Origin of the sequence: Streptomyces sp. NPDC001373, from assembly GCF_042895815.1 — a bacterium.
GTDB lineage: Bacteria > Actinomycetota > Actinomycetes > Streptomycetales > Streptomycetaceae > Streptomyces.
Genome location: NZ_JBIAWQ010000002.1, coordinates 544145 through 601109, shown reverse-complemented (window position 1 = coordinate 601109; position 56965 = coordinate 544145). Strand labels below are relative to the sequence as shown.

Annotated in this window: 52 protein-coding genes (2 of these 52 cut by a window edge); 21 read left to right on the top strand and 31 right to left on the bottom strand. The window is 73.4% G+C overall.

Annotated elements, in window-relative coordinates; all coding sequences use genetic code 11:
- A protein-coding gene (locus ACFY15_RS08200; protein ID WP_390688008.1) for a hypothetical protein crosses the window boundary here: on the top strand, nt 1-432 show its 3' portion. It extends 369 nt beyond the left edge of the window; only the last 432 of its 801 coding nucleotides appear in the window; the start codon falls outside the window, past its left edge; the stop codon is at nt 430-432.
- A gap of 30 nt (nt 433-462) precedes the next feature.
- Here ACFY15_RS08200 and ACFY15_RS08195 read toward each other — a convergent pair whose 3' ends face one another.
- On the bottom strand, nt 463-2439 hold the full coding sequence (locus ACFY15_RS08195) for an RNA polymerase sigma factor (protein ID WP_390688009.1): 1977 nt from the start codon (nt 2437-2439) through the stop codon (nt 463-465).
- 148 nt (nt 2440-2587) lie between these two features.
- On the opposite strand from ACFY15_RS08195, the gene radA reads away from it, so the two are divergent.
- Complete coding sequence (radA, locus tag ACFY15_RS08190) at nt 2588-4012, top strand: DNA repair protein RadA (protein ID WP_390688010.1); 1425 nt, start codon at nt 2588-2590, stop codon at nt 4010-4012.
- A gap of 164 nt (nt 4013-4176) precedes the next feature.
- A complete protein-coding gene (disA, locus tag ACFY15_RS08185) occupies nt 4177-5301 on the top strand; it encodes a DNA integrity scanning diadenylate cyclase DisA (protein ID WP_390688011.1) in 1125 nt (374 codons plus the stop codon).
- A gap of 36 nt (nt 5302-5337) precedes the next feature.
- On the opposite strand, the gene ACFY15_RS08180 is transcribed toward disA, so the two are convergent.
- Nucleotides 5338-6126, bottom strand: coding sequence for a hypothetical protein (locus tag ACFY15_RS08180; RefSeq protein ID WP_390688012.1), 789 nt, complete (start codon nt 6124-6126; stop codon nt 5338-5340).
- Between the two features lie 159 nt (nt 6127-6285).
- On the opposite strand from ACFY15_RS08180, the gene ACFY15_RS08175 reads away from it, so the two are divergent.
- The 7 genes from ACFY15_RS08175 to ACFY15_RS08145 all read left to right on the top strand — a co-directional run bounded on the left by ACFY15_RS08175 (nt 6286) and on the right by ACFY15_RS08145 (nt 12588).
- The gene (locus ACFY15_RS08175) at nt 6286-6900 is read left to right on the top strand and encodes a phosphatase PAP2 family protein (protein WP_390688013.1); all 615 of its coding nucleotides are present in this window, start codon (nt 6286-6288) and stop codon (nt 6898-6900) included.
- Between the two features lie 22 nt (nt 6901-6922).
- A complete protein-coding gene (locus ACFY15_RS08170) occupies nt 6923-7825 on the top strand; it encodes an A/G-specific adenine glycosylase (protein WP_390688014.1) in 903 nt (300 codons plus the stop codon).
- Nucleotides 7826-8074: 249 nt separating this feature from the next.
- On the top strand, nt 8075-8635 hold the full coding sequence (locus tag ACFY15_RS08165) for a SigE family RNA polymerase sigma factor (protein ID WP_390688015.1): 561 nt from the start codon (nt 8075-8077) through the stop codon (nt 8633-8635).
- 32 nt (nt 8636-8667) lie between these two features.
- Nucleotides 8668-9324 carry a hypothetical protein gene (locus ACFY15_RS08160; RefSeq protein ID WP_390688016.1) on the top strand — a complete coding sequence of 219 codons (657 nt, stop codon included), beginning with the start codon at nt 8668-8670 and terminating at the stop codon, nt 9322-9324.
- 37 nt (nt 9325-9361) lie between these two features.
- Entirely contained in the window at nt 9362-10075 is a 714-nt protein-coding gene (cseB, locus tag ACFY15_RS08155; RefSeq protein ID WP_390688017.1) for a two-component system response regulator CseB, read from the top strand.
- Nucleotides 10076-10085: 10 nt separating this feature from the next.
- A complete protein-coding gene (gene cseC, locus ACFY15_RS08150) occupies nt 10086-11399 on the top strand; it encodes a two-component system sensor histidine kinase CseC (RefSeq protein WP_366449661.1) in 1314 nt (437 codons plus the stop codon).
- A gap of 97 nt (nt 11400-11496) precedes the next feature.
- Entirely contained in the window at nt 11497-12588 is a 1092-nt protein-coding gene (locus ACFY15_RS08145; RefSeq protein WP_390688018.1) for a LamG-like jellyroll fold domain-containing protein, read from the top strand.
- A 10-nt stretch (nt 12589-12598) separates the two neighbouring features.
- On the opposite strand, the gene ACFY15_RS08140 is transcribed toward ACFY15_RS08145, so the two are convergent.
- Nucleotides 12599-13177 (bottom strand): M23 family metallopeptidase, encoded by a 579-nt coding sequence (locus ACFY15_RS08140; RefSeq protein ID WP_390688019.1) that lies wholly within the window; start codon nt 13175-13177, stop codon nt 12599-12601.
- A 337-nt stretch (nt 13178-13514) separates the two neighbouring features.
- Entirely contained in the window at nt 13515-16040 is a 2526-nt protein-coding gene (locus ACFY15_RS08135) for an ATP-dependent Clp protease ATP-binding subunit (RefSeq protein WP_045949250.1), read from the bottom strand.
- Nucleotides 16041-16491: 451 nt separating this feature from the next.
- Here ACFY15_RS08135 and ACFY15_RS08130 point away from each other — a divergent pair, with 451 nt between their 5' ends.
- Entirely contained in the window at nt 16492-17076 is a 585-nt protein-coding gene (locus ACFY15_RS08130) for an SCO3374 family protein (protein ID WP_390688020.1), read from the top strand.
- On the opposite strand, the gene ACFY15_RS08125 is transcribed toward ACFY15_RS08130, so the two are convergent.
- The 12 genes from ACFY15_RS08125 to ACFY15_RS08070 form a co-directional block, all read right to left on the bottom strand.
- On the bottom strand, nt 17055-17393 hold the full coding sequence (locus ACFY15_RS08125; RefSeq protein WP_042811087.1) for an Lsr2 family protein: 339 nt from the start codon (nt 17391-17393) through the stop codon (nt 17055-17057). The genes ACFY15_RS08130 and ACFY15_RS08125 overlap by 22 nt on opposite strands.
- Before the next feature lie 164 nt (nt 17394-17557).
- Nucleotides 17558-18088, bottom strand: coding sequence for an amino-acid N-acetyltransferase (locus ACFY15_RS08120; protein ID WP_390688021.1), 531 nt, complete (start codon nt 18086-18088; stop codon nt 17558-17560).
- 10 nt (nt 18089-18098) lie between these two features.
- On the bottom strand, nt 18099-18587 hold the full coding sequence (locus tag ACFY15_RS08115; RefSeq protein WP_390688022.1) for a BlaI/MecI/CopY family transcriptional regulator: 489 nt from the start codon (nt 18585-18587) through the stop codon (nt 18099-18101).
- A 79-nt stretch (nt 18588-18666) separates the two neighbouring features.
- Nucleotides 18667-18831 (bottom strand): hypothetical protein, encoded by a 165-nt coding sequence (locus ACFY15_RS08110; RefSeq protein ID WP_390688023.1) that lies wholly within the window; start codon nt 18829-18831, stop codon nt 18667-18669.
- A gap of 14 nt (nt 18832-18845) precedes the next feature.
- A complete protein-coding gene (locus ACFY15_RS08105; protein ID WP_390688024.1) occupies nt 18846-19475 on the bottom strand; it encodes a hypothetical protein in 630 nt (209 codons plus the stop codon).
- 88 nt (nt 19476-19563) lie between these two features.
- Complete coding sequence (locus ACFY15_RS08100) at nt 19564-19755, bottom strand: DUF397 domain-containing protein (RefSeq protein WP_390688025.1); 192 nt, start codon at nt 19753-19755, stop codon at nt 19564-19566.
- Between the two features lie 129 nt (nt 19756-19884).
- Entirely contained in the window at nt 19885-20637 is a 753-nt protein-coding gene (locus ACFY15_RS08095; RefSeq protein WP_390688026.1) for a GntR family transcriptional regulator, read from the bottom strand.
- Nucleotides 20638-20838: 201 nt separating this feature from the next.
- Nucleotides 20839-21648 (bottom strand): type III pantothenate kinase, encoded by an 810-nt coding sequence (locus tag ACFY15_RS08090; protein ID WP_390688027.1) that lies wholly within the window; start codon nt 21646-21648, stop codon nt 20839-20841.
- Between the two features lie 3 nt (nt 21649-21651).
- Nucleotides 21652-22620: a carboxylating nicotinate-nucleotide diphosphorylase gene (nadC, locus tag ACFY15_RS08085; protein WP_390688028.1), complete on the bottom strand. Its 969-nt coding sequence runs from the start codon at nt 22618-22620 to the stop codon at nt 21652-21654.
- 41 nt (nt 22621-22661) lie between these two features.
- A complete protein-coding gene (locus ACFY15_RS08080) occupies nt 22662-24416 on the bottom strand; it encodes an L-aspartate oxidase (RefSeq protein ID WP_390688029.1) in 1755 nt (584 codons plus the stop codon).
- Nucleotides 24413-25420, bottom strand: coding sequence for a pantoate--beta-alanine ligase (panC, locus tag ACFY15_RS08075; protein ID WP_390688030.1), 1008 nt, complete (start codon nt 25418-25420; stop codon nt 24413-24415). The genes ACFY15_RS08080 and panC overlap by 4 nt, the downstream gene beginning before the upstream one ends.
- Nucleotides 25417-26361 (bottom strand): Rossmann-like and DUF2520 domain-containing protein, encoded by a 945-nt coding sequence (locus ACFY15_RS08070; protein ID WP_390688031.1) that lies wholly within the window; start codon nt 26359-26361, stop codon nt 25417-25419. The genes panC and ACFY15_RS08070 overlap by 4 nt, the downstream gene beginning before the upstream one ends.
- Nucleotides 26362-26737: 376 nt before the next feature.
- Here ACFY15_RS08070 and ACFY15_RS08065 point away from each other — a divergent pair, with 376 nt between their 5' ends.
- Nucleotides 26738-27925 carry a threonine aldolase family protein gene (locus tag ACFY15_RS08065; RefSeq protein WP_390688032.1) on the top strand — a complete coding sequence of 396 codons (1188 nt, stop codon included), beginning with the start codon at nt 26738-26740 and terminating at the stop codon, nt 27923-27925.
- A gap of 36 nt (nt 27926-27961) precedes the next feature.
- Here ACFY15_RS08065 and ACFY15_RS08060 read toward each other — a convergent pair whose 3' ends face one another.
- Nucleotides 27962-28171: a hypothetical protein gene (locus ACFY15_RS08060; RefSeq protein ID WP_390688033.1), complete on the bottom strand. Its 210-nt coding sequence runs from the start codon at nt 28169-28171 to the stop codon at nt 27962-27964.
- Between the two features lie 177 nt (nt 28172-28348).
- Here ACFY15_RS08060 and ACFY15_RS08055 point away from each other — a divergent pair, with 177 nt between their 5' ends.
- Both ACFY15_RS08055 and ACFY15_RS08050 read left to right on the top strand, forming a co-directional pair.
- Nucleotides 28349-29473 (top strand): DUF5937 family protein, encoded by a 1125-nt coding sequence (locus ACFY15_RS08055; protein WP_390688034.1) that lies wholly within the window; start codon nt 28349-28351, stop codon nt 29471-29473.
- Between the two features lie 184 nt (nt 29474-29657).
- A complete protein-coding gene (locus tag ACFY15_RS08050; RefSeq protein ID WP_390688035.1) occupies nt 29658-31208 on the top strand; it encodes a M28 family metallopeptidase in 1551 nt (516 codons plus the stop codon).
- Nucleotides 31209-31295: 87 nt separating this feature from the next.
- Here the strand turns inward: ACFY15_RS08050 and ACFY15_RS08045 are convergent, their stop codons facing one another.
- Nucleotides 31296-32240, bottom strand: coding sequence for a hypothetical protein (locus ACFY15_RS08045; protein WP_390825184.1), 945 nt, complete (start codon nt 32238-32240; stop codon nt 31296-31298).
- Between the two features lie 152 nt (nt 32241-32392).
- Here ACFY15_RS08045 and ACFY15_RS08040 point away from each other — a divergent pair, with 152 nt between their 5' ends.
- The 5 genes from ACFY15_RS08040 to ACFY15_RS08020 all read left to right on the top strand — a co-directional run bounded on the left by ACFY15_RS08040 (nt 32393) and on the right by ACFY15_RS08020 (nt 39516).
- On the top strand, nt 32393-33661 hold the full coding sequence (locus ACFY15_RS08040) for a CapA family protein (protein ID WP_390688037.1): 1269 nt from the start codon (nt 32393-32395) through the stop codon (nt 33659-33661).
- Nucleotides 33662-33876: 215 nt separating this feature from the next.
- Nucleotides 33877-36165: a HAMP domain-containing protein gene (locus ACFY15_RS08035; protein WP_390688175.1), complete on the top strand. Its 2289-nt coding sequence runs from the start codon at nt 33877-33879 to the stop codon at nt 36163-36165.
- 6 nt (nt 36166-36171) lie between these two features.
- On the top strand, nt 36172-37920 hold the full coding sequence (gene pgsB, locus ACFY15_RS08030; protein ID WP_390688038.1) for a poly-gamma-glutamate synthase PgsB: 1749 nt from the start codon (nt 36172-36174) through the stop codon (nt 37918-37920).
- Nucleotides 37917-38399: a poly-gamma-glutamate biosynthesis protein PgsC/CapC gene (locus tag ACFY15_RS08025; RefSeq protein WP_042813656.1), complete on the top strand. Its 483-nt coding sequence runs from the start codon at nt 37917-37919 to the stop codon at nt 38397-38399. Before pgsB ends, ACFY15_RS08025 begins: the two co-directional genes overlap by 4 nt.
- 31 nt (nt 38400-38430) lie before the next feature.
- Nucleotides 38431-39516, top strand: coding sequence for an NlpC/P60 family protein (locus ACFY15_RS08020; protein ID WP_390688039.1), 1086 nt, complete (start codon nt 38431-38433; stop codon nt 39514-39516).
- Here ACFY15_RS08020 and ACFY15_RS08015 read toward each other — a convergent pair.
- Nucleotides 39513-40526 carry an SAM-dependent methyltransferase gene (locus ACFY15_RS08015; RefSeq protein ID WP_390688040.1) on the bottom strand — a complete coding sequence of 338 codons (1014 nt, stop codon included), beginning with the start codon at nt 40524-40526 and terminating at the stop codon, nt 39513-39515. The two genes, ACFY15_RS08020 and ACFY15_RS08015, sit on opposite strands and share 4 nt — an antisense overlap.
- Nucleotides 40527-40633: 107 nt before the next feature.
- Between ACFY15_RS08015 and ACFY15_RS08010 the strand changes: the two genes are divergently transcribed.
- Nucleotides 40634-41842 (top strand): sensor histidine kinase, encoded by a 1209-nt coding sequence (locus tag ACFY15_RS08010; RefSeq protein WP_390688041.1) that lies wholly within the window; start codon nt 40634-40636, stop codon nt 41840-41842.
- Nucleotides 41842-42519, top strand: coding sequence for a response regulator transcription factor (locus ACFY15_RS08005; RefSeq protein WP_042813661.1), 678 nt, complete (start codon nt 41842-41844; stop codon nt 42517-42519). The genes ACFY15_RS08010 and ACFY15_RS08005 overlap by 1 nt, the downstream gene beginning before the upstream one ends.
- A gap of 9 nt (nt 42520-42528) precedes the next feature.
- Here the strand turns inward: ACFY15_RS08005 and ACFY15_RS08000 are convergent, their stop codons facing one another.
- From ACFY15_RS08000 to ACFY15_RS07945, 12 genes are all read right to left on the bottom strand, one after another.
- Nucleotides 42529-43143 (bottom strand): hypothetical protein, encoded by a 615-nt coding sequence (locus ACFY15_RS08000; protein ID WP_390688042.1) that lies wholly within the window; start codon nt 43141-43143, stop codon nt 42529-42531.
- Between the two features lie 113 nt (nt 43144-43256).
- The gene (locus tag ACFY15_RS07995) at nt 43257-44672 is read right to left on the bottom strand and encodes a DUF6177 family protein (RefSeq protein WP_390688043.1); all 1416 of its coding nucleotides are present in this window, start codon (nt 44670-44672) and stop codon (nt 43257-43259) included.
- Nucleotides 44673-44676: 4 nt separating this feature from the next.
- Nucleotides 44677-48726: a type VII secretion protein EccCa gene (gene eccCa / locus ACFY15_RS07990; RefSeq protein ID WP_390688044.1), complete on the bottom strand. Its 4050-nt coding sequence runs from the start codon at nt 48724-48726 to the stop codon at nt 44677-44679.
- Entirely contained in the window at nt 48723-50420 is a 1698-nt protein-coding gene (locus ACFY15_RS07985; protein ID WP_390688045.1) for a hypothetical protein, read from the bottom strand. Before ACFY15_RS07985 ends, eccCa begins: the two co-directional genes overlap by 4 nt.
- A 16-nt stretch (nt 50421-50436) precedes the next feature.
- The gene (eccD, locus tag ACFY15_RS07980; RefSeq protein ID WP_390688046.1) at nt 50437-51786 is read right to left on the bottom strand and encodes a type VII secretion integral membrane protein EccD; all 1350 of its coding nucleotides are present in this window, start codon (nt 51784-51786) and stop codon (nt 50437-50439) included.
- A gap of 13 nt (nt 51787-51799) precedes the next feature.
- Nucleotides 51800-52042, bottom strand: coding sequence for a hypothetical protein (locus ACFY15_RS07975; protein WP_390688047.1), 243 nt, complete (start codon nt 52040-52042; stop codon nt 51800-51802).
- Nucleotides 52042-52902 carry an immunity 49 family protein gene (locus tag ACFY15_RS07970; RefSeq protein ID WP_390688048.1) on the bottom strand — a complete coding sequence of 287 codons (861 nt, stop codon included), beginning with the start codon at nt 52900-52902 and terminating at the stop codon, nt 52042-52044. The genes ACFY15_RS07975 and ACFY15_RS07970 overlap by 1 nt, the downstream gene beginning before the upstream one ends.
- A gap of 354 nt (nt 52903-53256) precedes the next feature.
- Nucleotides 53257-53856, bottom strand: a complete 600-nt coding sequence (locus tag ACFY15_RS07965; RefSeq protein ID WP_390688049.1) for a pentapeptide repeat-containing protein — start codon at nt 53854-53856, stop codon at nt 53257-53259.
- Between the two features lie 13 nt (nt 53857-53869).
- Nucleotides 53870-56092 (bottom strand): hypothetical protein, encoded by a 2223-nt coding sequence (locus tag ACFY15_RS07960; RefSeq protein ID WP_390825183.1) that lies wholly within the window; start codon nt 56090-56092, stop codon nt 53870-53872.
- Nucleotides 56089-56469 carry a DUF6507 family protein gene (locus ACFY15_RS07955; protein ID WP_390688051.1) on the bottom strand — a complete coding sequence of 127 codons (381 nt, stop codon included), beginning with the start codon at nt 56467-56469 and terminating at the stop codon, nt 56089-56091. Before ACFY15_RS07955 ends, ACFY15_RS07960 begins: the two co-directional genes overlap by 4 nt.
- Before the next feature lie 49 nt (nt 56470-56518).
- Nucleotides 56519-56830, bottom strand: coding sequence for a pore-forming ESAT-6 family protein (locus tag ACFY15_RS07950; RefSeq protein ID WP_390688052.1), 312 nt, complete (start codon nt 56828-56830; stop codon nt 56519-56521).
- 22 nt (nt 56831-56852) lie between these two features.
- A protein-coding gene (locus ACFY15_RS07945) for a hypothetical protein (RefSeq protein WP_390688053.1) crosses the window boundary here: on the bottom strand, nt 56853-56965 show its end. Its footprint extends 220 nt past the window's final position; only the last 113 of its 333 coding nucleotides appear in the window; its start codon lies beyond the right edge, outside the window — the gene reads right to left on this strand; it ends in the stop codon at nt 56853-56855.

The following is a 56965-nucleotide window of genomic DNA, read 5'->3' as shown; positions in this document are numbered from 1 at the left end:
CAGACCCGCCGCTGGGACGGGGCCTGCATCTTCCTGAACCGGCCCGGCTTCCCCGCCGGGGCCGGCTGCTCGCTGCACATCCTGGCGCTGCAGAGCGGGCAGGAGCCGTTGGAGACGAAGCCGGACGTGTGCTGGCAGCTGCCGATCCGGCGTACGTACGACTGGATCGACCGGCCCGACGACACCCGGGTGCTCCAGGTGTCGATCGGGGAGTACGACCGGCGCGGCTGGGGGCCGGGCGGGCACGACCTGCACTGGTGGTGCACGTCGGCGACCTCGGCGCACGGGGCCGGGGAGCCGGTGTACGTGTCGTACCGGGCGGAGCTGACGGAGCTGATGGGCGAGGCGGGGTACGCGGAGCTCGTGAAGCTGTGCGAGGCGCGGCTGGCGTCGCTCCTGCCGATGGCTCCGCACCCGGCCGATCCGGTGTAGCCGCCGTGCGGTCCCCCGGCACCCCCCGCGCTACGGCGCGGGGGGTGCCGGGGCAGGAGAAACCGTTCCTCCTGGGCCGGAGGACGGCGCCGGGTCCGTGGGCTCCGCCGGGGTCGGCGTGGGTGTGGGCGTGGGCGCCGGGGTCGGCGTGGGGGTCGGTGTCGGCGTGGGGTCCGGGGCGGGCGGGGTCGGGTCGGTGGCGGGTGCGGGGCGGCCGCGGCCCGAGACCGACACGACGGCTCCGCCCGGGTCGACGCCGACGCGGGCGGTCCAGGCGCCGACGGGCTGGGCCTCGGTGTCGACGGTGATCCGCAGGGTGACCGTTTCCCCGGGGGCCAGGGTGCCCGCCGTCTGGCTCGCGCGCAGCCAGGGCGCGTCCGACCAGAGCCGCCAGTGGACGGGGCTGCCGCCGGACGCGCTGAGGGTGAGCAGGGTGGTGCCGCCCGTGCCGGCCGCGGCGACGGTGAGCCGGCCGGGGGCTCCGGGGCCGTCGGCCTCGGGGGTGGCGGGGGCGCCGCTGCTGATGACCTCGACGGAGACGTCGGGACCGGCCGGGCCGGAGGCGAAGCCGGGTTCGCCGGTGGTGCGGGCGGTGTTGCCGGTGTTCTCGTACGCGGTGAGCGGGGGGCCCTCGGCGAGCGGGGGCGGGAGCTGCGCCTCGCCGACGGAGATGCGGGTGCCGTCGCCGACGGGTTCGGCGATCGTCGGGGCGCCCCGGTAGGCGGCCCAGAGGGCGATGACGGGGGCGGCGACGACGGTGGCGACGACGGTGGTGGTCACGGCCCGTGACCGGAGCCGGTCGCGGCGGGCGGCGCGGTCCTTGGGATCCATGGGGAAGCCGGTGCGGTCGAAGCGCGGGCCGGGGCGGCCGCCGCGGCGCCGGCCGGAGTGCAGCATCGCCGCGCGGACGGCGCCGCGGGGGGCGGGGACGAGCGGGAGCGTCGCGTGCAGCCCGCCGGAGCCGGGCCAGGGCGCGGCGGCGCCGACGCGTTCGGCGACGCGGCGGCAGCGCGGGCAGTCGTCGACGTGGCGGACGAGCTCGGCGCGCAGGGTGCTGGACAGCAGGACGTCGCGGTCGCCGTCCTCGCCGGTGAGGCGGGAGACGGCCGGGCAGTTGGCGGTCTCGACGACGGCGAGGGCGGCCCGGGTGCGCTCGACCTCGCAGGCGGCGGCGGACAGCAGCTCGCGGACTGCGGCGGGGGCGGTGCCGAGGACCGCGGCGAGTTCGGCGACGCCGAGGCGGTGACGGACGGCGAGTTCGAGGGCCTCGCGCTGCTCGGGGGTGGTGCCCGCGGCCTCGGGCCAGGCGAGGCGGGCGAGCTCGGTGCGGCGCTGGGCGGTCGCGTGGGCGGTCGCGACGGCGGAGGCGGGGGCGGACGCCGGAGCGGTCCCGTGGGATGGGGATGCCGCCGGGGCGGCCCCCTGGGCGGACACAGGAGCGGTCGTGCGGGATGCCGCCGGGGCGGACACGACAACGATCCCATGGGCGGACGCGTCGGCGGTCCCCTGGGCGGTCGCGTCGAGCGGCCGGTGCGCTTGAGGCGCATGCCCGGGGTCGGTGTGCCCCGGCGCGCGCCGGGCGGAGTGCGCCCCCAGGCGGGCGCGCCGCTCTTCGGCCAGCCGGCGCAGGCAGGCCCAGCGGGCGAGGGCGTACAGCCAGGCGCGGCGGTCGCCCTCGTGGGGACATCGGCCGGGGTGCCGGTCGGCGACGGCGAGGACGTCGCCGAGCGCGTCGGTGGCGGCGTCGTGGTCGCACAGGACGGAGAGGCAGTAGGTGAACAGGCCGTCGAGGTAGGGCTCGTGAGGGGAGGGCGGCGGGTCGGGGTCCGCTGTGTGCGCGCCCGCCGGATCCGCGGGGGCCGCCGGCCCGGCCGGGCCGGCGGTCCGGTGAAGCGCGGCCGTCGCCGCCGTCTCCTCCGGCCGGGGCACACCCGCTCGGGGTGTGCGCCGGTGCGCCCGGTGTGCGCCGGTGCGTGATGCGGGGTCTCCCTGGTCGCTGCTGTTCACCTGGCGAAGGTAGGCTGCACGCCGGCGGGGCTCCGGAAGCCTTCCCCACTTTTAGCCCTTACGGGTGAACAGATCGGTACCGCGCTGACCGCTCCCCTGACGCCCGGCCGGCACCGCGTTGTCGGCGGCGCCGGTTACCGTGGGCGGCATGGCTGCCCGTACCTCCCGCTCATCCGCCAAGGACCGTCCGTCCTTCCGCTGCACCGAGTGCGGCTGGACGACCGTGAAGTGGCTCGGCCGCTGCCCGGAGTGCCAGGCGTGGGGAACCGTCGAGGAGATGGGCGCGCCCGCGGTGCGCACCACCGCGGCCGGCCGCGTCACGTCCGCCGCGCTGCCGATCGCGCAGGTCGACGGCAGGACGGCGACCGCCCGCAGCACGGGCGTGGACGAGCTGGACCGCGTCCTCGGCGGCGGCCTCGTCCCCGGCGCGGTCGTGCTCCTCGCGGGCGAGCCGGGCGTCGGCAAGTCGACGCTGCTGCTCGACGTCGCGGCCAAGGCGGCCACCGGCGACCACCGCACCCTGTACGTCACCGGCGAGGAGTCGGCGAGCCAGGTGCGGCTGCGGGCCGACCGGATCAACGCCCTGAACGACCACCTCTACCTCGCCGCCGAGACCGACCTGTCCGCCGTCCTCGGCCACCTCGACGCGGTGCGGCCGTCGCTGCTGGTGCTGGACTCCGTGCAGACCATCGCCTCCCCCGAGATCGACGGCGCGCCCGGCGGCATGGCCCAGGTCCGGGAGGTGGCGGGGGCGCTGATCCGCGCCTCGAAGGAGCGGGGCATGGCCACCCTCCTCGTCGGCCACGTCACCAAGGACGGGGCCATCGCCGGCCCCCGCCTGCTGGAGCACCTCGTGGACGTGGTGCTGAGCTTCGAGGGCGACCGGCACGCCCGGCTGCGCCTGGTGCGCGGGGTGAAGAACCGCTACGGGGCGACCGACGAGGTCGGCTGCTTCGAGCTGCACGACGAGGGCATCACCGGGCTCGCCGACCCCAGCGGGCTGTTCCTGACCCGGCGGGCGGAGGCGGTGCCCGGGACCTGCCTGACCGTGACGCTGGAGGGCAAGCGCCCGCTGGTCGCGGAGGTGCAGGCGCTGACCGTGGACTCGCAGATCCCCTCCCCGCGCCGCACCACCTCCGGCCTGGAGACCTCGCGCGTCTCGATGATGCTGGCGGTGCTGGAGCAGCGCGGCCGGATCACGGCGCTGGGCAAGCGGGACATCTACAGCGCGACGGTGGGCGGGGTGAAGCTGACGGAGCCGGCCGCCGACCTGGCGATCGCGCTGGCGCTGGCCTCCGCGGCGAGTGACGTGCCGCTGCCGAAGAACCTGGTCGCGATCGGGGAGGTCGGGCTGGCCGGCGAGGTGCGGCGGGTGACGGGGGTGCAGCGGCGCCTCGCGGAGGCGCACCGGCTCGGGTTCACGCACGCGCTGGTGCCTGCGGATCCGGGGAAGGTCCCGCCCGGCATGAAGGTGACCGAGGTCGCGGACGTGGGGGACGCGCTGCGGGTCCTGCCGCGCGGGCGGTCGCGTACGCCGGCGAAGGAGCGTGCCGCGGCCACCCCGGCGGAATGAGGGGCTCCGCCGGGTGGCCCGGGGCACAGGTCAGCGGGGCCGTACGGGCTGCCGCCGCGGCGGTGCGGGCCAAGGCCCGGCGGGCGCGCAGGTGGCGCCGGTAGACTTTGTGCTGGTCCGCCCGGCCCTACGCAGGCGGCGCAACCCGCGACCGGAGGAGTGCAGTGGCAGCCAAGGACGGGGCAGCAGCATCCGGCAAGTCGGGCGCGAGCTCCAAGCACGAGGCGTTGATGCGCGCCTCCCTGACCGCGGTCGCCCCTGGTCAGCCGCTGCGTGACGGCCTCGAACGGATCGTCCGCGGCAACACGGGCGGCCTCATCGTCCTCGGCATGGACAAGGCGGTCGAGGCGATGTGCACCGGCGGCTTCGTCCTGGACGTGGAGTTCACCGCGACCCGGCTGCGGGAACTGTGCAAGCTCGACGGCGCCCTGATCCTGGACAAGGACCTGACGAAGATCCTGCGGGCCGGCGTGCAGCTGGTGCCGGACGCGTCGATCCCGACGGAGGAGACGGGCACCCGTCACCGGACCGCGGACCGTGTCTCGAAGCAGTGCGGGTTCCCCGTGGTGTCGGTGTCGCAGTCGATGCGGCTCATCGCGCTGTACGTGGACGGGGAGCGGCGCGTCCTGGAGGAGTCCGGGGCGATCCTGTCCCGCGCGAACCAGGCGCTGGCCACGCTGGAGCGGTACAAGCTGCGGCTCGACGAGGTCGCGGGGACGCTGTCGGCGCTGGAGATCGAGGACCTGGTCACGGTGCGCGACGTGACGGCGGTGGCCCAGCGGCTGGAAATGGTCCGCCGGATCGCGACCGAGATCGCCGAGTACGTGGTCGAACTGGGCACGGACGGGCGACTGCTGTCGCTCCAGCTGGACGAGCTGACGGTGGGGATCGAGCAGGAGCGGGAGCTGGTGGTCCGGGACTACGTTCCGGAACCGACGGCGAAGCGCTCCCGCACGGTGGAGGAGGCGCTGCCGGCGCTGGACGCGCTGACGCATGCGGAACTGCTGGAGCTGGGGATCGTGGCGAAGGCGCTCGGGTACACCGGGTCGCCGGAAACCCTGGACTCGGCGGTGTCGCCCCGCGGGTACCGGCTGCTGGCTAAGGTCCCGCGGCTGCCCGGGGCCATCATCGAGCGGCTCGTGGAGCATTTCGGGGGGCTGCAGAAGCTGCTGGCGGCCAGCGTGGACGACCTGCAGACCGTGGACGGGGTCGGCGAGGCCCGGGCCCGGAGCGTGCGGGAGGGGCTCTCGCGGCTCGCGGAGTCGTCCATCCTGGAGCGCTACGTCTAGGCTCCGCCGCTGGATTCCTCTGCCTGCACGGCGTTGTCAGTCCTGCTTCAGGACGAAGGACGTGCGGGCCACCGGCAGGCCCGGGGAGCGGACCTCGACCACGTAGGTGTCGGGGGCCGGGGTGCCCGCCGGGGGCGACTGGCACTGGTCCGCCGCGCTGAGCCTGCGGTCCCACTCCAGCGACTGCTTGGCCTCGCCCTGCGCCGGGACCCGGAAGTACGCGTTGGCCGGGCCCGACGGGCAGTCGGCCGAGGACCAGACCTGCTTGGCGCCGGTCGTCTGGAAGATCGTCACGACGGCCTGCTTCGGGCCCAGTCCGACCTTGCAGGTGCTGCCGGTGATGTTGCGGACGATCAGTTCGAGGCGCGGCTTCTCGTTCGTCTCGTACTCGTTCTTCACGCTCTTGACCTCCCACTGCACCGCGCTCGCCGCGCAGGTGGGGAGGGGGGAGTCGGCCGGGAGGGCCGCGGAGGCGCCCGTGCCGCCGGAGGAGGAGCCCGAGCCCGCTCCGCCGCCCTGGTCGGGGTTCTTCGACGTGCCGCCGCCCGAGCCGGGGCCTGCGCCCGCGCCGGAGCCCGACTCCGCGCGTCCGCCCGGGGCCTGACTGATCGCCGGGCCGGATCCGGAGGGGCCCGGGGTGATCGTCCGTACCGGGCCGGAGCCGTTGCCGCCGCCCTTGCCGTTCGTACTCGTCCCGGCCCCGCCGGAACTGACGAACCATACGGCGAGCAGCGCGACGAGCGCGGCGACGGACGCCAGAACAGCCCTCCGCCGCCAGTAAATGGAGGAGGGAAGCGGCCCGACCGGATTGCGCAGAGATCCCACGTACCGAACCTTACGAGAACTCGCGCCGCGATCAGTGCCCCACATGCCGTGCATACGACGGGTTTTGGCGATGATCATCCCGGCGGGTGACTGCGGAGCGACAAGATCAGGCCAGGGTCTGACGTGACCCCGACCAGCAGTTGAGTACGGTCAGTCACCATGGACACCTCCGACCTCTACCGCGACATCACCGACTTCGCCCACGCCACGCCCCACTGGGTGCAGTCGGCCTTCGAGGTCTGGACCGAATACGGGCTACTGCTCTTCGGTCTGCTCTACATAGCCGTCTGGTGGCGTGCGCGCGGGCGCCGCGACCCCCGGGCCGTGGCGCGCGCGGTGCTCGCGCCGCTGGTGACCGCGCTCGCGTACGTCGCCTCCGAGGTGGTGAAGTCGACCATCAACGAGGAGCGGCCCTGCCGGGCGGTTGCCCGGGCGGCCGCCTCGCTGGTCCCGTGTCCGCCGCACGGGGACTGGTCCTTCCCCAGCAACCATTCCGCCATCGCGGGCGCCGCCGCCGTCGCGCTGGCCCTGGCCGTGCCGCGCCTGGCGGCGCTGACCCTGCCGATGGCGTTGCTCATGGCCTTCTCGCGGGTGTTCGTGGGCGCGCACTACCCGCACGACGTGGGGATGGGCCTGCTGCTCGGCGCCTCGCTGGGCGCGCTGGCCGTGGCCCTGCTCACCGGCCCGACGACCCGGGTGATCGCCGCCGTACAGGGGAGCGGGATCCGCGCGGCCGTCTGGTTCACCGGTCCGGGCCCCGCGCGCCACCCGTAGAACGTGCCAGGATGCCTCTGACATGACTGCATCCGCCGAATCCACCGCGTCCGCGTCCCCCCTGCACGAGCCCGTCATCGCATGGTTCGACGAACACGCCCGCGACCTGCCCTGGCGCCGCCCCGAGGCCGGCCCCTGGGGGGTCATGGTCAGCGAGTTCATGCTCCAGCAGACCCCCGTCAGCCGGGTGCTGCCGGTGTACGAGCAGTGGCTCGCCCGCTGGCCCCGGCCCGCCGACCTGGCCGCCGAGGCACCGGGGGAGGCCGTACGGGCCTGGGGGCGGCTCGGCTACCCCCGGCGGGCCCTGCGCCTGCACGGCGCGGCCTCGGCGATAACGGAACGCCACGGCGGCGACGTGCCGCGCGACCACGCGCAGCTGCTCGCGCTGCCCGGGATCGGCGAGTACACGGCCGCCGCGGTGGCCTCCTTCGCGTACGGGCAGCGGCACGCGGTCCTCGACACCAACGTGCGCCGGGTCTTCGCCCGTACCTCGACCGGCATCGAGTACCCGCCGAACGCGACCACCGCCGCCGAGCGGCGCCTGGCCCGGGCCCTGCTGCCCGAGGACGAGCCCACGGCGGCCCGCTGGGCGGCGGCCTCGATGGAGCTGGGCGCGCTGGTCTGCACGGCCAAGAGCCCCGACTGCGTCCGCTGCCCGGTGGCCGGGCTGTGCGCCTGGCGGCTGGCCGGGAAGCCCGCGCACGACGGGCCGCCGCGGCGCGGGCAGACGTACGCCGGAACCGACCGGCAGGTGCGCGGCCGGCTGCTGGCCGTCCTGCGCGAGGCGCCGGGGCCGGTGGCCCAGGCGCAGCTCGACGCCGTGTGGAACGAGCCGGTGCAGCGGGCCAGGGCCCTGGACGGCCTGGTCTCCGACGGCCTGGTCGAGCCGCTCGCCCGCGGGATGTACCGCCTGCCGCAGAGCTAGCTAGACCACGGATTCCGGGGGTCCGGCCCCCGGAATCCGCAGGTGGGCCGGGCGGGCCCGGGGACGGCCCGAAGTTGACGGGAGCATTCCGTTTCGGCTCGGGAAACCCCATCTCACGGGCACTGTTACACAACCTACGGGTGTCCGTGCGCCCACCGCAGGCTGACCCGCACAGTGCCGTGACAACCCCTCCGTACCTTCGGATCCGTAAGACAGCGGGTCACGGGGACGGCAGCGGAGGCGATCTAGATGGCGCACGGAGATGTACTCGAGTTCGAGGAGTACGTACGCACGCGGCAGGACGCCCTCCTGCGCAGCGCCCGGCGCCTGGTCCCGGACCCCACGGACGCCCAGGACCTCCTCCAGACCGCCCTCGTCCGCACCTACGGGCGCTGGGAGGGCATCGCCGACAAGTCCCTGGCCGACGCCTACCTGCGCCGCGTCATGATCAACACGCGGACCGAGTGGTGGCGGGCCCGCAAGCTCGACGAGGTCCCCACCGAACAGCTCCCGGACGCCTCCGTCGAGGACGGCTCCGACCAGCGCGCCGACCGCGCCCTGCTCATGGACATCCTCAAGGTGCTCGCGCCCAAGCAGCGCAGTGTCGTGGTGCTGCGACACTGGGAGCAGATGAGCACCGAGGAGACGGCCGCGGCGCTCGGAATGTCGGCGGGAACCGTGAAGAGCACACTGCACCGCGCACTGGCCCGGCTCCGCCAGGAGCTGGAGAGCCGGGACCTGGACATGCGTGCGCTCGAACGCGGTGACCACACCATGCGTCACGAGGGGCGGGAGCGGTGCGCGGCCTGAAGGGCCAAAGCCTGAGCGGTAGAAGCTCGCTGGTGCTGACGTCGGCGGGGACGGTCGTCCTCGTCGGCACAGTGCTGTTCGCGGCCGGCTGTTCCACCGGCGGAACCGGCCTGCGCGACGGCGGCCCCGCCCGCACGGAGTCGGTGACGCGCAACAACCAGCCGACCACCGCACCCAGCGGGCCGGTGGCCCCGGGCCACTCCCCCGCCGCGGGGACGGCCAACCCCCTCAAGAAGGTCGACCCGGTGGCCCTGCTGAAGGCGGACCCCAAGGTCAGCGCCGAGATCAAGCGGGACCTCAAGCCCTGCACGGGCAAGGAGTACCCGGTCGACGTGAGCTACGGGAAGATCACCGGGAGCTCCGTCGTCGACATCGTCGTCAACGTCCTGTCCTGCGCCGACGCCCTGGGCAGGGGCTCGTACGTGTACCGGTCGGACGGCGGGACGTACGAGAATGTCTTCGCCGACGAGCAGCCGCCCGTCTACGCCGAGATCGACCGGGGCGACCTGGTGGTCAGCAAGCCCGTCTACGGCAAGAGCGACGCGGCCGCCTACCCCTCCGGCGAGGACGTGATCACGTACCGCTGGAACGGGGAGAAGTTCGCCGAGCAGGACCGGGTGCACTCGGAGTACAGCAACGTCGGCGACGGCGCGGGCCAGCCGGCTCCGGCCGTCAGCCAGAAGAACTGACCGCACAAGCAGACGGAACGACGGAGTGAGGCTGGGCATGGCCGAGACCCACGTGCTGTTCGTGGAGGACGACGACGTCATCCGCGAGGCCACGACCCTGGCGCTGGAACGCGACGGGTTCATGGTCACCGCCATGCCCGACGGCCTGTCCGGGCTGGAGTCCTTCCGGGCGAACCGGCCGGACATCGCACTGCTGGACGTGATGGTGCCCGGCATGGACGGGGTGAGCCTGTGCCGGCGCATCCGCGACGAGTCCACCGTCCCCGTCATCATGCTGTCGGCGCGCGCCGACTCCATCGACGTGGTCCTGGGCCTGGAGGCGGGCGCCGACGACTACGTCACCAAGCCCTTCGACGGCTCGGTCCTCGTCGCCCGCATCCGCGCCGTGCTGCGCCGCTTCGGGCACGCGGGCGGCACGCAGAACGGCGGCAACGGGTCGTCCGACGGGGACGGCTCCGACGAGCGCGGGGTGCTGTCCTTCGGCGACCTGGAGGTCGACACCGAGGGCATGGAGGTCCGCCGGGCCGGCTCCCCCGTGGCCCTGACCCCGACCGAGATGCGGCTGCTGCTGGAGTTCTCCTCCGCACCCGGCACCGTCCTGTCCCGCGACCGGCTCCTGGAGCGGGTGTGGGACTACGACTGGGGCGGCGACACCCGCGTCGTGGACGTCCACGTCCAGCGGCTGCGCACCAAGATCGGTCAGGACCGGATCGAGACGGTCCGCGGCTTCGGATACAAACTCAAGGCATGAGAACCACAGCATGAGGCGTTTCACCCTGCGCACGGGGATCCGCTGGAAGATCACGCTCGCCATCGCCGCCGTCGGCGCCCTCACCGCGCTCGCCCTGAGCCTGGTGGTGCACAGCGCCGCCCGCGTGTCGATGCTGGAGAGCGCCCGCGACTCGGAGCTGGAGCGGGTCCAGTACATCGCCCGCACCCCCGACGCCGGCCGCAAGCCCATCTGGGGCGCCAAGGTCAACGACCCCGAGCTCCCCGCGGAGCTGCGCGAGAAGGCCCGCTCGGGGCGGCGCGGCACCTACATCCAGGAGACCCCCAAGCGGGCCCCCGAGGTGTGGGCGGCCGTACCGCTCGGCAACGGACAGGTGCTCTCCATGCACCACCAGTTCCGCGAGAGCGCCAACATGGTGCGCGACCTGGACCGGGCCCTCGTCGTCGGCTCCCTCGCCGTCGTGATCGGCGGCTCGGCGCTCGGCGTCCTCATCGGCGGGCAGATCTCGCGTCGGCTGCGCAAGGCGGCGGCCGCCGCCCAGCGGGTGGCGCACGGGGATCCGGAGGTCCGCGTACGGGACGCCGTGGGCGGTGTCGTGCGCGACGAGACCGACGACCTCGCACGGGCGGTGGACGCGATGGCCGACGCCCTCCAGCAGCGGCTGGAGGCCGAGCGGCGGGTCACCGCCGACATCGCGCACGAGCTGCGGACCCCGGTGACGGGCCTGCTCACCGCCGCGGAACTGCTGCCCCCGGGCCGGCCGACGGAGCTGGTGCGCGACCGCGCGCAGGCGATGCGGGCCCTGGTCGAGGACGTCCTGGAGGTGGCCCGGCTGGACGGCGCGTCCGAGCGGGCCGAGCTCCAGGACGTGGCGCTGGGCGAGTTCGTGACCCGGCGGGTCACCGCGCTGATGCCGGAGGCCACGGTACGGGTCGTCGCGGACGAGATCGTCAGCACCGACCCGCGCCGGCTGGAGCGGATCCTCGGCAACCTCCTCGCCAACGCCGCGCGGTACGGGCAGCCGCCGATCCAGGTCGACATCGAGGGCCGGGTCGTGCGGGTACGGGACCACGGGCCGGGCTTCCCCGAGGCACTGCTGCGTGAGGGCCCGAGCCGCTTCCGGACCGGGTCCACGGACCGGGCGGGCGTCGGGCACGGGCTGGGGCTGACCATCGCGGAGGGCCAGGCCCGCGTCCTGGGCGCCCGGCTGACGTTCCGCAACGTGGCGGCTCCGGGCGGTGCGGAGAACGAGGGCGCGGCGGCGGGCGCGGTGGCGGTCCTGTGGCTCCCGGAACACGCCCCGACGGCGACGGGCAGCTTCCCGATCATCCAGCTCCCGGGCTGACCCCTGTTCCTCACGGGGCCGGGCGTGCGCGGGGGCGGAGGCAGCCGGTAGCGGGGTCCGGCCTCCCGGTTCGCGGTGATGTTCTAGCATCCGTGCCATGACCGACGGTACGGATCGCCCGAACAGCCCGCAGCCCGGCCCCGCCTCCGGCGGATACGGCTATCCACAGCCGGGGCAGTCCAACCCCTACCATCCGCAGCCCTCGCCGGGGCAGCCCGGGCAGGGCTTCGGGCCCCCGCCCGTGGCGGACGAAGCGTTCCCGCCTCCGATACCCGAGACCTTCAGCGCCCCCTCGACGCCGGACTGGCAGGCGATGGCCGACGCCTCGGAGGCTCAGCGCAAGAAGCGCCGGCTGCTGGCCATCGGCGGCGGGGCGCTCGCGGTGGTCCTGCTGGCGGGCGGGGCGACGTTCTTCCTCACGCGCGGCGGTGACGCGCCGGACGACAAGCCGACCGCCTCCTCCTCGGGCTCACCCAGCCCCTCGGGTGCGGCGAAGTCCCCGACCAGGAACCCCGACGACGACTACCCGACCCTCCCCGGCGAGCCGAACGTCCTGCGCGACTACAACGGCAAGACGGGCATCGCCCTGGGCCCGGGCGCCTCTCTGGGCGAGCTGTCCATGCGCACCGAGGTCCGCTTCAAGGGGGCACCGGACTCGTACGCGCAGGGCGCCGAGGCGGCCGTGGACGTCGGGAAGAACTTCAGCGTCTCCACCCGCGCCTACAACACGACCGAGGGCGGCTCGCACATGGCCATCAGCCAGGGCGACGGGGACTCGTACTCCTTCGAGCTGGGCTTCGAGGTCGTGAACGGCAAGAAGGCCTGGGTGTTCCGGGTCCAGACCGGCGACAAGGGCCAGGCGGCGACGGCCCAGCAGATCGTCGCGGACAACGTGGACACCACCAAGAAGTGGGCGCTGCTGACGGGCACCTACGACGCGGAGAAGAAGACCATCGCGCTGTGGGTGGACGACAAGCAGGCCGGTCAGGCGCAGGTCTCGGGGATCTGGGCGGGCCCCGGGCCGCTCCAGCTGGGCCGGGCCCGCCACCACGGGATCTGGAGCGCCCCCTGGGAGGGGGCGCTGGACCACATCCGGGTCTTCGACCAGGTGCTGGGCCAGGAGCAGCTCTCACTCCTGAAGAACAACAAACTCGTCAAGATCAAGCCGACGCACGCCTGGCTGGTCTGAGCCGGGAGGGTCAGACGGTGATGCCGACGTTGCGCAGGAAGACGACCGGGTTGATCGCGGAGCCGTAGTTCGGCGTGGTCCGGATCTCGAAGTGCAGGTGCGGACCGCTGGAGTTGCCGGTGTTGCCGGACAGGGCGATCTGCTGGTCGACGGAGACCTTCTGGCCGATCCGGACCTGGATCTTCGACAGGTGCGCGTACTGGGAGTACGTGTTGTTCGCGTGCTTGATCACGATGGCGTTGCCGTAGGCCGGGCCGTCGCCGCCGCCGTTGGGGCCGGCCTTGACGACGGTACCGGCGGAGGCGGCGTGCACGGCGGTGCCGACGGGGACGGCGAAGTCCTGGCCGGAGTGCTTGTGGGACCACATGGTGCCGCCCTTGCCGAAGGTCGCGGAGAGCGTGTAGCCCTTGACGGGCTTGTCCCACAGGCCGGTCTTCACGGCGGTCTGCGCGGCGGGGGCGGCCAGGGTGCCGGGGGCCTCGGCGGCGAAGGCGGCGGTCGTCCCGGCCCCGAGGGCCAGCGCCGCACCGAGGGCGGTGGCGACGACGGCGGTGCGGGTACGACGGGTGCTGACGCGCTTCGCGGACATGCGGGACCTCCGGGGCCGGGGACAGGAGTCGGGCAAGAAAGATCCCGGCGCTGCGGCGGGTGCCGCGACTGCCGGGCTTGCCCCACCTTGGTAACCCGTGCCCCCGGACTTCCCCAAACACCCGATTTACTACCCGGGCTCGTAGGCGAATATCTCACCCCGCCCGGGTTGACGCCCCCCGTGCAGCCTCAATGCCAGGACAATCCGGACACCACACCCTACGGAGCCGCCTAGTAGGTCCGTTTTGTGCTGTGCGGCTTGTCACCGCCCCACACGCCGAAAGGGGCGGCCCCGGGACCAGAAGTCCCGGGGCCGCCCCTCGTGTACCGCCTGCCGCTTACGCGCCCTTCGACAGGTCCGGGCCGGAGCCCGTGGCCTCGATCGGGGGGAGGTCCGGCAGGGCCGACTTCTCCTCGCCGCGGAAGGTGAACTTGGCTTCGTCGCCCTCACCCTCCACGCCGACGACCACGATGTGACCGGGGCGCAGCTCGCCGAAGAGGATCTTCTCCGACAGCAGGTCCTCGATCTCGCGCTGGATGGTCCGGCGCAGCGGGCGGGCACCCATGATCGGGTCGTAGCCGCGCTTGGCCAGGAGCAGCTTCGCGTCACCGCTGAGCTCGATGCCCATGTCGCGGTCCTTGAGGCGCTCGTCCACCTTGGCGATCATCAGGTCGACGATCTGGATGATGTCTTCCTGGCTGAGCTGGTGGAAGACGACCGTGTCGTCGACGCGGTTGAGGAACTCGGGCCGGAAGTGCTGCTTGAGCTCTTCGTTGACCTTCGCCTTCATCCGGTCGTAACCGGTCTTGACGTCGCCCTGGGCGGCGAAGCCCAGGTTGAAGCCCTTGGAGATGTCCCGCGTACCCAGGTTGGTCGTCATGATGATGACCGTGTTCTTGAAGTCCACGACCCGGCCCTGGGAGTCGGTCAGGCGGCCGTCCTCCAGGATCTGGAGCAGGGAATTGAAGATATCCGGGTGCGCCTTCTCCACCTCGTCGAAGAGGACGACGGAGAACGGCTTCCGGCGGACCTTCTCGGTCAGCTGGCCGCCCTCTTCGTAGCCCACGTAGCCGGGGGGCGAACCGAAGAGACGCGAAACCGTGTGCTTCTCGCTGAACTCCGACATGTCGAGGGAGATCAGCGCGTCCTCGTCGCCGAAGAGGAATTCGGCGAGGGTCTTCGACAGCTCGGTCTTACCGACACCGGACGGGCCGGCGAAGATGAACGAGCCACCGGGGCGCTTCGGGTCCTTCAGGCCGGCCCGCGTACGGCGGATCGCCTGCGAAAGGGCCTTGATGGCGTCCTTCTGGCCGATGACGCGCTTGTGGAGCTCGTCCTCCATGCGCAGCAGGCGCGAGGACTCCTCCTCGGTCAGCTTGAAGACGGGAATGCCGGTCGCGGTCGCGAGGACCTCGGCGATGAGCTCGCCGTCGACCTCGGCGACGACGTCCATGTCGCCGGCCTTCCATTCCTTCTCGCGCTTGGACTTCGCGGCGAGCAGCTGCTTCTCCGAATCACGGAGCGAAGCCGCCTTCTCGAAGTCCTGGGAGTCGATGGCCGACTCCTTGTCGCGGCGCACGGCCGCGATCTTCTCGTCGAACTCGCGGAGGTCCGGCGGCGCGGTCATCCGGCGGATGCGCATCCGGGAGCCGGCCTCGTCGATCAGGTCGATCGCCTTGTCCGGCAGGAAGCGGTCCGAGATGTACCGGTCGGCCAGCGTCGCGGCCTGTACGAGGGCCTCGTCCGTGATCGAGACGCGGTGGTGGGCCTCGTACCGGTCACGGAGACCCTTGAGGATCTCGATGGTGTGCGGCAGCGACGGCTCCGCGACTTGGATGGGCTGGAAGCGGCGCTCCAGCGCGGCGTCCTTCTCCAGGTGCTTGCGGTACTCGTCGAGCGTGGTGGCACCGATGGTCTGGAGCTCACCGCGGGCCAGCATGGGCTTCAGGATCGAAGCGGCGTCGATCGCGCCCTCCGCGGCACCCGCACCGACCAGCGTGTGGAGCTCGTCGATGAACAGGATGATGTCGCCGCGGGTGCGGATCTCCTTGAGGACCTTCTTCAGGCGCTCCTCGAAGTCACCGCGGTAGCGGGAACCGGCGACCAGCGCACCCAGGTCCAGGGTGTACAGGTGCTTGTCCTTGAGGGTCTCGGGCACCTCGCCCTTGACGATGGCCTGGGCCAGCCCCTCGACGACGGCGGTCTTGCCGACGCCGGGCTCGCCGATGAGGACCGGGTTGTTCTTGGTCCGGCGGGACAGCACCTGCATGACCCGCTCGATCTCCTTCTCGCGCCCGATGACCGGGTCGAGCTTGGATTCACGGGCAGCCTGGGTGAGGTTGCGGCCGAACTGGTCGAGGACCAGCGAGGTCGAGGGGGTGCCCTCGGCCGGGCCGCCTGCGGTGGCCGACTCCTTGCCGCCCCCGGTGTAGCCGGAGAGCAGCTGGATGACCTGCTGCCGGACCCTGTTCAGATCGGCGCCCAGCTTCACGAGGACCTGGGCGGCGACGCCCTCGCCCTCGCGGATCAGGCCGAGCAGGATGTGCTCGGTGCCGATGTAGTTGTGGCCGAGCTGGAGGGCCTCTCGGAGCGAGAGCTCCAGGACCTTCTTCGCCCGCGGCGTGAAGGGGATGTGCCCGGACGGGGCCTGCTGGCCCTGACCGATGATCTCCTCAACCTGCTGGCGAACAGCCTCGAGCGAAATCCCGAGGCTCTCCAGGGCCTTAGCGGCGACACCCTCACCCTCGTGGATCAAGCCCAGGAGGATGTGCTCGGTGCCGATGTAGTTGTGGTTGAGCATCCGGGCTTCTTCCTGAGCCAGGACGACAACCCGCCGCGCGCGGTCGGTGAACCTCTCGAACATCGTTTATCGCTCCTCAGAGCGGTCGGGCAGTTCGGGGTCGGTCCCCGCCCTGTCCTTCCGCATGCTAGTCCCGCGGGACGGGACAGCTCATTCCAACTGCCGACACCCGTCCACGGCTCACCCCCACGTCGGTGAGGAAAACCGGCTGTAAGAGCCGACTACTGCTCCAACCCGATGGTGCGAGACGATGTTCCCGCAGGCCAGGCAGATACCCGTCACACGAGTACGCCGATGGCGAACGGAAGCCGCTCAAATCAGCGTGTCGCCCCGATCCACTAGGAATGTCTTACCCGTAAGGACTGACACTCCATGCCGGTCAGCACGGTTCCCTCCGCTACGGGCGAACACGCTTGTGTCCCGAATGTGGGACTCCGCTCCGCGGATGTTTACGTTGCGCATTGATTCGGCTGCACTGCGTAACCCGGCGGCGGCGGACGGAGTTCACCCGTTCATGGCTGTCGTCAACACCGTGAACGCCGTTCCCCCGCACCGCGTCACCTCCGGGCCGGACACCCGCACCTGGTACGAGCGGGTGCTCGGATGGACCGTGGCGGCCGGGCCGCCCGTGCGGCTGGTCACCGGGATCCGGTTCGACGTGCTGGAGCTCCCCGCGGACGCCGGGGCCGGGCTGCTGCGCCGCCCCGGCCTGGTCACCGGTCCGGTGGCGCTGGCTGGGCGCCGGATGGGCCTCCTCGTCGCCCCGGGGGCCGCCGAGGAGCTGGAGGGCCTGCTCGTCTGGCTGGAGTGGGGCGGGGTGGAGCTGGACCTCGCCGCCCTGGGGGCGGGGGGCGGGATCACCGCCCCCGTGCCGCCCGGCCGCGTGCCGGAAGGGAGCCCTCAGGGGGCCGCCGTCTGGCTGCGACCCCCCGAGCCGGGGTGCGAGGCCTCGCTGCCGGCCCTGCCCGGTCCGGGGCGGAGCCGCGGGCCCGGGGGGTCCGGCGGGCCCGATCTCGTACGCCTGGTGGCCGCAGCGGCGACGGAATGCCACCGCGCCCGCCTGTGGCGGCGTACGGATCAGCCCTTGGCGTTCTCGTAGGCCTCGCGGATCTCGGCCGGGACGCGGCCACGGTCGTTGACGCTGAGGCCCTGGGCCTTGGCCCACGCGCGGATCTCGGCGGTGTCGGGGCTGCCGGAGGAAGCCGCGGCGCGGCCCTTGGCGCGGCCGGCCGAGGCGCGCCCGCCGGTGCGGCGGCCGCCCTTCGTGTACGGGTCGAGCAGCCCGCGGAGCTTTTCAGCGTTGGCGGTGGTGAGGTCGATCTCGTAGGTCTTGCCATCCAGAGCGAACGTCACGGTCTCGTCCGCCTCGCCACCGTCGAGGTCGTCGACAAGAAGGACCTGAACCTTCTGTGCCACCGGATTTCCTTTCATCGAAAATGCAGTACGCGGAAAGGAAACCGCTTTTGCCTGGAAAACACAAACCCCCGGCGAGAGGTTCAGGAGCGCAACAAGGCGGGAAACGTACGCGATTCGGACATAGGCCACGGGCGCCTGCGGCCGGGAATAGCCCCCGCGCACGATCAGAGGTGCAGCAGCATCCGGCTGTTGCCCAAGGTGTTCGGCTTCACTCGTTCGAGACCGAGGAACTCGGCGACTCCCTCGTCATAGGAACGCAGGAGCTCCATGTAGACATCGGTCTGCACCGGGGTCTCGCCGATCTCGACGAACCCGTGCTTCGCGAAGAAGTCGACTTCGAAGGTCAGGCAGAATACCCGGCTCACGCCGACCCGGCGGGCCGTCTCCAACAACTTGGCGAGCACCTGGTGACCGACTCCGGCACCCTTCAGGTCGCGGTCGACCGCGAGCGTGCGCACTTCGGCGAGGTCTTCCCACATGACGTGGAGAGCTCCGCAGCCCACCACCTGGCCGTCGGAGTCGCGTTCCGCGACCCAGAACTCCTGGATGCCCTCGTAAAGGGCGACCGGGGCTTTGTCGAGGAGGATCCGCTGCTGCACGTACTGGTCCAGCAGGCGGCGCAGCGCCGGAACATCCCCGGTGCGCGCACGGCGGATGGTCACTGTTTTCGCGTCTGTGGTGGAAAGCTCTCCCATAGGCCGGACGCTATCGCCCCGGCCCGCTCCGGCGTGCGCCGGAGCCCCCTTCCTCTCCGGGTTCGCCCCCGGTTCCGCCGGGGCCGGCGGCGGGGGGCGCGGCCTCGGAGGCTTCGGCGGGGGGCGGGGGCTCGGGTTCGTCGTGCTGGACGATCCGTACGGCGTCGCGGAGGGCCTCGCGCTGTTCCGGGGACATCATGCCGAAGAAGGCGACGAGGGCGGCCGCGGGGTTGTCGCTGGTCGACCAGGCTTCGTTCATCAGTGCGGCCGAGTAGGCGGCGCGGGTGGAGACCGCCGTATATCGATAGGCGCGGCCTTCGGCTTCCCGGCGGACCCAGCCCTTCTGATGGAGATTGTCCATAACGGTCATGACCGTGGTGTACGCGATGGACCGTTCCTGCTGGAGGTCTTCGAGGACTTCCCGAACGGTGACCGGGCGGTTCCACTGCCACACCCGCGTCATGACTGCGTCTTCGAGTTCTCCCAAGGGGCGAGGCACAGCAGCACGATAGTGCGGAATGGGCTGAATTGCCCGACTATTCGTTGTGCAACGCGCGGCCAATACCCGGGCGGCGGCGCTACTTCTGCTGCTGGGCCGCTTCGGCGCGGCCGAGCGCGGCGTCGACGGCCGCGTCTTCCTTGGCCTTGTTGGCGCCGCCCTGGCTCTTCACGATCGTCCTCACGAGGAAGATGAAGAACGTGGCCATCACGATGGGGGGCACGAGCGCGGAAACGTAGTCCATGCCCCCCAGCGTAGCTATACCGCCGCGCGGCCGGCCGCCGGGGGCGGGGCGGGCTTGCGGCGCGGCGGGAAGACCTCGCCCGGGGTGGGCACGGGCCGTCCGGGGCGCGGGGGCTCCTTCGGGGAGGGCTCGGGGCGGGGCCGCTCCGGGCGCGGCTCCTCGGGGCCGGGGGCCGTCCCACGCGGCTCCTCGCGGCCGCCGGCGAGGGCCAGCAGGCGGGTGCGGGGCGCGGGGGCGACGGCGGCGAGGCGGCGGCGCACGGAGCGCTCCGCGACGCCCTGGGCCCGTTCCAGCACGGCGGCGGCGACCGCGTTGGCCCGCAGGGCGCGCAGGGCGGCGAGGTCGTCGGGGTCGGGCTCGTACCCGGCGGCGAGGGCGTCCTGGAGCAGTTCCAGGTAGCCGGACAGGCTCCCGGGGAGGGCGCCCCGGTAGCGGACGAGGTCGTCGAGCAGGAAGGCTCTGAGCCGGCCCGCCTCCTGGACCGCGTCGTCCACCGACGCCGCGAGGCGCAGGCAGTCCTGGACCTCGGCGGCCGTCAGGGGGGCCGTGGAGGACTGGAGGGCGTGGGCGAGGCTACGCCTGAGCACGTGCAGCTCGGCGGCGCTGAAGGCCATGCCGCCGCGGGATCCGTAGGGCGTGGGCATGGGGCGAAGATACGCGCTAATCGGACAAAATCCCCTGATGGTGGGGATGTCCGGCGCGGCGCAGGGCGCGCCGCGGGCCCCGCCGGAGTCAGCCGCTCTCCTTGACGGCCTCGACGAAGTCGGCCCAGGCGGCGTGGGTGGTGGCCATGACGAGGTGCGCGGGGTCGGCCCGGTCGGCCACCCGTACGAGGGTGCCGGGGGCGGCGGCCACGTAGACGCAGGCCTCTCCTTCGCCGCAGTACGACGATTTGCGCCACTCGGTCCTGGCGTTCGCGGTCATGGTGTCTCCTCCGCTGTGGACGAGGCCACGGTGCCTCTCCAGCGGGACGCTACCTCTGCCGGAGTCGCACTCCGGCCACTTTCGGTAAAAAACACAGCCGGAAAATGTCACTCGGCCGTCATGGGGCCGTCACTCGACCGGGAAGGCGTAGGCGATCTCGTAGCGGGAGTCGGGCACGACGAGGTCCGCGGTCTCCACCGGGCGGCCGTCGGAGTCGATGTAGGTCCGCTCGATCCGGGTGATCATCGAACCGAGACTGATCCCCAGCAGGTTGGCCTGGTCCTGGTTGGCGCGGGCGGGGCGCGGGACCTCCACCACCGAGGTGACGGTGATGCCGATGGAGCGCATCCGCGCCACGACGCCGGCGCCGCGCAGCTCCCCGGCCTCCGGGAGCACGATCGGGGTGCCGGAGGTGATGGCGAGGGGCTCCCAGGACTCGGAGAGCTCGGCGGGGCTGCCGTCGGCCATGAACTCGTAGCGGGTCAGCACGCAGGGGGCACCGGGTTCGATCGCCAGCCGGGCGGCGATCCGCTCGGGGGCGGGGACCTGCGGGTGGGTCTTGGAGTCCCAGGAGGCGGCGATGCCGTGCGCGGCGGCCTCGGAGCGGAAGGTGTTGCCGGCCCCGGGGACCCGGCGGCGGGTGCGGAGCATCCGCATGCGGCGACGCGGGGTGCGCACGTAGGTACCGGAGCCGGCGCGGCCCTCCAGGAAGCCCTCGATGATCAGCTGTTCCATCGCCCGCTGGGTGACGCCCTGGCCGACCTCGTACTCCTCGGCGAAGCGGGCGCGGGAGGGGAGCCGGTCCCCGATCTTCCACTCGCCCGCCTCGATGCGGGTCCGGAGGGATGCCACCACCTTCAAGTACGGTGATTCACGGGGCATTTCGGACCGTCCTCTACCGTCTCGTCCGTGCCGCTCGGGAGCGCGTGCGTCCGACGCCGCCAAGCTAACCGATCAGCTTGAAGCTGAGCACTCGGGATGACGGTGGGTACGGCCGGCGGGGCGGGAACCCTGCGGTGACGGCCCGGACGGCGCTCCGCCCGCCGCGCCCCGGGCGGGGCGGGCGGGCGGAGTGCCGTGCGCTCAGTCGAAGTTGGGCGCGTTGCGCTCGTACACCAGCCGCAGGCCGATCAGGGTCAGCCACGGCTCGTGCTCGTCGATCACCGAGGTCTCCCCGAGGACGATCGGGGCCAGCCCGCCGGTGGCGATGACGCGGACGTCGTCCGGGTCGCCGTCGGGGCCCACCAGGTCCCGGGCCATGCGGTGGACGATCCCGTCGACCTGGCCCGCGAACCCGTAGACCACGCCCGACTGCATGGCCTCGACCGTGGACTTGCCGATCACGTTGCGCGGCCGGGCCAGCTCGATCTTGCGGAGCTGGGCGCCGCGCATCCCGAGGGCCTCCATCGAGATCTCGATGCCCGGGGAGATCACCCCGCCCACGTACTCGCCGCGCGCGGAGATCGCGTCGAAGGTGGTCGCCGTCCCCATGTCGACGACGATCGCCGGACCGCCGTACAGCTCGACGGCCGCGACCGCGTTGACGATGCGGTCGGCGCCGACCTCCTTCGGGTTGTCCATCAGGATCGGCACACCCGTCTTGACGCCGGGCTCCACCAGCACCGCCGGCACGTCGCCGTAGTAGCGGCGGGTGACCTCGCGCAGCTCGTGCAGGACCGACGGGACCGTCGCGCAGATCGCGATGCCGTGGATGCCGTCGCCCAGCTCGCTGCCGAGCATCGGGTGCATCCCCATCAGGCCCTGGAGCAGGACGGCCATCTCATCGGCCGTGCGGCGCGGGTCGGTGGAGACCCGCCAGTGCTCGACGATCTCCTCGCCGTCGAACAGGCCCATGACGGTGTGGGTGTTGCCCACGTCGATGGTGAGCAGCACGGACTACACCGCCTCGCGCAGGTCGAGGCCGATGTCCAGGATCGGCGAGGAGTGCGTGAGCGCGCCCACCGCCAGGAAGTCCACGCCGGTCTCGGCGTAGGCGCGGGCGGTCTCCAGGGTGAGGCGGCCCGAGGACTCCAGGACGGCGCGGCCGGCCACGATCGTGACGGCCTCCTCGGTCTCCGGGACGGTGAAGTTGTCCAGCAGGATCAGGTCGGCGCCCGCGTCCACGACCTCGCGGACCTGGTGCATCGTGTCGACCTCGACCTCGACCGGGACGTCCGGGAAGGCCTCGCGGACGGCCTTGAAGGCCTGGGCGACGCCGCCGGCCGCGACCACGTGGTTGTCCTTGACCAGCGCCGCGTCCGACAGGGACATGCGGTGGTTGACGCCGCCGCCGCAGCGGACCGCGTACTTCTCCAGGGAGCGCAGGCCCGGGGTGGTCTTGCGGGTGTCGCGGACCTTGGCCTTCGTGCCCTCCAGGACGTCCGCCCAGCGGCGGGTGGCGGTCGCGATTCCGGAGAGGCGGCACAGGATGTTCAGGGCGCTGCGCTCGGCCGTCAGCAGGTCGCGGGTGCGGGAGCGGACCGACAGCAGCAGCTGCCCGGCCTCGACGCGGTCGCCGTCCTCGGCGTGCCGCTCGACCTCGAAGGCCTCCGTGCACACCACGGAGAACACCGCCTCGGCGATGCGCAGACCGGCCACGACTCCGGCCTCGCGGGCCACGAAGTCGGCGATGGCCTCGGCCTCTTCGGGGACGGTGGCGACGGTGGTGACGTCGACCCCGCCGTCCAGGTCCTCGGACAGCGCCATGTGCGCGATGTCCTCGACCTCGATCGGGTCGAGGCCCGCGTCCACGAGCAGCTGGGCCAGCGCGGGGTCGAGGCCGCTCTCCTCGCCCTCGGCGCAGCCGCAGTCGTCGCCGCAGCCGCCTTCGTTCTGCTCGATCAGGGGGAGTTCGGGGGTGCTCACGGTCAGTGCTCCTGGCTTGAGGGGTTGGGCGTGGGGAACGTCTACGGGCGGGGGGCGCCGGAGGAGGCGTCCGCGTCCACGGGCGGGAAGTCCGCCGAGTCGGTGGGGGTGACCACCAGGGCCCGCCGCTCCGTCGCCGAGAGCCGCACCACCAGGTGGCGGCGCCAGGCGTCGTCGTCCCGGCCGGGGTGGTCCTCGCGCCAGTGGCAGCCGCGGGTCTCGGCGCGCCGCTGGGCGGCGGCGACCAGGACGCGGGCCACGCACAGGAGGTTGGTCGCCTCCCAGGTGTCCACGCCCGGTTCGGCGGTCTTGCCGTGGGCCTCCAGCTCGCCCAGGGCCGTCGTGTACAGGGTCTCCAGCGCCTCGGCGGCCTCGCGCAGGGACTCCGCGGAGCGCACCACGCCCGCGCCCTGGGTCATGATCCGCTGGACCTCGTAGCGGGCCGTCGCGGGCTGGAGCGGGCCGGTCGCGGGCACGGGTATGCCCGGGCCGCTGCCCTCGGGGGCGCGGGAGGCGATGTCCTCGGCGATGCGCTCGGCGAAGACCAGGCCCTCCAGGAGGGAGTTGGAGGCCAGGCGGTTCGCGCCGTGCACGCCGGTGCAGGCGACCTCGCCGCAGGCGTACAGGCCCGGGACGGTGGTGCGGCCGTGCAGGTCGGTGCGGACGCCACCGGAGGCGTGGTGCGCGGCGGGAGCGACCGGGATGGGCTCGGTCACCGGGTCGATGCCGTGGGAGCGGCAGGCGGCGAGGATCGTGGGGAAGCGGTTCTCCCACATCTCGGCGCCGAAGTGCCGGCCGTCCAGGTACATGTGGAGCGTGCCCTGCTCCTGCATGCGGCGCGTGATGGCCTTGGCGACGATGTCGCGCGGGGCGAGCTCGGCGAGCTCGTGCTGGCCGAGCATGAAGCGGACCCCGTCGGCGTCGACGAGGTGGGCGCCCTCGCCCCGTACGGCCTCCGAGACCAGGGGCTGCTGGCCCTCGGCGTCCGGGCCCAGGAACAGGACGGTCGGGTGGAACTGGACGAACTCCAGGTCGGAGACCTCGGCGCCGGCGCGCAGCGCGAGGGCGACGCCGTCGCCGGTGGAGACGGACGGGTTGGTGGTCGCGGAGAAGACCTGGCCCATCCCGCCGGTCGCGAGGATCACGGCGGGCGCGTGGACGGCGCCGACGCCGTCGTGCTGGCCCTCGCCCATCACGTGCAGGGTGACGCCGGCGGTGCGGCCCTCGGCGTCCTGGAGCAGGTCCAGGACCAGCGCGTTCTCGACCGTCTCGATGCCGGCGGCGTGGACGGCCTCGACGAGCGCGCGGGAGATCTCGGCGCCGGTGGCGTCGCCGCCCGCGTGCACGATCCGGCGGCGGTGGTGGCCGCCCTCGCGGGTCAGCTCGATCTCGCCGGTCTCGGCGGAGGTGTCGAAGACGGCGCCGGCCGCGATGAGCCGGCGGACCGCGTCCGGGCCCTCGGTGACCAGGACCCGTACGGCGTTCTCGTCGCACAGGCCCGCGCCGGCGACCAGGGTGTCGTCCAGGTGCTGCTCGGGGGTGTCGCCCTCGCCGAGCGCGGCCGCGACGCCGCCCTGGGCCCAGCGGGTCGAGCCGTCGTCGAGTCGGGCCTTGGTGACCACGACCGTACGGCGGCCCGCGGCGGCGCAGCGCAACGCGGCGGTCAGGCCGGCGATGCCGGATCCGACGACCACGACGTCCGCGTCGACGGCCCAGCCGGGGGCGGGGGCGTGCAGCCGTATGCCGGTTCCGGTGCCTGCGGCGCCCGGCGTGCCTGGGTTGCCTGTGGTGCTCACGCGTGTGCTCCGAACTCCAATGGGATGTTGTCGATCAGCCGGGTCGTGCCGACCTTCGCCGCGACGGCCAGTACGGCCTGTCCGGTGAAGTCGGGGCCGACGTCGGTGAAGTCCTTCGGGTCCACCAGGGCCAGGTAGTCCAGGACCAGCGGCGGCTCGTGGCGGCCCGCCTCCTCCAGGACGTGCCGGGCCGCGGCCCGTACGGCGTCCGGCAGGCCGGCGGCGCCGGTGGCGGCCGCCGACACGGCGTGGGCGTCGGCGGAGGCGCGGATCTCGCCGAGCCGGGCCAGGGCGGTGGCGCGCTCGTCGCTGGCGGGCGCGGCCTCGGCGCGGGCGCGCAGCGCGGCCTGCGCCGCGAGCCGGTCGCGGCCGGCGAACAGGGCGTGGGAGAGGGCGAGGGCGGCGTGGCGCTCGGCCGGGGAGAGGTAGCGGTTGCGGGAGGACAGGGCGAGCCCGTCGTCCTCGCGGACGGTGGGGACGCCGACCACCTCGACGGGGAAGTTGAGGTCGGTCACCATACGCCGGATCAGGGCCAGTTGCTGGGCGTCCTTCTGGCCGAAGAGGGCCAGGTCGGGGCAGGTGAGGTGGAGCAGCTTGGCGACGACGGTGAGCATGCCGTCGAAGTGGCCGGGGCGGGTGGCGCCCTCCAGCCGGCCGCCCATCGGGCCGGCGGTGATCCGGACCTGCGGGTCGCCGCCCGGGTACACCTCGTCGACGGAGGGCGCGAACACGGCGTCAGCGCCCGCCTCTTCGGCGATCACCAGGTCGGCGTCGAGGGTGCGCGGGTAGCGGTCGAGGTCCTCGTTCGCCCCGAACTGGAGGGGGTTGACGAAGACGGTGACGACGACCTGCCCGTCGGGGCCGGCCTGTTCGCGTGCGGTGCGGACGAGGGTGGCGTGGCCCTCGTGCAGGGCGCCCATGGTCATCACGACGGCGCGGCGGCCGGTGCGCGGAAGCTTGTGGAGCTCTTCGGCGGTGTTCAGCAGCCGGAGCGGGCCGTTCATCGCTCCCCACCCTTCGGATCAGCGGTGTCGGCGGTGTCGGCGAGCACGCCGAGCAGGTCCTCGGCGAGCTCGGGCTTGAGCAGGCCGTGGGCGAGGGCCCGGTCGGCGGTGGTGCGGGCCATCGCGAGGTACCCGGCGACGGTGGCGGGGGCGTGCTTGCGCAGTTCGGAGACGTGCGCGGAGACGGTCCCGGCGTCGCCGCGGGCGACGGGGCCGGTGAGGGCGGCGTCGCCGGAGCGCAGGGCGTTGTCCAGGGCCGCGCCGAGGAGCGGGCCGAGCATCCGGTCGGGGTGCTCGACCCCGGCGGTGCGCAGCAGCTCCAGGGCCTGGGCGACCAGGGTGACCAGGTGGTTCGCGCCCAGGGCGAGGGCGGCGTGGTAGAGCGGGCGGCTCTCCTCCGCGATCCACTCGGGCTCGCCGCCCATCTCGATGACCAGGGCCTCGGCGGCGAGCCGCAGCTCGTCGGGGGCGGTCACGCCGAAGGAGCAGCCGGCCAGGCGCTGCACGTCGACCTCGGTGCCGGTGAAGGTCATCGCGGGGTGCAGGGCCAGCGGCAGGGCGCCCGCGCGGCGGGCGGGGTCCAGCACGGCGGTCCCGTACCGGCCGGAGGTGTGGACGAGGAGCTGCCCGGGGCGCACGGCGCCCGTCTCGGCGAGGCCCTCGACCAGGCCGGGCAGGGCGTCGTCGGGGACGGTGACCAGCACCAGCTCGGCCCGCTCCAGCACCTGCGCGGGGCTGACCAGCGGGACGTCGGGCAGCATCCGCTCGGCCCGGCGGCGGGAGGCGTCGGAGACGCCGGAGACGGCGACGGGGTGGTGCCCGGCCTGCCGGAGGGCGCGGGCCAGCGCGGGACCGACGCGGCCGGCGCCGACGACTCCGACGGAGAGCCGGGCAGGTCGGCCGGACGGATCCCGGGGCTCCGTCTGATGGGGTGCGTTCACGCGGGGAATGCCTTCCGTTCCAGTCCGCGGGGGGTACCGGACGATACGTCGCCATGCTAGGCCCTCGGACGGGGGTGGCGCCGGTCAGGCCCGGGGTGGCGGGGGGTGGCGGGGGGTGGTGCCGGGCGGGGCCGGGGCCGGGGCCGGGGCCGGGTGGCCACCGGTCAGGCCCGGGAGCCCGGGGTGGTCCCGGGCGGGCGCTCAGGGGGCCGGGGACGGTGCCGGGTGGGCCCGGGGAACCAGGGCGCTGCACGGCGGGCCCGGGGCGGTGCCCGGCGGGCGCTCAGGGGGCCGGGGTGGGCCCGGGGCGGCCGGACTCGCCCGGGGGCCCGGAAATCGTTCGGGGTCGGCCCGGGGGCCGGGGGATGATCGGGGCATGACTGGCGTGACGGATGAAGGCGTACGGGACGAAGGGGGCGTCGGGGGCATGGCGGACACTGCCGACGAGCTGGCGGAGCGGACGAAGCGGGTCGTCGCGGCGTGGCGGGGAGCCTCGCGGACGCTGACCCGCAGCCCCCGGGAGGCCACCGTCGGGGAGCTGCTGGCGGAGCTGGCAGACGCCCCGTACGACATGGACGCGCCCGGCGACCTGTACGGCGACGGGGTCGTCGCCGACCTGGAGCGGCGAGTCGCGGAGCTGCTGGGCACCGAGGAAGCGGCCTTCTTCCCCTCCGGGACGATGGCCCAGCAGATCGCCCTGCGCTGCTGGGCGGGCCGCACCGGGAACCGGGTGGTGGCCCTGCACCCGATGGGCCACCCCGAGCGGTGGGAGGACGGCGCGCTGTCGGCGGTGTCGGGGCTGCGCACCGTCCACCCCGTGCAGGAGCCGCGCCAGCCGACGCCGGAGGAGGTCCGGGACCACCCCGAGCCCTTCGGCACACTGATGCTGGAGCTGCCGCTGCGCGACGCGGGCTTCCTGCTGCCCTCGTGGGAGGAGCTGACGGGGCTCGTGGACGCCGCCCGGGAGCGGGACGCGGTGGTCCACTTCGACGGGGCCCGGCTGTGGGAGTCCACCGTCCACTTCGGCCGCCCCCTGGAGGAGATCGCGGGGCTGGCCGACTCGGTCTACGTGTCCTTCTACAAGTCCCTCGGCGGGCTGAGCGGGGCCTGCCTGGCGGGGGCCCGCGGTTTCGTGGAGGAGGCCCGGGTGTGGCGCCACCGGTACGGGGGCCAGGTCTTCCGCCAGTTCCCCCAGGCCCTGTCGGCCTTGGCCGGGCTGGAGCGGGAGCTGCCCCTGCTCCCGGCGTACGTGGAGCAGGCCCGGATGGTCGCGGGGGCGCTGCGCGAGGGGTTCGAGGCGGCCGGGGTGCCGTGGTTCCGGATCAACCCCGGGGTGCCTCACACGCACCAGTTCCAGGTGTGGCTCCCGTACGAGCCGGACCGCCTGATCGAGGCGGGCACGCGGCTGGCTGAGGAGGAGGGCACGGTCCTGTTCCAGCGCTGGTCGGCGGACGGCGTCGCGCCGGGCCTGTCGATGACGGAGGTGACGGTGACCCGCCCGGGCCTGGACTGGACCCCGGAGACCGTCCGGACGGCCCTGACGGGTTTCCTGGCACGGCTGTAGCGAGCGTCGGCTCCACGCGTCGGGCCGGGGAGTCCCTCAGCACGGGCGGGCCCGGTGGAGGAAGCGGGTCAGGGCGTGCCGCCAGGGGTGGCCGATGGGGGCGCCCGACACGGCGGCTTCGAACTGGGCCGCCGTGCGGATCGAGCGCAGGACGGCCACGTCGTCGCGGCCCGGGGGCGGGGGCACGCGCGTGCCGTGCCGGGTCGCCCGGTAGGTGTCGAGAAGGTACTGCTCTGTCGCGGTCATGCCCCCACCCTCACCCCGTCGGCCGCAGTCCGCCCGTCGATTGACGGGAGGCGTCAATCGACCCCTCCCACCTGCGGTGGAGCCCCCGCCGGTCCGCCCGGACGGCTGCGGGTCCGGCCCGTGTCCGGCCTGTACCCCGGGGCTCCGTGCGGGGGCCGGGCCGGACAGAATGGGGCGATGAGCGTGACCATCGACATCGCCGGGCTCCCCGTGGAGCGGATCGCCTTCGCGCCGTCCCCGCTCGCCGAGCTCTGCATGACACTGCACGCGCTCTCCCAGCCCGCCCACCACCCCGCGCTGCACTCCTGGACGAGGACCACTACGGCCTCGCTCGACCCCTGCTTGGCCGAGCGCCTCCTCGAGGCCGATTTCATGTGGCGCAGTTCTTTCTCCGACATCTTCATGGCCTTCGCCGGCATCCCCGGCGGCAGCGGGCGCCCCGGGGCGACCCTGGCGGAGGAGCTGGACGTCCTCGACCGGATGGACGACGAGCGGTTCGTTCTGGCCGCGCTGGAGCACTGCTGGCTGGCCCTCTACAACGAGGGCGGCGCCCCCTCCCCGCTGGCCGACGCCGCCGCCCGGACCAAGGCGCTGGAGACGGCGGCCGCGCGGGGTCCGGCGCGGCTGGAGTTCACGCGGCGGCTGCTGGACGACCCGTCCACCGTGCGCGTCTGGCTGCGGCGGCTGCTGGAGGACTGCGACGAGGCGTTCTTCGCCGAGACCTGGCGGCGGATCGAACCGCGGCAGACCGCGGACGTCCGGCACAAGACGGAGGTGCTGCGCCACCGGGGGCTGGCGGCCGTGCTGAAGGAGGTGTCCTCGGCCCTGAGCGTGGACGAGGCGCACACCGTGATCACCGCCGACAAGATGGTCAACGGCCAGGCCACCGCCACCGATCCGGAGGTCGGACAGGGCCTGCTGTTCATCCCGACGAACTTCGGCTGGCCACACCTGCTGGTACTGCACGCGCCCGGCTGGATGCCGGTGGTCCACTACCCCCTGGAGTCCCCCGAGCTGGCCTCCGAGCCGCCTTCGGTGGAGCAGGTCCAGCGCCGGATGGAGGCGCTGGCGCACCCCATGCGGATGAGGCTCTGCCGCAGCCTGGCGAGGGCCCCGTACACGACCAGCGAACTGGCGCGGGTGTACGCGATATCCGCGCCGGAGGTCTCCCGGCACCTGGCGGTCCTGAAGAGGGCCGGTCTGATACAGAGGCGACGTCAGGGACGTTACGTACAGCACCAGTTGGACCTCGCCGTGGTCGCCCGGATAGGCCCCGATCTGATCGAGGGCATCCTCCGCTGAACCACCCCCGGTCCGGCCTCCGGACGGTGGCCGGATTTCGCCGTTCCCCGTCGGCGCAGACGCACCGATATCCGGATTTCACAAACCGGAAGCAGTGAAAACCCTGGCGACGGCGGCCGGTTGCTGCCTAACGTGCCCCCACCGCTCACCCCCCGCAGTCGCTCCATGCTGTGAAAGGACTTTCATGCCTTCTCGCCGTATAGCCGCAGCAACCGCCGCCCTGGCCGCCGCGGCCCTCGTCTCCCCGCTGCTCCTCGCCGGCCCGGCCGGCGCGTCGAGCCCGCAGAGCGACGCCGCCCGGGGTGACGCCCTGGCCAGGAAGCTGGTCAAGGAGGCGACCGGCAAGGGCGCCAACAACCACCTGAAGGCCTTCCAGTCGATCGCCGACTACAACAACGGCACCCGCGTGGCGGGTTCGAAGGGGCACGAGCAGTCGGCCAAGTACGTCGAGGGCGTGCTCAGGGCGGCCGGGTACGAGGTCTCGCGCCACGCGTTCGAGTTCGTGTACGTCGAGACGATCGCCGAGACGCTGAAGGTCGACGGCGCGAACGGCCGCGACGTCCCGCTCAAGCTGATGACGTACACGGCGAGCGGCCCCGAGGGCGGCATCACCGCCCCGGTCGCCGTCGTCCCGGTCGACGCGGACGGCTCCAACGGCTGCGACGCCGCCGACTTCGCCCCCGGCGCGTTCACGGGGAAGATCGCCCTGGTCAAGCGCGGCGGCTGCACCTTCGCCGCGAAGCAGGCGAACGCGGCGGCGGCCGGCGCGGTCGGCGCGGTCATCTACAACAACACCGCGGGCGCCCTCAACGGCACCCTCGGCGACCCGAACGCGGGCAAGGTCCCCACCGGCGGCATCAGCCAGGCCGACGGCGAGAAGCTGGCGGCCGAGGCCGCGGCCGGACCGGTGAACGTGACGCTCGACGTCCGCCAGTTCCGCGAGAACCGCACGACCTGGAACGTCGTCGCCGAGACCAAGGGGGGCGACCCGGACAACACGGTCGTCCTCGGCGCCCACCTGGACTCGGTCGCCGCCGGCCCGGGCATCAACGACAACGGCTCCGGCTCCGCGGGCATCCTCCAGGTCGCCCAGCGCCTCGCGGGCGAGCAGAAGAAGATCAAGAACAAGGTCAGGTTCGCCTGGTGGTCGGCGGAGGAGTTCGGCCTGCTCGGCTCGGAGGCGTACGTGGCCTCGCTGACTCCGGAGCAGAAGAAGCAGATCAGGCTGTACCTGAACTTCGACATGATCGCCTCGCCCAACGCCGCCTACTTCGTCTACGACGGCGACGACTCCGACAAGGTCGGCTCGGGCCCCGGCCCGGACGGTTCGGCGCAGCTGGAGAAGCAGATCACCGACTTCCTCGACGCGCAGAAGATCCCGCACGAGGGCAGTGACTTCACCGGCCGCTCGGACTACGGCCCGTTCATCGAGGCGGGCATCCCGTCCGGCGGTACGGACACCGGCGCCGAGGGCATCAAGACCCCGGCGCAGGCCGCGAAGTTCGGGGGTCAGGCGGGGGTCGCCTACGACGTGAACTACCACGGCAAGGGCGACGACATCAGCAACATCGACCAGAAGGCCCTCGACATCAACGTCGACGTGATCGCGAACGCGGTGGGCCACTACGCCTACGACCTGGCCCCGCTGTCGCAGCCGGTCGTCTCGAAGCCGACCACCGGCTCGGCCGGCGGCGGCGGCCTGCGCCCGGGCCACGACCACGAGGCCGCGGAGTAGCGGAGCGGGCCGAGCGGGCCGCGGTACGGAGGAGGGGCCGGCTTCCGGGGGGATGCCGGCCCCTCCGCCGTACCGCCGCCCGCGGGGCTACTCCCCCGCCCACCCGGCCGTGACAGCCGCGATCGCGCGCGCCGCCTCCCCCCGCCGGCCGGGGTCCGCGCGGACGGAACGGGCGAGTTCCAGGTGGAGGAAGCGCGTTCCGAGCTCGGCGGCCAGCCGGCCCTGGGCGTTGCCGCGGCCCGACATCCGGCAGTTGGCGCTCCACGCCCGGCAGGGGCGCACCCCCCGGGAGGCCAGCTCCGCGGCGAGCCGTGCCGCGTCGGCGGCCGCCGCGTCGCCCGCCCCGGTGGAGACGACGGCTCCGGCGCCGGGGACGGTGGAGTCGGCGAAGCCGTGCAGCTGGATACCGGGCAGGCCGCGCCGGGTCAGCTCGGCGATGACGGCGTGGAAGACGGAGTCGGTGCGGTGCGCCATGTCGGCCTCCCCGGTGCCGCCACCGTCCTTGTCGCCGCTCCCGCCGCCGACCGCGTTCCCGCCGCCGGCCGCGTTCCCGTCCCCGGTCCCGTCCCCCTCCTCGCCGTCCCCGTCGCTGCCGCCCGGGCCGCCGGCCGCCCTGCGGTGGGCGCCCGCCAGAACCATGACCCCGCCCGGGGCCCCGCGCAGGACGGCGACCCCGAGCCGTTCGGTGTCCTGGTCGGCGATCGGATGCGGGACCTGTACCGACCAGCGCACCGGCGCGCCGAGGCCCACGTAGACCCGGCCCCAGCCCCGGTCGGCCGGGCCGGAGCGGGCGGCGGCGTCGGCGACCTCCGCGTAGCGGCGGCCGCCGGGGCCGTCGGTGAAGGTGTCGAGGCGGTAGTCCACCTCGGCGAGGCGGGTCCGGGCTTTTTCGACATCTCCATCGAAAAGGGCTGTAACGCCACCGAGGAGCGCGGACCTCTCCGCCTCGGTGGGGGCGCGATAACCGCCCCGCACCCCGAATCCGGAGGTGAATCGGGTCACCCGGTCGAGCAGGTCGGTGGCCTGCGCCACAGGCTGCGGAACGGATCCCTCCGCCATTTTGACCGAATGGGCGGGACGAAAGGCGACATAACCGACCATCATCATGATCATCACGCAAATGATCACAGGGATCGTTATGTTTTTCGTCAATTTCGCCGTCATCACTGGCCGAAAATAGCCGAATGAATCCCCGCCCCACCCGACCGGTCTCCCCCAGGGCCCTCACCGCGCTCCTCTGCGCGACGCTGAGCCTCGCCCTCGCGGGCTGCGGCCTCCTCGGCGGGGACTCCGGCGGCGAGGGCGCCACGAGCGGCGGCGGGGGCGCCCGGAGCGGCGGCGGCCGGTCCTTCTCGGTGGCGGCGGCGGGCGACATCCTCATCCACCCCCAGCTCACCGACCAGGCCGCCCGGGACGCACGGGCGGCCGGACGCACGGGGTACGACTTCGACCGGATCATGGCGGGGGTCAAGCCGGTCATCAGCAAGGCCGACCTCGGCATCTGCCACATGGAGCCTGTCCTGGGCGAGCCGAACGGCCCGTTCCAGACCTACCCCGACTTCCTCGTCCCGCCGCAGATCGCCAAGACGGTCAAGAGCGTCGGCTACGACACCTGCTCCACGGCCTCCAACCACACCCTCGACCACGGACCCGAGGGCGTGTACCGCACCCTCGACACCCTGGACCGCGAGGGCCTCAGGCACACCGGCTCCGCCCGCAGCCAGCAGGAGGCGGACAAGCCGAACATCCTGGACGTCAAGGGCGTCAAGGTCGCCCAGATCTCCTTCGCCTCCGGGTTCAACGGCCGCGAGGTCCCCCGGGACAAGCCCTGGCTGGCCAACCTCGTCAGCGTCAAGGCCGTCGCCGCCGCCGAGAAGCGGGCCCGCGCGGCCGGCGCCGAGGTGGTGATCCTCTCCGTGCACTGGGGCCGCGAGCACCAGCCCGACCCCAGCGGCCCGCAGCTGGAACTGGCCCGGGAGATCGCCGAGGAGACCGGGGTCGACCTGGTCATCGGCCACCACGCCCACGTCGTCCAGCCGATGGAGAAGATCGACGGCACCTGGGTCGCGTACGGCCTCGGCAACCAGCTCGCCCGCCACGACGTGCCCAGCGGCCTCACCGAAGAGGGCGCCATCGGCTGGTTCGACTTCACGCAGAAGAACGGGAAGTGGGAGGTCCAGGCCCGCTTCGTGCCGACCTACACCGACATCCCGCCGGACCGCGAGGGCACCCCCGGCACCGACCTGCCCGGAACCGTCCCCGCCCCCGCACGCGACCACCGGCTGGTCGACGTCGCCGCCGCCCTCGCCTCCGGCACCACCCCCGACGGGAAGCGGCTGCTGCCCGAACAGCGTGCCCGCTACCGGCTCGCCTTCGAACGTACCCGGGGCACCCTGCTCAACCGCGGGGCCGGCAAGGACGGGCTCCGCCCGCTGCGGGAGCTGCCCGACTGACCCGGCGCGGCACCCGCCCGCCAGCCCTCCAGCCCGCACGCCCGCCAGCCCTTCAGCCCGCACGCCCGTAAGCCCGTAAGCCCGTAAGCCCGTACGACCCGAGCCCGCCGGAAGCCCCGCCCGCCCCGGGCCCACGACCTCCCCCGCCAGGAAGGACCCCCGCTGTGGCCGCTTCGCCCGCCAAGCGACGGCGCAAGGCCCGCCGCAGGGCCGACATGTCCCTGCTCGGCGGCATCAGGCCCCCGATCACCGTCCTGTCGGTCCTGCTGCTCGCCCTGGCGGGGTTCACCGCGATGAGCCTGGGCAGCGTCCGCGAGGACCGGCTGCCGCAGGCCGTGCTCACCTCCCAGCAGCACTTCGCCGAGGACGGCGCGATCGCGCTGCGCGCCTCCCTGGACGAGAGCGTCACCGACCTGAACCGGGCCGCGGCCCTGTTCTCCGCCGGCAAGCCCGTCACCCCCGACGCCGTGCTCGACCGGATCGGCAGCGTCTACCAGAAGTGGCGCGGCACCGCCGTCGTCGAGATCGGCTCGGGCCGGCTGCTCGCCGCACGCGGCGAGAACCTCCCGCTGACGGCCGTCGACCGGACCAAGCTCTCCGGCGACGGCGGCCTGGCCCCCCGCATGGTCACCCTCGCCAACGGCGAGACCCGCCTGCTCACCCTCTCCCTGCTCACCTGGAAGGACCGGCCCCAGCAGCTGCTGGTCGCCTCCAGCAGCCTGCGCTTCCCCGGCATCAGCCTCGGCAACCTCCGCAGCATCGCCGTCGTCGGCGCCGACGGGACCGTCCTGAGCACCGACGGCATACCCGAGCCGGAGATGCTCCTCAGCGACAACCGGCGCGCCGACGTCAAACGCGACACCAAACAGCTGGCCTCCTTCGCGAAGACCGCCGCCAAGAAGGCCAGGGCGAACCCGCTGACCGTCAAGGAGCCCGGCTCCGGCGGCTTCCCCGGCGTCAGCGGCAGCCTGATGGGCGGCGAGACCAGCGGCGAGCGCGCCGCCGCCGGGTACGCCCGCCTCTCCGGGCCGGAAGCGGGCGTCGGCACCAGCGCCACCAGCCTGGAGCTCACCGTCGTCGCGGTGATCGACATCACGCAGAACCCGTCCCGCGCCACCGACGCCTTCGCCGGACTGGTCCTGGCCGGAGCCCTGCTCCTGGTCGGCGCCCTCGTCATCGCCCTGCTGGTCGCCACCGTGCAGCGGCCGCTGATCACCCTGTTCCTGGAGAGCCGCCGGCTGACCCGCGGCGACCTCACCCGCCCCGTGAACATCCCCCGCGGCGGCGAGGCCGCGCGGATCGCCCTCGCACTGGACCGGCTGCGCGGCCAGCTCCGCGACCGCGACCGCGAGGGCGGCGGGGCCCCTGCCGCGCCCGGCGCCCGCGGCAGGGACAAGCGGCGCACGGGCGCCCGTACGCTCGTCGCGGTCTGCGCCGTGCTGCTCCTCGCCTGGTGCGTGCCGCTGGGGCTGCTCGTCAACCGGGCCGGGGACTCCGTCGTCGTCCCGCAGCAGCTGGTCAACGACCAGCGCGAACGCACCGACACCCTCAACGACCGGGTCCGGCGCGCCCTCAACGAGGGCCAGGCCGACCTCGCGTCCGTGGCCGCGCTGATGGGCGCCGACGCCGGCCCCGACCGCATGTCCGAGGTCCTGGAGCACACCGTGCGGGAGCACACCCGCTACGCCTCCCTGTACGTGCTCGACGGCTCCGGCAAGAACCTGGCCCAGGCGGGCGGCACCCCCCGCGCCCCCCTCGGCAAGGGCCCCCGCAAGGAGCCCGTCGCCCTCTACGACGGCGCCAAGGAGCCCGTCATCATCGCCACGGCCGAGGTCCCCGGCCGGGCGGGCACGGCCGTCGTCGGCGAGTTCCGCATCGACTTCCTCAACGCCCTCCTCAAGCGGCCGGGCCTCGGCGAGATCCGGGTCGTGGACTCCAAGCACCGCGTCATCGGCTCCAACAGCGGCTACCGGGCCTTCCAGGGCCTCGACGACGCACGCCTCGACGCCCTCGTCCAGGGCTCCTCCCTCAAGGTGGGGATGGCCCCGCGGCCCGGCGGCGTCCTCTACCGCAGCGGCGGCGACCACGTCATCGCGGCGGCCGCGCCCTTCTCGGGCGGCGGGGCGGCCGGGGACCTGAAGTGGAGCGTGGTCAGCTGGCAGTCCGCCAAGGGTCTGGCCATCAGCGAGTACAGCCTCCAGAACCGCACCGTCCTCGCCGGACTCCTCGGCTTCGCGGTCGGCGCGGCCTGCCTGGGCTGGCTCCAGATCATCGTGGTCGCCCCGCTGCGCGAGCTCGCCCGCCGCGCCGAGGCCCTCGCCGACGGCGACCGCCGCACCGTGCTCTACCCGCGCCACCACGACGAGGTCGGCGCCGTGACCCGCAGCCTGGAGATCATCCGCCAGCAGCTCCAGCAGAGCGGCAGGCGGCGCGGGCGGCAGCGGACGACGAACGACACCGGGGGAGCGGGAGCCCCCTCCGCCCCCACGGCCGGAAGGAACTGATCCCCCGTGCTCTTCCTCTATTGCGTCCTGCTCGTCAGCTGCCTGATCATGCTGGTCGCCGGCATCGTGGAGCAGCGCCGGCATTTCGCCAGCCTGGAGCGGATACCGAACCGGGTGCTGGTCAACGGCATCCGCGGCAAGAGCTCCATCACCCGCCTGTGCGCGGGCGCGCTGCGCGGCGGCGGGCTGACGACGGTCGCCAAGACCACCGGCACCGCGGCCCGGTTCATCCACCCCGACGCCACCGAGGAGCCGGTCTACCGCAAGTTCGGCATCGCGAACGTCGTCGAGCAGATCGGCATCGTGCGGCGCGCGGCCTCCTACCGGCCGGACGCGCTGGTCATGGAGTGCATGGCCGTCATGCCGGCGCTCCAGGAGATCAACCAGTCCAAGCTGATCCAGTCCACCATCGGCGTCCTGTGCAACGTCCGCGAGGACCACGTCGCCGAGATGGGCCCGACCCTGGACGACATCGCCCGCTCCCTGTCGCGGTCGATGCCGTACGGGGGAATCTGCGTGACCGCCGAGAAGGAGCGCTTCGACGTGCTCCAGGAGGAGGCGGACGCACGGGACTGCACGCTCGTCTACGCCGACCCGGAGACGGTCTCGGACGAGGAGCTGCGCGGGTTCGGCTGGTTCACGTTCAAGGAGAACGTGGCCATCGCGCTCACCGTCGCCGAGCTGCTGGGCGTGGACCGGGCCACGGCCCTGAAGGGCATGTACGAGGCCCCGCCGGACCCGGGCGTGCTGTCGGTGGAGCGGTACCTGGCCCCGGGCGGCAAGCGGCTGCGGTTCGCGAACGTCTTCGCGGCGAACGACCCCGAGTCCACGCTGATGAACATCAACCAGCTGCTGGACCTGGGCGCGGTCGACCGCCCCCTGAACGTGGTGGTCAACTGCCGGCCGGACCGGGTCGAGCGCAACGGCCAGATGGGCGCGATCGTCCCCGATCTGCGGCCGGACAAGGTGTTCGTGATCGGGCATCCGGCGAAGAGCGCCATCGACGCGATCCCGGCCGAGTGGCGCGACCGCGCGGTGGACCTCGGCGGTGAGCAGCGCGACGGCGAGGAGTTCATGCACGAGCTGCTCGGACACCTCGGCGAGAGCTCCTCGCTGGTGGCCATCGGAAACATCCACGGCCAGGGCGAGGTGCTGCTGGAGCACCTGGCGGAACTGCCGCCGGACGAGACGGAGGACGCCCCCGCGCCGGCGCCGGCCGGGGAGGAGCCGCAAGCCCCGTCGTTCGCCCGTCCCTTCGACCCGTACGCGGACGACCCGCACGGACCGGACCCGTACGGCACGGACCCGTACGCGGGCTTCCCCGGGGACCAGGCGTACGCGGACACGGCGTACGGGCAGACGGCGTACGGCCAGACCCCGCAGGCGCACACCCCGTACGAACAGACCCCGCAGGCGCACACCCCGTACGAACAGACCCCGCAGGCGCACACCCCGTACGACCAGACCCCGCAGGCGCACACCCCGTACGAACAGACCCCGCAGGCGCACACCCCGTACGACCAGACCCCGTACGGGCAGCAGCCCGCATGGGACCGGCAGCCCCACCCGCAGAACGCGCAGCCGGCGTCCGGCCCCTGGCCCGGGGAGCAGCCGTACGGCGGGGGCGGACCGCAGCGCCCGCAGCGGCCGGCCGACCCGTACGGCATCGCCGCCGCCACCCCCGTACCGGCCTGGCCGCACCAGACACCGCCGCGGCAGCAGCAGCACCCGTACCCCCCAGGAGAGCCCCGTTGATCCCCGCCGTCCTCACCCCCGAGATCGCCGCGATCGGCATCGCGCTGGGCCTGCTGTTCTCCCTGCTCTGCTACCTCACCACCAACCTCTCCCCCGGAGGCATGATCACCCCGGGGTGGCTGGCGCTCACCCTCGTCGAGGACCTCCAGCGCGCCGCCCTGGTCGTCGGCATCACGGTCATGACGTACCTGCTGACCCTGCTCACGCAGCGGTTCGTGATCCTCTACGGCAAGCGCCTGTTCGCCGCCGTCGTCCTGATCGGCGTACTGCTCCAGGCCACCGTGGTGATCGTGCTCCAGCTGGAGTTCCCGCTCCTCTACGCGAACCAGACCCTCGGGTTCATCGTCCCCGGCCTGATCGCCTACCAGCTGGTCCGCCAGCCGAAGGGCGCCACCCTCCTCGCCACCGGCAGCGCCACGCTCATGACGTACGTCGTCCTGACCGCCGGGATCCTGCTCGGCGTCATGCCCGCCGCCTGACCCCGCACCGCCCCCACCCCCGGAGCCCCGAATGACCGCCAAGCCGAAGAGCCGCCGCCGCACCCGCCCGGTGCTGCACACGGTCACCGTGCTCGCGCTGCTGGCCGGCAGCGCCTACTTCACCTACGCGCTGCGCGCGCAGGAGCAGGCCAAGGCGCCCTCCGTGCAGATGGTGCAGGACAAGAACATCACCGCGGCCCTCAAGGGCGGCGACGCAGGCGGCCAGAAGTGGGAGCGCGTCCAGAGCCCCAACCGGTCGGTGCTGCGCGACGCCACCGGGCAGGTCCTGGCCACCTTCACCGACGGCGCCCGCACGGCCACCCTCACCGGCCCGAGCCGCACCTTCACCGAGCCCGCCAACACCAGCACCCGGGTCGTCACCGAGAACTGGGTGCGGCTGATGCCCGAGCCGTGGAAGCAGGGCGCCGAGAGTACGCCGTGGTTCAAGGAGTGGTTCAGGAAGTACTTCGGGAGCCAGGAGGACGACATCTTCGCGGTCGCCTTCCAGTACGGCGACCAGGCCCCGGTGAAGAAGGACGCGCAGGGCGTCTCGTACGCCGGCGACGCCTCCTTCGGCCCGCTCAACCCCAACGGCTCCGAGGGCAACGACCTGCGGCTGGAGCAGTCGGACTTCTTCGACTACCTCGGCACCCCCTACACCTTCCGCAACGGCGTGCGGAAGACGCCGCAGACCGCCCGCTACCGGTCGATGGACTGCTCGGGCTTCGTCCGCACGGTCTTCGGCTACCGGGCCCGCTACCCGCTGATGCCCGACGACACCCCCGGCCCCGGCCTGCCGCGCACCGCGAACGGCATCGCCCGCTCCGCGCTGGGCGCGGACGTCATCCCGCTCAAGGGGGTGGGGGCGGAGTTCCGGCCCGCGTCGATCGACGTGATCCAGCCGGGCGACCTGCTGTTCTTCAAGCTCGACGCCCGCACGAAGGACCGCCTGGACCACACGGGCATCTACCTGGGCACCGACACCGACGGCCACCAGATCTTCATCTCCAGCCGGGAGGAGGCCAACGGCCCCACCATCGGCGACAAGGGCGGCACCTCCCGCCTCGACGGCAACGGCTATTACGCCGCGACCCTGCGCAGCGTGAAGCGACTCTAGGCCAGGAGGCTCCTGCCGGTGATGCCGACCGGCTGGAGCAGCCAGCCGAAGTCGCCCAGCCCGCCACGCGCGGTGAGCTCCGCCGCCTCGCCCGCCGACGCCAGGGCCCGCACGTAGGCCGCCGGGTCGGTGGAGGCCAGGGCCAGCGGGGGCCGTCCGCCCGAGACGCCGAGGGCGGTCAGGGCCTCCCGCTGGGTGAGCAGGACCGCGCCGGGGCCCGCGCAGGAGTCGAGGGCGACGTGCGCGGTGACATCGCGGCCGCCGTCGGGGACCGGTGCGACCTCGCGGCCGCCGCGGAAGCCGGTGAGTGTGCCGTACGGGGGGCGGGCGTCGCGGGTGTGGGCGTAGTCCACGGCCACCGCCAGGCCCCGCTCCAGGGTGGCGACGGCCGCCGCCCAGGCCTCGTCGCGGGCCCGGCCGATCTCCGCCCGGCCCTCCCGCTCCCCGCCGGGCCACCACCGCTCCAGCCAGGCCCGGTCGGCGGCCTCCAGGGGGCCGCCGGGGGTCTCCGTGCCGTCGGGGGCGACCAGGACGTACCGGCCGTCCTCGGCGATCTCCAGCGGTACGTTGTCCAGCCACTCGTTCGCGAACAGCAGGCCCGCCGTCCCCGGGGGCGGCGCGTCCACCCAGCGGATCCGGGGGTCCAGCCCCTCGGGGGCGGCCGCCCGCTCGACGGCGTACGGGACCACCCGCGCCGCCGTAGCCTCCGGCAGGGCGGCGAGGACCCCGGCCAGCAGCTCGCCCCGCCCGGCGCCCACGTCCACCAGGTCGAGCCGCTCCGGATGCCCGAGCTCCGCGTCCACCGAGGCCAGCAGCCGGGCCACGGCCCCCGCGTACAGGGGCGAGGCGTGCACGGAGGTCCGGAAGTGCCCGGCGGGCCCCGGGCCGCCCGGGCGCACGTAGAAGCCGCCGGGCCCGTACAGCGCGGCCTCCATGGCCGTCCGCCACCGGACCGGCTCCCCGGCCACCGGGCCCCCGGCCTGCTCCCCGACACCACCCTGAGCGTTCATCCCGCCCAGGTTAAGGTCACCCTCCACCTTGGGGAGTACTCCCCCGTCACAGGGATCGCACCTGTGGTTGACTCCAGCACCTATCCGCTTTCCCTACGCTGGGTTACGTGCAACGCCTCTACGACTTCATCCGCAGACACCCGACGGGCGTCGACAGCTTCTGGGCTGTCCTCTTCTTCGGGTTCTCGATGCTGAACGTCGCCGACCTGGGCGGGGCGAGCACGGCGCTGCGGCTGGCGACGGTGCCGGTCGTGGCCGCGCTGACCGCCGTCATCGCGCTGCGCCGCAAGTGGACGCAGCAGATGTTCTGGCTGACGGTGGGCGCCGGCGTCTACCAGCTGGCCATCGGGTCGCCCATGCAGTTCTGCGACATCGCGATGCTGGTGATCCTCTACACCGTCGCCGCCTCCGGCGACGTCCCGCGCCGCCTCTCGCGCATCGCGCTGGTCTCCGGACTGCTGGCGCCCCCGCTGTACTTCCTGCGGTTCGGCGTCGACAAGACCGGCAGTGCCCCGCAGGAGGCCCTGTTCGTCGTCTTCGTGATGGTGCCCTTCGCCCTGGCCTGGGTGATGGGCGACTCGCTGCGCACCCGCCGCGCCTACTACGCCCAGCTCGTGGAGCGCAACCAGCGGCTGGAGAAGGAGCGGGAGGCGCAGGCCAAGGTGGCGGTGGCCGCCGAGCGGGCCCGGATCGCCCGCGAACTGCACGACGTCGTCGCGCACAACGTGTCGGTGATGGTGGTCCAGGCCGACGGCGCCGCCTACGTCATGGACGTGGCGCCCGAGCAGGCCAAGGAGGCCCTCCAGACCATCTCCGGGACGGGCCGGCAGGCGCTCGCCGAGATGCGGCGGCTGCTGGGCGTGCTGCGCACGGGCGAGCCGCAGGAGTCGGAGGACTACGTGCCGCAGCCGGACGTCGAGCAGATCGAGGTGCTGGTCGAGCAGGTCCGGGCGGCCGGGCTGACCGTGGACTTCGAAGTGGAGGGCGCCCCCCGCAAACTGCCCAGCGGGGTGGAGCTGACCGCGTACCGGATCGTGCAGGAGGCGCTGACGAACACGCGCAAGCACGGCGGCCCGGACGCGAAGGCGAGCGTACGGCTGGTCTACTTCGACGACGGGCTGGGCCTGCTGGTCGAGGACGACGGGCGGGGCGCCGCGCACGAGTTGTACGAGGACGGCGGCGCAGACGGCGCCGGGCACGGTCTGATCGGCATGCGGGAACGCATCGGTATGGTCGGAGGCACCCTGGACGCGGGCCCGCGGCCCGGCGGCGGCTTCCGGATCAGTGCCCTGCTCCCGCTCAAGAAAGGCAATTGATGTCCATCCGAGTGATGCTGGTCGACGACCAGGTACTGCTGCGCACGGGATTCCGGATGGTGCTCGCCGCCCAGCCGGACATGGAGGTCGTCGCGGAGGCCGGGGACGGCCTGGAGGCGCTGGAGGTGCTGCGGGCCACGAAGGTGGACGTGGTGCTGATGGACGTGCGCATGCCCCGGCTGGACGGGGTGGAGGCGACGCGGCGGATCTGTGAGCCCAAGGAGCACCCGAAGGTCATCATCCTGACCACCTTCGACCTGGACGAGTACGCGTTCTCGGGGCTGAAGGCGGGCGCGAGCGGCTTCATGCTGAAGGACGTCCCGCCGGCGGAGCTGCTGGCGGCGATCCGGTCGGTGCACAGCGGGGACGCGGTGGTCGCCCCGTCGACGACGCGCCGTCTGCTGGACCGGTTCGCGCCGATGCTGCCGACGACCGCGCAGGAGCCGGAGAACAAGGAGATCGAGCGGCTGACCGAGCGGGAGCGGGAGGTCATGCTGCTGGTGGCGCAGGGCCTGTCGAACGGGGAGATCGCGGGGCGGCTGGTGCTGTCGGAGGCGACGGTCAAGACGCACGTGGGCCGCATCCTGACGAAGCTGGGGCTGCGCGACCGGGTGCAGGTGGTGGTGCTGGCCTACGAGACGGGCCTGGTGCGGGCCGGGGGCGGCCCGCAGCTGTAACCCCGTGGCCTAGCCGCGCCGGACGTACTCGCAGGTGTTCGGGACGAGGTGGTCCAGGGGGGCCGCGTCGGCCAGGAGGATGTCCAGGTCGGCGAGGCCCTCGCCGCAGTCGATCCGGTCGTAGCCGCCGTTGCGGCTGACGATCGTGTCGTTGCCGCCGCGCCCCTCGAGGGTGGTGGAGCCGGGTGCGGCGTTCCAGCCGTCGGGGTCGATCAGCCGGTCGGGGCCGGAGCCGCCGATGAGAATGTCGTCGCCCGGCCCGCCGTCGAGGTCGCTCGGGATGGACGTCTCGTTCCTGACCACGTCGTCCCGGTCGCCCAGCGAGGCCTGGATGCGGGTCACGGCCGCCGAGTGCCCGCAGCGGATGATGTGCGGGTCGTTGTCGAACCGGGAGCAGCCGGAGCCCGGGACCATCCTGCTGGTCTTGTCCACCACCTGGAGCCAGCCGCCGGGGGTGCTGAAGGCGACGGTGTTCGTCTCCCCGGGCTGCGCGGTGAAGACCACCTGGTTGTTGTCGCGCGAGACGACCGCGGGGGCGGCGGAGGCCGGTCCGGCGAGGACCGTGGTGAGGGCGAGGGCGGCCAGGGCGGGGGCGGCGAGGCGTGCCGTGCGGGAGAGGTGCATCGGGACTGTCCTTCGGTTGCGGGCGCGGACCGGGATCGAGGGTCCTTCGCGTCCGCCCCTACCCGGAGCAACCGTCAGATCAGTGTGTTCATCACGGAGTTACCCCGGCCGGCCTACGGCAGCGGGGGCACCGCCGTGCGCAGGTGGGCCAGCAGCGTGGAGAGGGAGTCCCAGCCCGCGGGGTCGGCCCCGTCGCCCAGCGGGTAGTGCAGTCCGGGCCGGTGCTGCGGGCCCAGCTGCACGGGGGTCAGCGCCAGCGGGGGGCGCCGGGCGGCGGTCAGGGTGGCCTCGGCGACCCCGGAGGCGCCCAGGGTGAACGACACCGGCAGGGCGGGGGCCGAGTAGCGGGGGGCGAGGCTCGGGTCCCGCCGGCCGGGGCCCAGCGAGACCAGCATGCTGACCAGGCCGTGCCCGGCGACCAGCACCTCGGCGAGCTCCCGCACCGCTTCGAGGGGGACCTCCTCGGTGGGCCCGTACCCGAGGGAGAGGGTGGCGTCCTCCTCGATCCCGGTCGCCGTGCGGGTCACGCGGACGGTGGCCAGCGCGGGCCGGTCCGGCCGGCCGACGACGGTGACGAGGGTGGGATCGGGCATCCGGCCGCGCGCGAGGTCGGTGAGCTGGCGCGGGAACCAGGGCAGGTTGACGGGTTCGGCGGTTCCCCAGCCGGCCGGGCCCGCTCCGGTGAGGGTGCGCCAGGCGGCCTCCAGCCCGCCGCCGAGCAGGGTGTCCGCCTCGGCGGGCCGCTCGGTGCGCAGCTGTACGGTCAGCCGCCGCTCCCCGGGCTCCGTGGCGGGCCGCCCGAAGGCCTCGGCGGGCCGCGCCCGGCCCTGTGCGTCGCGGGCGGGGGCGAAGGTGCCGTCCTGCCAGGCGAGCACGGCCCCGGACAGGCCGTCGTAGTAGCCGCCGGCGGGGTCCTGGACGACCCAGCGGTTGGGGACCCCGGTCAGCACGGTGCGCAGCGGCAGGCTGATCCGGCAGTGGGCGGGGGTGACGAGGTGCAGGGCCGCGCCGAAGGCGGCGGTGGTGCGCAGGACGTCCGACAGCCAGGCCGTCAGCGGGACGACCGGCCGGTCCGCGAGGACGACGGCGGTGGACGCGGTGACCACGTCGACGGTGGGCAGGGCTCCGGCGGGTGCGGGCGCCGCCGAGGCCTCGGAGGCCACCGGGACGGTGGCGACCCGGCCGGCCCCCTCGGGCCAGACCCTCCCGCCGAGGACCTCGGCCAGCCGTCCGGCGACGGCGCCGGCCAGGTCCGCCGCCTCGGGCACGGCCGTGGAGGCGCGGGTCTCCGTCCACCAGACGGGGGTGTCCGAGGGGGTGCCGAGGAGCCGCTCGGCCTCCCCGGGCACCTGGACGAGCACCGGCGCCTCCACGGAGACCAGGGGGCGCCCGCCCGCGCCCAGCAGCTGGACGACGGCCCCCTCGCCGGCGGTGGCGGCGTCCAGGTCGGCGCCGCCGGCCGCGAGGGCCACCAGCAGGGCGGCGGCGTCGGGCATCTTCGGGGTGAGGGCGATGACGTCCTTGGTCACGGTGTCAGGGCGCTTCCTGGGTCGGCGGGTCGGCGAGGGCGGTCTGGACGACCTGGTGCGGGCGGCCGCGCCGCACCAGCGTGCCCCGGCCGGGCGGCTGGGCGCTCGCGTACAGCTGCGGGAACAGCTGGCCCTCGGAGCGCTCGCCGTTCATGACGAGCGCGGTGGTGCCCGATTCGCGCAGGGTGGTCAGCAGCGGCTCGTACAGGGCGCGGGAGGAGCCGGCGACGCGGCGGGCGATGACGAAGTGCAGCCCGATGTCCTGGGCGGACGGCAGGTAGGGCACGAACGCCTGGAGCGGCTGCTGCCCGGCGGTGGTGAGGATGTCGTAGTCGTCGACGAGGACCACGATGCGCGGTCCGGCGAAGCCGGGGCCCTCGCCGGGATCGGCGTCCGGGTCGATGCCGTCCTCGGGGAGCCGTTTGTCGAGCTCCTTGGCGATGCCGGCGGACAGCGCGGCGGCGATCCTCGCGTTGTGGGCGTAGCCGCCCCGGTAGGGCTCGGGGACCACGCCGCGCAGCCCGCGCCGGGGGTCGTAGACGGCGAAGACCAGTTCGTCCTCGCCGTGGCGGGCGATGAGCTGGCGGGCGACGAGGGCCAGGAGGTTGGTCTTGCCGCATTCGTCGTCGCCGAGGACCAGCAGGTGCTGGTCCTGGCCGAACAGGTCGAGGAGGACGGGTGCGAGGACGTCCTGGTCCACACCGACCGGGACGCGGTGCGGTTCCTCGTCGGCGGAGGGCAGCCGGGAGGCGGGCAGCCGGGAGGGCAGGACCCGGACCGGGGAGGCGAGTTCGCCGTGCCAGGTGGCGCGGACGGTGGCGGCGGCCTCCTCCAGGGCGGCGGCCAGGCCGGTGGCGCCGGCGCGGGAGTCGATGCGCGGCAGCGCGGTCTGGGCGAAGAGCCTGCCCTCGGTGAGGACCCGGCCCGGGGTGTCCGCGGAGATGGTCTCGGACAGTTTGCGGTCGATGGCCGAGTCGGAGGGGTCGCCCAGGCGTAGTTCGACGCGGCTGCCGAAGAGCGACTGGTTGGCGATGCGGACGTCGTTCCAGCGCAGCATGCCGGCGACGACGTGGATGCCGTAGCCGCCGCCGCGCTTGAGCAGGTCGGTGACGGCGTCGTCGAGGGCGTCGAACTCCTCGCGCAGGGCCCCGTAGCCGTCGACGAGGAGGACGATGTCGGTGGAGCGGAGCTCGGGGAGCAGGCCCTGGGCGCGCATGGCCCGCAGCTGGTCGACGGAGTCGATGGAGTGCTCGCGGAACAGCTGCTCGCGGGCGGCGAGCATGGCCCGCACCTCGGCGACCGTGCGGGCGGCGCGTTCCCGGTCGGCCCGCCCGGCGATGCCGCCGACGTGCGGGAGCCCGGCGAGGGCGGCGAGGCCGCCGCCGGCCAGGTCGAGGCCGTAGACGGCGACCTCCTGCGGGGTGTGGGTGAGGGCCAGGGAGAGGGCGAGGGTGCGCAGCAGAGTGGTCTTGCCGGACTGGGGGCCGCCGGTGACGGCGGTGTGCCCGCCGGCGACGGTCAGGTCGAGCTCCCAGGGGCCGCGCCACTGCCGGGCCGGGTCGTCGAGCATGCCGAGCGGCACCCGCAGCGGGGTGCGGCGCGCCTTGTCGAGCGGGCCGGCGGGGGAGCCGAGGCGGAGCCCGTCCCCAGTGACGGTGAGCGGTCCGGCGGCGGCGTCGAGGGCGACGGTGTCGGGCAGCGGGGGCAGCCAGATGCGGCGGACGGGCGGGGCGGCGCCGGCCAGCTGGTCGACGATGACGGAGAGGACGCTGGGCCCGGTCTCACGGGCGGTCGCGGTGGGCTTGTCCTCGGCGGGCTCGTCCGGGGCGGCGCCGTCCCCGAGGGTGTTGAAGGTCGGGTAGGGCAGGGCGAGGGGGCCCGGTCCGGCCGGGTCGGGCCCGGCGGCGGGGCCCCGGTGTCGCCCGGAGACGTAGCCGGCCTTGAAGCGGGTGTAGGTGGAGGTGTCCACCTTGAGGTAGCCGAAGCCGGGCAGGGGCGGCAGCAGGAAGGCGTCGGTGGTGTCGAGGACGGTGCGGGACTCGTCGGCGGAGAAGGTGCGCAGGCCCAGGCGGTAGGAGAGGTAGGTGTCCAGGCCCTTGAGCTTGCCGCCCTCGATGCGCTGGCTGGAGAGCAGCAGGTGGACGCCGATGGAGCGTCCGATGCGGCCGATGGAGAGGAAGAGGTCGATGAAGTCGGGTTTGGCGGTGAGGAGTTCGCCGAACTCGTCGATGACGACGAACAGGTGGGGCAGCGGCTCCAGTTCGGGCCGCTCGGCGCGCAGGACGGCGTAGTGGCCGATGTCGGCGACGTTCCCGGCGTCCTTGAGGACCTGCTGGCGGCGCTTGACCTCGCCGGCGAGGCTGGTGTGGACGCGTTCGACGAGGCCGGCCTGGTTCTCCAGGTTGGTGATGACGCCGGCGACGTGCGGGAGCTTCTCGAAGGGGGCGAAGGTGGCGCCACCCTTGTAGTCGACGAGGACCATCGCGAGGTCCTCGGGCGCGTGGGTGGTGACCAGGGCGAGGACGAGCGTGCGCAGCAGCTCGCTCTTGCCGGAGCCGGTCGCGCCGACGCACAGCCCGTGCGGGCCCATGCCGAGCTGCGAGGACTCCTTGAGGTCGAGGAGGACGGGTCCGTGGCGGTCGTCGACGCCGATGGGGACGCGCAGGAAGTCGCGTTCGCCGCGGGGCGCCCAGAGCCGGTCCACGTCGAGGGCGGCGGGGTCGGTGATGCCGATGAGGCCCATGAAGTCGACCGGCCCGGAGACGGGGGTGCCCTCGGCGACGGACTCGGCGGACAGCCGCAGCGGGGCGAGCATCCGGGCCAGCCCCTCGGCGGTGGCGGGGCCGAGGGTGTCGGTGAGGCCCTCGGCGGCGGGGGCCTGCGGGGTGCGCAGGTCCCGGACGGTGACGCGGCAGCCGTCCGGGCCGCCGGTGCCGTCGACGGTGATCCGTATCGACACCTCGTCGGGCTCGTGGACCTGCTCGGCGAGGAGGTGGAGGACGGTGGTGTTCATGTCGGCCAGGCCCACCGCGGTGTCGGGGCGGGGCAGTTCGACGGCGTTCCCCCCGTACTCGTCGCTGACGACGAGCAGCCGGCCGGCGAGCCGCAGCGCGCCCCGGTCCGACAGGCCGCGGCGCACCTCGGCCGCGTACGAGGCCCTGCGCCGCAGGTCGGGGGCGAGGACCCCGCCGGCGAGCTGGGGCAGGCTGGGGGCGATGCGGCGGGCGGCGACGGGCCCGTCCTGTTCCTGCTGGTCGAGGACGTGGGGCAGCCACTTGACCCACTCCCAGTCGTCGAGCCGCTCCCCGGGCACGCCGAGGGCGACGGCCACGTCGTCGGGGGCGTGCAGGACGGCGGTGTGCACGAGCAGGGCGCGGGCGACGCGCAGGACGCCCTCGCGGTCGCCGATGACGCTGATGTTCCCGGCCCGGTCGAGGGGGACGGTCAGCGGGAAGTCGCTGGCGCGGGCGAAGCGGGCCATGAGGGCGCCGGCCTCGTTCAGCATGAACCGGTCGGGCGGGGTGAGGACGTTGGCGCCGCCCGACGCCAGGGTGAGCTCCTGGACGGCGACGGCCCCGGTGCCCAGGCGAGGGCGCAGGAAGTCCGGGTCGGTGCGGCGGCGCTCCCACAGCCGGGCGGGGTCCCGTACGAGGTCGTAGAGGGCCTCCGGCGGCGGGTTGAGGCGGCGGGCCTCCTCGCGGAGCTCCTTCTCGCGGGCGCCGAGCTCCTCGCGCTGTTCCTCCAGGTACTCCAGGTAGCGCTCGCGCTGGGCGCGGCGGGTCCGCTGGGCCTTGCCGCGCTGGGACCAGAACAGGGCGACGGCGCCGATCAGCGCGAAGACCAGCACGATCGCGCCGACGGCGGCGAACTGGCTGTTGCGGATCACGGTCATCATCACGACCGAGCCCATGACGCCGGCCATCGGCAGCAGGGCGGTGGCCGGGCTGCCGATCTTCCCCTCGGGGAGGTTGGGCGGGGCCTCGACGGTGCGGGGTGCGGCGGGGGCCGGGGGCAGGGTGCCGCGGGCCGGGCGGTGGACGAGCTGCTGGGTCACCGGGCGCCGCCGGGGGCCGGGAGGGCCACGGCGCGCTGGAGGACCTCGGCGGCCAGCCGTACGGCGGCCTGCCGGGTGCCTACGCCGAGCAGCTCGGTGCGGACGGGGCCGCCGGAGGCGAGGTGGCGGTCGTAGGGCAGGACGACGACCCCGGCACCGGTCGCGGCCAGCGTCTCGGCGGCCCCGTCGAAGTCGACGGCCGGGTGCGGGGACTGCACGGCGATCACGACGACGGTCCTCGGCAGGACGGGCACGGGCAGGGAGCCGAGCCAGTCGAGGACGGCGCGGGTGGATTCGAGGCCCTCGGCGGTGGCGGGGGTGGTGAGCACGCGGGCGTGCGCGGTGTCGAGGGCGGTGCGGGCGACCTCGCCGGGGAGGGTCTCGCAGTCGACGACCGTGACCCCGAAGTAGCGGCGCAGCGCGACCGTGACGGTCCGGTAGGCGGCGACGTCGACCTGGGCGCCGATCCGGCCCTGGCTGCCGGGCAGCAGCCAGCCGCCGTCGGTCAGGGGCACGAGGTAGCCGGTGACGTCGGTGAGCTGCATGGAGGGGCGGACGATCCGGGCGAGGTCGCCGCAGGTCCAGCGCAGGGACTCGACGCCGAGCCGGACGGGGAGGGTGCCGAGGGCGGCGTCGGCCTCCAGGGTGAGCACCGGGTCGTGGCGGAAGTGGTTGTAGGTGCGGCTGAGGAGGGCGGTGACGGTGGTCTTGCCGGAGCCGCCGCGGATGCTGGTGACGACGATCTGCCGCCCGGTGGTGACGGGCTGCTGCACCTGCGCGGCGAGGCCGGTCCCGGTGGCGACGGCCTTGGCGGCGGAGGCGCCGAGGGCCCCGCGCAGGCCACGCAGGGTGCGCCGCAGGAGCGGGTCGCCGTGCCGGGACCGCCCGGCGGGCGCGCCGGCCCCGCGCACGAGCACGGTCTCGGGCCCGGCCTGGGCGTGGGCGTGGGCGGGCGTGGCCTGCCGCCGCGGCGGGTGGGCCTGACCGGGTCCCGGCCCGGCGACGGCCCCGCCGGGGCCGGCCGGCCACTGGTCCCGGCCGGGACCGACGTGCGGGACCTGCCCACCGGGCACCGCGCGCACCTGCGGCGGCAGGGTGGCATCCGAACCCGTGCCGACAGCCGCCCCGCCGGGGCCGGCCGGCCACTGGTCCCGGCCGGGACCGACGTGCGGGACCTGCCCACCGGGCACCGCGCGCACCTGCGGCGGCAGGGTGGCATCCGAACCCGTGCCGACAGCCGCCCCGCCGGGGCCGGCCGGCCACTGGTCCCGGCCGGGACCGACGTGCGGGACCTGCCCACCGGGCACCGCGCGCACCTGCGGCGGCAGGGTGGCATCCGAACCCGTGCCGACAGCCGCCCCGCCGGGGCCGGCCGGCCACTGGTCCCGGCCGGGACCGACGTGCGGGACCTGCCCACCGGGCACCGCGCGCACCTGCGGCGGCAGGGTGGCGTCCGGGCCCGTGCCGACAGCCGCCCGGGCGGGGTCGGCGTGCGGGGCCTGCCCACCGGGCGCCGGGTACGGCCGGCCGGGGCCCTGCGCGGCGGCGGCCTGCGCCGCGTCGGCCGGCCGGTGGCCCTGACCGGGGCCGGCGGCGGGGCCCGCCTGTGGCGGCGGGGTGGCGGCGGGACCCGTGCCGGTCAGTTCGCCGAGGACCTCGGCCTGCCAGTCGTCCTGGCGGTTCGTGTCTGACATGTCTTGGTCGCAACCCCTACGCGAAGGTGCCGAGCAGCCGCCCGTACACGCCGAACACCCCGATGAGCAGCGGGAACAGCACGATGACGCCGAAGGACTCGGCCGCGTCCCCCAAGCGCCGCAGCCGGACCCGTACGTGCTCGGGCGGCTGGACGGCCAGCACCCCGAGCGAGGCCAGGGCGAGCGCCGGCAGCAGCGTCAGCGGCCCGGCCGCGCCGGCCCGGCCGGCCCACACCAGCAGGGCGGCCACGGTGACGGCCGCCCCGGCCAGCAGCAGCGCGACCACCTCCGCGACCAGTGGGAACGCCCGTGCGCGCAGCCACAGCACGGCGGCGACCGCCGAGGCGAGGGACACCGTCCAGACGTCGGGCTCCCGCAGCGCGACCACCCCGCCGGCCCCCGCCGAGACGGCGGTGGCGAGGGTGGCGAGCGCCATGCCCCGGTGGGTGGCGCCGAGGGCGGTGGCGACCTTGTACCGGCTGACCGAGGCACCGCGCGCCCGCCGGTCGTCGAGTCCGGTGAGCCCTGCCGCGGCCAGCGCGAGCCGCGGCAGCAGCCCGAGCAGGACGACGGAGACCACGGCGAGCACGGCCCCGGTCCGGGCGCCCGCGTGCCCCTGGGCCAGGGCCACGACCTCCCAGAGCACGGTGAGCCCGGCCACGGCGGCGGCGCCGACGAACCCGCCCCGTCCGAGCGGCGTGCACCACCCCAGCAGCGCGAGCGCCACGGCCAGCGCCCCGGCCACGGCACCGAGGCGGCCCATAACCCCCCAGTGCTGCGCGTCGGCCAGGGTCCACGCCCCGAGCACCCCGACCGCGCCGGCGGTGGCGAGCAGCGCGGCGGCGAGCCCGGCCCGCTTCAGCCGGCCCGCCACGGCGCCGACGACCCCGCACACGGCGGCGGTCGCGAGCAGCACACCGGCGACGGCTCCCGGCGCGAACGCGGCCCGGGCGAACCACCCGGCCACCAGCGCCCACACCACCAGCCCGGCCCCGGCGGTGACCCGCCGCGCGGACGGCCGCCAGCGCCAGGCCCGTACGTCCAGGTCCTCGGCGGCCTCGTCGGTGACGTCGTGCACCACGGGCGCGGACGGCACGTCCTGCACCCGTACGAGCCGCAGCACGGCCCCGTCGGTGACGCCCGCCTCCTCCAGCGAGACGCCGTGCTCCAGCACGGAACCGTCCGCCGTGACCAGATGACGCAGCATCGGCTGCGTGGCGACCCGGTCGTCCAGCATCCGTATGACGTCGGGCAGCAGCCGCCCGACGGGCTCCCGGGAGGGCAGCAGGAGATCCATCCGCCGCCGCCGGCCGACCAGCGTCACCCGGCTCAGCGCCGTACCGCTTCCCGCCACCGTGCTCACCACTTGTCCGCACCTGTCACCGAGTTCTGACCTGACCTGGAGTCCCGACCTTGCCGATCACCCGGTGCGAGACGAACGACCAGCCGACGCATCCGGCGCACAGCACGGCCGCGACGACCAGCCCTGCGACGGCCTTCCCGATCCGCTCGTCGGCGACCCGACGACCCCGCTGCGCCCCGAACAGTACGGCGTCGCGCAGCCGGCGCCGCCGCACCGCGACGGACTCCAGGAGCTGGCTGTCGTAGTCCTCCGCGGCCATCAGACCTCGAACTCGCCGACCCAGGAGCGCTTCAGCAGGTGCTCGGGCAGGTAGGGGGACTCGACGTCGACGGGGATGCCGCCGTCGTAGGCGAGGCAGGTGACGGCGAGGACGCCGATCGGTACGAGGCCGTCGATGTCTTCGGCGCGTTCGGGAGTGGCGGTCCAGTACCGCTTGTGGAGTTCCAGGGCTTCCAGCAGCGTGGTGTGGAAGCCCTCTTCGTCCTTCTTGAGGAACTTGTAGAAGAGGTTGATCGGCGGGTAGGCCACGTGCTGGATGTAGTCGCGTCCGGCGATGACGGCTACGTCGGGGTGGGACCGCTGGAACGTCAGCGTCAACTCCGGTACCAGTTCGGGACGCTTGAGCCAGTACGCCTGGAGGGTGGCGACCCAGTGGTAGAGGTAGTCGTCGTGGTCGGCCCCCGAGGCGCGCAGGACGTCGATCGGGAGCTCGCACAGCTCGGTCATCCTCGGCTGGTCGCGCGTGATGACCGCGTACCAGAACGCCTCGATCCATGCCTCCGCGTTCGCGTCCCACGAGGGCCCCGCCGCCGGCAGGGTGCGCATCGCGTGGTGGATGCGCACCTCGGTGGTTCCCTCGGTCATCCCCGCCGTGCGGAACAGCGCGGATCCCAGCTGCGCCGCCGTGACCACGGCCTCCCAGGTGCCCAGCTCGGCGGCTTGTGGGTCCACCCCGAACCGGGCGTTGACGTTGAAGGTGCCGTCCTTCCACGCCGACCTGAGCTTCCGGGGCGACGAGGAGAGGGCGTCGAGGTCCTCGACCAGATCCCCGGTAAGCCCGTCGACCCAGGCCGCGCTGGTCGGCCGCGGCTCCGAATGGCCGGGCACGAAGACGGTCATCGCTTCTCCTGTCATTTGGTGAGGTCGAAATGGCGAATGGTGTATCCGGCATAAGTTCCCGTGTTATCCGCTCCCTTGACGACGACGTAATCGATCCGCGGCGGATCCGCGTCCAGCGCCGCCTTGAGGGCTTCGTACAGGTCCTTTTCGCTCTCTGGGTGCGCCCGAGGGCGTCGTCGGGGAGGCGGACGGTGTCCTCGGGGTGGGGGAACGTCACCCCGGGCATGTCGGCCTTGGGCAGGTCCTTCCACACCACGTCGGTGATCTTCGGGAAGGCCCCGTCGGCCTTGCCGAGGTTGGCGAACAGGTCACCGACCTTGACCTTGGCCAGCGAGCCGGCCTTGCCGATGTACGTCATCGGATCACCCTCACCTTCGCACCCTTGCTGTTCAGCCACGACTCCAGGTCGGCACCGGAAAGTTCCCGCCTGCCTTCGGCATCCACGACGACGGCTGGCCCAAAGAGCGTGCCCGTGAGGCCGTCCACCACCGTCCGATCGTCGAGGACCACCTGCATGAAGGTCTGCGCCACCGACGCATCGCTCAGATCGGCGCCTCGCAGATCCACAGCGTCCAGTGACGCGCCATGGAGCACTGCCCCTCGGAACGAAGCCGCCCGTGCGTCCACGTCGTACATCTCGACGCTCCCGAAGTCCGCACCGTCGAGCCTGGCGCCGCGCAGCGAAGCCCCGTCCAGCTCGGCCTTCACCAAGGAGGCGCCGGCGAGATCGGCTTCGTCGAGAACCGCAGATTCGAGATGCGCGCGGTAGAGGTCCGCGCCTGGCATACGGGCTCCCCGCAGAACCGTCTCCGTGAGGAGCCCGTTCGCCAAGTCCGCACCTGACAGGTCGACCATGGAAAGGTCGAGCCCCGCGACATCCAGCAGGTCATCGTCCCCCGCCGCCCAGCCCCTCAGTGCTTCGGCCGCCGCCTCGTCAGCCGGCCATGCACCCACGACTCGATGTTCGTCACGGATACCAGACAACTCGACCACTCCATCCGTGCTGCTCAACGATCGCCCGCAGGTCGTCAATGGCCGCCTGGTTGGCATTCCTGACGTCCAGGATAACGATCCGCTTATTGACCTCGATCTGCTTGCGGATCTTATTCACCCAACCCTGGTTGTTTGCAGGGTCATATGCCCCCTTGAAGGGCATGGATTTATCGCGGGCGTCGTTGAGGGGTGGCCAGTCAGAGTGCACGCCCTTGATGTCATAGAACTCCCCCGTGCCAGGCGAATAGAGATCGCCCGAGTTGGCGGTCGGCGGGCGCTGGATATCCGAGGGAACCCGGCCCATCTCTCGCAAATCGAGCGCCACTCTGGCCTCGTCCATCTCGGACGGCGCGACCTTTCCCTTGTGATCAAGGTCGTGCTTCAACTCGTTGAAGTCGTCAGCGTGCTGCTTTTCCAGGTCGGCGAGGTGCTCGTCCAACTCTGCCCGCTGCTGCTTCGACAGCTCGTTGGGGGGTGCGTTCACACCATCACCCCCCGACGGCAGATCGTGGCCGCCCTGGTGCGGGACCGTCGGGCCGTCGCCGTGGCCGCCGGGGCCGTCGCCGTGCCCGCTCGTGGACGGGGTGTCGCCGTGGCCGCCGCCCGTGGGGGTGGTGTCGGTGGTGCCGTGGCCGCCCGTGGTGCCGGTGCCGGGTTCGGTGTGGCTGTTGTGCGGGGTGTGGTCGGCGGTGCCGCCGGGGGTGTGGTCCGTGGCGCCGCTCGGGGTGTGGGTGGTCCCGCCCGCGACGGGGTGGTCGGCGGTGCCCGTGACGTGGTGGGTGTTGCCGCCGCCGACCGTGACTTCCTGGTGCTTGGGCGCGCCGACCGTGGCGTCCTCGTGCTTGGGGACCTCGGCCAGGGGGTGGTCGGGGCCCTTGGGGACGGAGGTGAGGTCCTGCTTCGGCAGGCCCTGGTGGTCGAGGAGCTGGTGGGTGGTCTTGTCGTAGAACTGCGGGCGGCCCAGCGCGTCGTCGGGGAGGCGGACGGTGTCCTCGGGGTGGGGGAACGTGACGCCGGGCATGTCGGCCTTGGGCAGGTCCTTCCACACCACGTCGGTGATCTTCGGGAAGGCCCCGTCGGCCTTCCCGAGGTTCGCGAACAGGTCGCCGACCTTGACCTTGGCGAGCTGGCCGGCCTTGCCGATGTAGGTCATCGGGTCGATCAGGCGGCCGGCCTTCCCGGCGACGCTGATGACCTTGGCGACCGTGCCCGCCTTCGCGGCGGTGCCGGCGCCGCCGGTGAAGACGGTCGTCAGCACGTTGAAGGTGACCGCCCCGGCCGCGCGGGCGGGGTTCTTGCCCCACTCGTCCCAGGCGACCAGCGCCTTGCCGGTCTCCTTCACCGCCGTGCGCGAGTCCCGGATCCAGGACGGGAGGTCCTTGTCGTCCGCCAGCCAGAACGCGGTGCCGACCCCGGGCATCGAGGCGATCGCCAGGCCGGTGGCGAGTTTGGCCAGACCGGTCCAGGCCTGCCCGGCCTTGTCCCAGCCGTCGACACCGACCAGGGTGCCCAGGCCGCGGATGGTGCCCCAGATCCCGTCGACGATCAGACCGTCCCACACGAACGACTTGACCCAGTAGCCGACCTCCCACGCCCGGTGGGTCTCCTCCAGCTGGGAGCCCCACGGCAGGTCCTGGGCCTTGTTGAGGTCCTCGCCCTTGTAGCCGTACATGTTGTCGCCGTGCGAGCCGTCGTCGGCGACGAGCGGCGCGGCGCAGTACAGGGCGCGGATCTTGTTCGCACAGGTCCGCTCCGCCGCCCAGAACGCGGAGACCGCCGCGTTGACGTCGTGGATCAGATCGTTGTTCTCATCGATCTTGTCCCCGTCGTCCTTCCAGTGCTTGTCCCCACTGATCTTGTTGCTGAACGTGGTCGCCTTCGCCTGGAGCTCCTTCAGCCGCGCCACGATCGGGCGGGCCTCGGTGATGTACTCGCCCAGCGCCTTGGACGCCGATTCCAGCTGGTCGGCGAAGAAGTCGCTGTCGGTCTTGACCGGCTTGGTCGTCGCGAACAGCTTCTCCGCCTCCGGCGCCGAGTAGAACGCCGACAGGCCCTGGAACTCGGAATCCACGTTCGACCCGGCGTCACGGAACGTCCCCGCCGCCGTGGCGATCGCCGTCCTGTTCCTCTCCAACGCGTCCAGGTCCCCCGTGAACTGAGGAATCGTGCACGGATTGATCGGTACGTGGTCGGTCACTTCTTCTCCGCCCCCGGAAGATCGACCTTGGGTTCCTTCAGTGCCTCGCGCTGGGCGTTCTCCGCCTGCTCGATGTTGCCCTGGACGTATGCCGTCGTGGCCTTGACGGCCCCGTTGAGCGAGGCCTCCGTACGTGCCGAGATGAAGCCCAGCCGCTGCTGGTGGGAGGCCATGAGCTCGCCCAGCGCTCCGGCGATCGGGCCCATGCCGCCACCCTCACCGCCGGTTCCGCCGCCGGGCGTGACGGTACCGGCGTGCTTGGCCGCCTCGGGCAGCTCCTTCTGGAGCGAGGTGCCCGCCTTCTGGAAGCCCTCGGCCGCCGTGATCGTCTTGTTGACGACGCCCTGCACGCCGGACGGCTTGATGTCCCAGTCCATGACCTACCCCCGTGTCCCCGTGTTCCCGCGCCGGCCGCTCCGGGCGGCGTCAGCCGATGTTGTCGACCGCCGCCTTGGCCCTGGCCAGCGTCGCCTGGGCCGTCGCGTCGTTCTGCTCCAGCGTGCTGCGGACGAGGCGGATGATGTCGCGCACCTCGTTGGCCGCCTTGTTCCAGCGGACTTCCTTGGCGTGGTAGTCGTCCGAGACGCCGTCGGCCTTGAACTCGGCCATCGCCGCCTTCACCGCCGCGTCACGGTCGCCGAGCACCCGCTCCAGCTGCCCGATGATCCCGCCGAGGCCGCCCTGCACCTCCACGGAGGCGGCGACGTCGTACGAGGTGCGGTCCTGGTTCTGTCCCATGTCTCCTCAATCCCCCGGGGTTTCAGCGCGCGCCGAAGCGGGCGGCGTCGAAGTTCGCGGAGCCCATGTTCTGGTGGGCGTTGTCCCCCTGCTCGTGGTCACCGGTGACGAAGGCGGTGTCCATGCCGCGCTGAC

Bases quoted from the DNA above. Each gene is read 5' to 3' on its own strand.
- radA (WP_390688010.1), top strand. From the start codon at position 2,588: ATGGCTGCCCGTACCTCCCGCTCATCCGCCAAGGACCGTCCGTCCTTC.
- ACFY15_RS08175 (WP_390688013.1), top strand. From the start codon at position 6,286: ATGGACACCTCCGACCTCTACCGCGACATCACCGACTTCGCCCACGCC.
- ACFY15_RS08170 (WP_390688014.1), top strand. From the start codon at position 6,923: ATGACTGCATCCGCCGAATCCACCGCGTCCGCGTCCCCCCTGCACGAG.
- ACFY15_RS08165 (WP_390688015.1), top strand. From the start codon at position 8,075: ATGGCGCACGGAGATGTACTCGAGTTCGAGGAGTACGTACGCACGCGG.
- cseB (WP_390688017.1), top strand. From the start codon at position 9,362: ATGGCCGAGACCCACGTGCTGTTCGTGGAGGACGACGACGTCATCCGC.
- cseC (WP_366449661.1), top strand. From the start codon at position 10,086: ATGAGGCGTTTCACCCTGCGCACGGGGATCCGCTGGAAGATCACGCTC.
- ACFY15_RS08145 (WP_390688018.1), top strand. From the start codon at position 11,497: ATGACCGACGGTACGGATCGCCCGAACAGCCCGCAGCCCGGCCCCGCC.
- ACFY15_RS08140 (WP_390688019.1), bottom strand. From the start codon at position 13,177: ATGTCCGCGAAGCGCGTCAGCACCCGTCGTACCCGCACCGCCGTCGTC.
- ACFY15_RS08135 (WP_045949250.1), bottom strand. From the start codon at position 16,040: ATGTTCGAGAGGTTCACCGACCGCGCGCGGCGGGTTGTCGTCCTGGCT.
- ACFY15_RS08130 (WP_390688020.1), top strand. From the start codon at position 16,492: ATGGCTGTCGTCAACACCGTGAACGCCGTTCCCCCGCACCGCGTCACC.
- ACFY15_RS08120 (WP_390688021.1), bottom strand. From the start codon at position 18,088: ATGGGAGAGCTTTCCACCACAGACGCGAAAACAGTGACCATCCGCCGT.
- ACFY15_RS08110 (WP_390688023.1), bottom strand. From the start codon at position 18,831: ATGGACTACGTTTCCGCGCTCGTGCCCCCCATCGTGATGGCCACGTTC.
- ACFY15_RS08105 (WP_390688024.1), bottom strand. From the start codon at position 19,475: ATGCCCACGCCCTACGGATCCCGCGGCGGCATGGCCTTCAGCGCCGCC.
- ACFY15_RS08100 (WP_390688025.1), bottom strand. From the start codon at position 19,755: ATGACCGCGAACGCCAGGACCGAGTGGCGCAAATCGTCGTACTGCGGC.
- ACFY15_RS08095 (WP_390688026.1), bottom strand. From the start codon at position 20,637: ATGCCCCGTGAATCACCGTACTTGAAGGTGGTGGCATCCCTCCGGACC.
- panC (WP_390688030.1), bottom strand. From the start codon at position 25,420: ATGAACGGCCCGCTCCGGCTGCTGAACACCGCCGAAGAGCTCCACAAG.
- ACFY15_RS08065 (WP_390688032.1), top strand. From the start codon at position 26,738: ATGACTGGCGTGACGGATGAAGGCGTACGGGACGAAGGGGGCGTCGGG.
- ACFY15_RS08060 (WP_390688033.1), bottom strand. From the start codon at position 28,171: ATGACCGCGACAGAGCAGTACCTTCTCGACACCTACCGGGCGACCCGG.
- ACFY15_RS08055 (WP_390688034.1), top strand. From the start codon at position 28,349: ATGAGCGTGACCATCGACATCGCCGGGCTCCCCGTGGAGCGGATCGCC.
- ACFY15_RS08050 (WP_390688035.1), top strand. From the start codon at position 29,658: ATGCCTTCTCGCCGTATAGCCGCAGCAACCGCCGCCCTGGCCGCCGCG.
- ACFY15_RS08040 (WP_390688037.1), top strand. From the start codon at position 32,393: ATGAATCCCCGCCCCACCCGACCGGTCTCCCCCAGGGCCCTCACCGCG.
- ACFY15_RS08035 (WP_390688175.1), top strand. From the start codon at position 33,877: ATGTCCCTGCTCGGCGGCATCAGGCCCCCGATCACCGTCCTGTCGGTC.
- ACFY15_RS08020 (WP_390688039.1), top strand. From the start codon at position 38,431: ATGACCGCCAAGCCGAAGAGCCGCCGCCGCACCCGCCCGGTGCTGCAC.
- ACFY15_RS08015 (WP_390688040.1), bottom strand. From the start codon at position 40,526: ATGAACGCTCAGGGTGGTGTCGGGGAGCAGGCCGGGGGCCCGGTGGCC.
- ACFY15_RS08005 (WP_042813661.1), top strand. From the start codon at position 41,842: ATGTCCATCCGAGTGATGCTGGTCGACGACCAGGTACTGCTGCGCACG.
- ACFY15_RS08000 (WP_390688042.1), bottom strand. From the start codon at position 43,143: ATGCACCTCTCCCGCACGGCACGCCTCGCCGCCCCCGCCCTGGCCGCC.
- ACFY15_RS07985 (WP_390688045.1), bottom strand. From the start codon at position 50,420: ATGTCAGACACGAACCGCCAGGACGACTGGCAGGCCGAGGTCCTCGGC.
- ACFY15_RS07975 (WP_390688047.1), bottom strand. From the start codon at position 52,042: ATGGCCGCGGAGGACTACGACAGCCAGCTCCTGGAGTCCGTCGCGGTG.
- ACFY15_RS07970 (WP_390688048.1), bottom strand. From the start codon at position 52,902: ATGACCGTCTTCGTGCCCGGCCATTCGGAGCCGCGGCCGACCAGCGCG.
- ACFY15_RS07955 (WP_390688051.1), bottom strand. From the start codon at position 56,469: ATGGACTGGGACATCAAGCCGTCCGGCGTGCAGGGCGTCGTCAACAAG.
- ACFY15_RS07950 (WP_390688052.1), bottom strand. From the start codon at position 56,830: ATGGGACAGAACCAGGACCGCACCTCGTACGACGTCGCCGCCTCCGTG.